This window comes from Pseudomonas sp. FP603, from assembly GCF_030687415.1.
Lineage (GTDB): Bacteria > Pseudomonadota > Gammaproteobacteria > Pseudomonadales > Pseudomonadaceae > Aquipseudomonas > Aquipseudomonas wuhanensis.
In genome coordinates, this window is record NZ_CP117431.1 from 514,390 (window position 1) to 572,060 (window position 57,671).

A 57,671-nucleotide genomic window follows, 5' to 3' on the forward strand; every position below is an offset into this window, starting at 1 on the left:
GAACGTCACGTTGAGCAGTTCGGAGCCGTATTGCAGGCTGCCGAAATCTTCTGCCTTGACGAAACTGGTGCCGGCGTAATTGCGCTCATCGCCGAGGATGCGGTCCAACTCCAGCGGGTGACCGATGGACTCGTGGAATTGCAGCATCATCTGATCAGGCATCAGCAACAAATCGCGCGGGCCTTGCGGAGTGTTCGGCGCCAGCAGCAATTGCAGCGCCTGGTCGGCGACTTTCGGGCCGGCACCGATCAGGCCGCAACGGCTGATCACATCAAAGCCGCCCTGCTGGCCGAAGTTCTCGCGGCCAAGACTGCGAGTCTGGCTGTCGCTGCCGTCGTAGGCGGTGACGTCCACGCTCGGGTAAACGAAGCGCTGGGCCTGACGCAGTTCGGCGCCGGCGCTGTTGAGGTAGATTTGCTCGACATTGGTGATGCCGATGCTCGCCTGCCAGTTCACCAGTCGCTCGTCCTTGGGCACGGCGGCGGATTCGGCGCCGAGCAGTTGGTAGCAATCGCTCAGGGACGGGAAGGGCTGGTCGAAGTTGGGCGAGAAATAGTCGGCGCGATCGCTGGAGACGGCTTGCTCACGCAGGTCGAGCAGGGCGTGGGGCTTGAGTCGACGGGCGTGTTGCTCGGCTTTCTCCAGCGCGGCTTGCAGGCCGGATTGGGACAGGTCGTTGGTCGCGGCATAGGCTTCGACGCCGTTGACCCGAACGGTCAGCATCGCGCCTTCGTCGCGGCTCAGGCTCGGCGGTTCGGCGACGTTCTTGCGCACCGACAGGTACTGGCCGGACTCGCGCACATAACGCAGCGAAAAGAATTCAGCGCCCGTGCGCAAGGCAGCAAAACGCTGCTTGAGCTGGGGGTGGAAATCGAACATTCGGGAACCTCCTTGGTATGGAGTGGCGATGTGTCGGTATTGCGAGGGGATGAAGCGTTTGCGTGGCGCTAGATTAGGCTTGGGCGGGGGGTAGATCAAGGGCGCAGCGGTGTAGGGAGGGATTGCCCGGTGTATGGCATGAAGTTATGTGTTGTTTGGTCGGGCCCCTTCGCGGGCAAGCCCGCTCCCACAGTGGGCTTGGGTGGATTACAAATTGCGAATCCACCCCGGAACCTGTGGGAGCGGGCTTGCCCGCGATTGGCCGCGATGCGGTGTTACGGCTTACTGAGCGGTAGGGCTCACATCCCGCAACGGCTTGCCACGCACCGGTGCATCACCGGCCACGTAGTATTTGGCCGTGCTACGCGGCAATGGCTTGCGACCGCGGATCTTGTCGGCGATTTTCTCGGCCATCATGATCGTTGGCGCGTTCAGGTTGCCGGTGGTGATGATCGGCATGATCGAGGCATCGACCACGCGCAGGGCTTGCAGGCCGTGCACACGACCTTCGCCATCGACCACGGCCATCTCGTCGGTGCCCATCTTGCACGAGCAGGACGGGTGGAACGCGGTTTCGGCGTGCTCGCGGATGAACTTGTCCAGTTGCTCATCGGTTTGCACGTCAATGCCCGGGCTGATTTCACGACCACGGAAGGCGTCCAGTGCAGGCTGTTGCATGATTTCACGGGTCAGGCGGATGCCGTCGCGGAATTCCTGCCAGTCCTGCTCGGTGGCCATGTAGTTGAACAGAATGCTCGGGTACTCGCGCGGATCCTTGGACTTGGCCTGGATGCGACCACGGCTTGGCGAACGCATGGAACCCATGTGCGCCTGGAAGCCGTGCTCTTTCACGCCGTTGCTGCCGTTGTAGTTAATCGCCACCGGCAGGAAGTGGTACTGAATGTTCGGCCAATCGAATTCCGGACGGGTGCGGATGAAACCACCGGCCTCGAACTGGTTGCTGGCGCCGATGCCGGTGCCGTTGAACAGCCACTCGGCACCAATGGCCGGCTGGTTGTGCAGCAGCAGCGAGGGGTACAGCGAGACCGGTTGGGTGCAGGCGTATTGCAGGTACAGCTCAAGGTGATCCTGCAGGTTTTCACCCACGCCCGGCAGGTCGTGGACCACCGGGATGTCGAGCTTGTTCAGCAGTTCGGCCGGGCCGACACCGGAGCGTTGCAGAATCTGCGGCGAAGCGATGGCGCCGGAGCACAGCAGCACTTCCTTGCGGGCACGGGCTTCAACGCGCTCTTCAGCGGCGCCGATCAGGTAACGCACGCCGACCGCACGCTTGCCTTCGAACAGGATCTTGTCGGTCAGGGCGTGAGTGACGATGGTCAGGGTCGAACGCTTCTTGGCGACGTCCAGGTAACCGCGAGCGGTACTGGCGCGACGGCCGTTCGGCGTCACGGTGCGGTCCATCGGGCCGAAACCTTCTTGCTGGTAGCCGTTGAGGTCTTCGGTACGCGGGTAACCGGCTTGCACGCCGGCTTCAACCATCGCGTGGAACAGCGGGTTGTTGCCGGCTTTCGGCGTGGTCACGCTGACCGGGCCGTCGCCACCGTGGTAGTCGTTCGGGCCGATGTCACGGGTTTCTGCCTTGCGGAAATACGGCAGGCAGTCGAGGTAGCTCCAGTCTTCCAGACCGGGCAGCTTCGACCAGTTGTCGTAGTCCATGGCGTTACCACGGATGTAGCACATGCCGTTGATCAGGGAAGAACCACCCAAGCCCTTGCCGCGACCGCATTCCATCCGGCGGCCGTCCATGTGTGGCTCTGGATCGGTTTCATACGCCCAGTTGTAGCGACGACCTTGCAGCGGGAACGCCAGGGCGGCCGGCATTTGCGTGCGGAAGTCGAGACGGTAATCCGGGCCGCCCGCTTCGAGCAGCAGCACAGTGACGCCTTCGTCTTCAGTCAGACGGGTCGCCAGGGTGTTACCGGCCGAGCCGGCACCGATGATGATGTAATCGAATTCTTGGGACATTGAATGCACCCTCTTTGAAGTTGGTCAGGTCAGGCGAGTGCTTCGCACTCGATCGCGGGCAAGCCACGCTCCCACAGGGTCGGGGTTGCCGCAGATTTGGCGAACGACGCCAAACCTGTGGGAGCGGGCTTGCCCGCGATGACGGCCTCGCAGGCGAAACAAATACCGCCTTAGAACACCGAGGCGTAATCGCCCAGTTCGACCTGTACCGATTTGATGCGTGTGAAGTTGTTCAGCGAGCTGATGCCGTTCTCACGGCCCACACCCGACTGCTTGTAGCCGCCGACCGGCATCTTGGCGTCGGACTCGCCCCAGGCGTTGATCCAGCAGATACCGGCTTCCAGTTGATGGATCACACGGTGAGCACGGTTCAGGTCCTTGGTGACAACGCCCGCCGCCAAACCGAACTCGGTGTCGTTGGCGCGACGGATCACTTCTTCTTCGGTTTCGTAGGTCAGGATGCTCATCACCGGGCCGAAGATTTCTTCGCGAACGATGGTCATCTCGTCGGTGCAATCGGTGAACACGGTCGGTGCCACGAACGCGCCTTTGGCGAATTCGCCGTCGGTCAGACGATCGCCGCCGCACAGCAGACGAGCGCCTTCTTCCTTACCTTTGGCGATGTAACCCAGCACGCTTTCCATGTGGGCGAAGCTGACCAGCGGGCCGAAGTTGGTGTTTTCGTCTTCCGGGTTACCGACGCGAATGCGCGCAACGCGCTCAACGATCTTGGCTTCGAACGCGGCTTTCAGGTGGCTCGGTACGAACACGCGAGTGCCGTTGGTGCAGACCTGACCGGAGCTGTAGAAGTTGGCCATCATCGCGGTGTCGGCGGCACGATCCAGATCGGCGTCGTCGAAGATGATCAGCGGGGATTTGCCGCCCAGTTCCATGGTCACGTCTTTCAGCGACGAGGCGGAAGCGCTGGCCATGACCTTCTTGCCGGTGTCGGTGCCGCCGGTGAAGGAGATTTTTTCGATGCGTGGGTGTTCGGTCAGCCAGGTGCCGACTTCACGGCCGCTGCCGGTCAGGACGTTGAACACGCCGGCTGGCAGGCCTGCTTCGGTGTAGATTTCGGCCAGTTTCAGCGTGGTCAGGGAAGTGACTTCGCTTGGCTTGAAGATCATCGCGTTACCGGCCGCCAGGGCAGGTGCGGATTTCCACAAAGCGATCTGGATCGGGTAGTTCCACGCGCCGATACCGGCCACGACGCCCAGTGGCTCGCGACGGGTGTAGACGAAAGATGTGGTGCGCAGCGGAATCTGCTCGCCTTCGATGGCCGGCACCAGGCCTGCGTAGTACTCCAGCACGTCAGCGCCGGTAACGATGTCGACGTAACGGGTTTCGGAGTACGCCTTGCCGGTGTCCAGGGTTTCCAGGGCGGCCAGTTCATCGTTGCGCTCGCGCAGGATGTCGACGGCACGACGCAGGATGCGCGAACGCTCCATGGCAGTCATCGCAGCCCAGATTTTCTGGCCCTTTTCGGCGCTGACTACCGCGCGCTCAACGTCTTCCTTGGTCGCACGTTGTACGGTTGCGAGGACTTCACCGTTAGCCGGGTTGATGGCTTCGAAAGTGGCGTCGCTGCTGGCGTCACTGTAGCCGCCATCGATGTAGAGTTTTTGCAGTTCGAAACGGGCCATAAAGTCCTCGCAAGAGCATTAAGTTGGTTGGCGTTAACCACTGGGGCGTGCCGTGTAGCGTTGGCGACGCTGATCAGTAGCGGTTCAGGGGCTGAGCGATTATGTGTGCTCTAACTCACCTGCTTGGCCAGTTGGAAATCCATGTATTCGTAAGCGATCTGGTGCGCCTGCCCGGTGTCGAAAGCATCTCCCGACAGCGCGCCGCGCAACCACAAACCGTCAATGAGGGCTGCCAGGCCACGGGCGGCGGTGCGCGCATCATCGAGCGGCAACACACGGCGGAACTGGCAGCACAGGTTGGAATACAGACGGTGATCGTTGATCCGCTGCAACCTGTGCAATGACGGGTGGTGCATGCTGGTGGCCCAGAAGGCCAGCCAGGTTTTCATTGCCGGGCCATTGACCTGGCTGGCATCGAAGTTGCCTTCGATAATCACCTGGAGGTGAGCCCGTGGGCTGGTGTCCTCCAACGCCTGACGGCGCGCGGTGACGTTCTCGCTGAGGACACTCATCAGGTACTGCGCCGTGGCGGCGATCAGGCCGTTTTTGTCCTTAAAGTAGTGACTGATGATGCCATTCGAGACACCGGCCAAACGGGCGATCAGCGCAATGCTGGCGTCCCCCATGCCGACCTGATCGACGGCCTGCATCGTGGCATCGATCAATTGCTGACGGCGGATGGGTTGCATACCGACCTTGGGCATCTTGCACATCTCCTTAGGCCTTCCGGTGGACGAAATTCGGCTACCGGATTGAGGGCCAGTCTATTTTGTTTTGATTGAACGTTCAATCAACAAAGAATAAGATCTGCGACAAATCGTCGCTGCTTACAGATTTTTCCTACGTGTAAATGGCGATAAACCGACATCCAAAAATGCTCGAAACCTATACGCGCAGGCGTTCCAAGGGTTTCGGGCTTTTTTCGGGGTGTCTTTATATCACCCACTGGTCGGCTGCCAACTAACCGATTGGTCGGGTACCGCGTTGCCTTGTGTTCTTCTCTCGCACTGCCTGGAGCATCTGTGCCATGAGTTCTGCCTCTCTAATAAAGACCCCACCCGAGAAGGTGACGGTCAACGGTTGGGTGTTCTACACCTCTACCGCGCTGATCCTGCTGTTGACCGCCATTCTGATCATCGCCCCGCAAGAGGCCGGCAGAATGCTCGGCATTGCCCAGGCCTGGTTGTCCCGCAGCTTCGGCTGGTACTACATGGTGGTGATCGCCGCTTATCTGGTTTTTGTGGTGGGCCTGGCGTTTTCGTCCTACGGCAAACTCAAACTGGGCAGCAAGGATGACACCCCGGACTTCAGCTACGGCGCCTGGGCGGGGATGCTGTTCTCGTCGGGTATCGGCATCTCGTTGCTGTACTTCGGTGCTTCCGAACCACTGGACCATTACTTCAATCCGCCGGAAGGCGTGGCCGGCAGCAACCTTGCGGCTCGTCAGGCGGTACAACTGACGTTCCTGCATTGGGGCCTGCATGGCTGGGCGATCTACGCACTGGTCGGCCTGGCCGTGGCGTACTTTGCCTACCGTCATAACCAGCCGCTGGCGTTGCGTTCGGCGCTGTATCCGCTGGTCGGCGAGCGTTGGGTCAAAGGCGCCGCCGGTCATGCGGTGGACGGCTTCGGTATGTTCGTGACCCTGCTGGGGCTGGTGACGAACCTGGGGATTGGTTCGCTGCAAGTGTCGTCGGGCCTTGAAAACCTGTTCGGCATGGAACACAGCAACACCAATCTGCTGATCGTGATCATCGTGATGAGCACCGTGGCGACCATCGCCGCTGTGTCCGGCGTGGAAAACGGCATTCGCCGTCTGTCCAACCTGAACATCGTGCTGTTCAGCGGTCTGCTGATTTTCGTGCTGTTGTTCGGCCCGACCCTGCACCTGCTCAACGGCTTTGTACAGAACATCGGTGACTACCTGAACGGCGTGGTGCTGAAGACCTTCGACCTCTATGTGTATGAAGGTGACAGTGAGAAGTCCGACCGCTGGCTGGGCCTGTGGACCCTGTTCTACTGGGCCTGGTGGATTTCCTGGGCGCCATTCGTAGGCATGTTTATCGCGCGTATTTCCCGTGGTCGCACGGTGCGTGAACTGGTGGCAGGCGTGCTGCTGATTCCGCTGGGTTTCACCCTGGCCTGGCTGTCGATCTTCGGTAACTCGGCCCTGGACCTGGTGATGAACCATGGGGCGGTGGAGCTCGGGAAGACGGCGCTGGAACAGCCGTCGATGGCGATCTATCAGTTGCTTGAGCATTACCCGGCGTCGAAGATTGTGATCGGCGTGTCGATTTTCGTCGGCTTCGTGCTGTTCCTGACCCCGGCGGATTCCGGCGCGGTGATGATGGCCAACCTTTCCTGCAAGGGCGGCAATGTTGATGAGGATGCGCCGCACTGGCTGCGGATTTTCTGGTCAGCGGTGATCACCCTGGTGACCATCGGTCTGCTGTTCGCCGGTAACTTCGAAGCCATGCAAACCATGGTGGTGTTGGCGGGGCTGCCGTTCTCGGTGGTGCTGGTGTTCTTCATGTTCGGCTTGCACAAGGCCATGCGCCAGGACGTGCAGATCGAACAGGAGCAAGCGGAACTGGCGGCGCGTGGTCGTCGCGGTTTCAGTGAGCGTCTGACCCAGCTGGATCTGCAACCGAATCAGTCGATCGTTCAGCGTTTCATGGACAAGCAAGTCAGCCCGGCGCTGGAAGAAGCCGCCGTGCAGTTGCGTGGTCAGGGCCTGGAAGTGCAGACGCTACTGGGCAAGTCGAAGCGTTGCATGGGCGTGCGGATCGAGATGGAAGAGGGCAACCCTTTTGTCTACGAAGTGAGCCTGGACGGTTATCTGGCGGCGGCGCGTGAAACAGTGTCGGCCGAAAGCGCCGATGAACCGCGCGCACGTTACTACCGTGCCGAGGTGTACCTGCACAACGGCAGCCAAGACTACGACCTGATGGGCTTCACCCAGGATCAGATCACCCGTGACGTGCTCGATCAGTTTGAAAGCCATCGGCAGTTGCTTGGCCGAGTGTATAGCTGAGACTTGAGGTGATGCGGTGCAGTGAATGCACCGCATCTTTATTGTGGCGAGGGGGCTTGCCCCCGTTCGGCTGCGAAGCAGTCGTAAACCCGGGCAACGCGATCTTTCTGAATACCGCGGTGTCTGGTTTTGGGGCCGCTGCGCGACCCAACGGGGGCAAGCCCCCTCGCCACAGTTGTCGGTATTCCAAGCCTGATATCTGCACTAACAAAAACGCCGCGATCATCTCGCGGCGTTTTTGTGTCTGCTGCTTCCTACCCCAGGTTCTTGCCGAGCAGCGCGTGATACAGCTCGCTGTCGCCGAGAATCCCGACAACCTTGTTGTTGTCATGCAGCACCAGTTTGTTGCCGGTCTGGTAACGAATCTGCAGCGCATCGCGCATGCCGATGTTGGAGTCCACCAGTGTTGGCCGACGCTGCAAACCTTCAACCGCTTGCCCTGGTATCCAGTTCTGCAGGTCCAGGCTCGAACCGTTCTGACGTGCACCTTTGATGGTGTTGCCTTCGGCCAGGTCCAGCCACGAATCGCCGCCTGGATCCAGGCACACCGAACCGTTGATGCGTTTGCAGTTGTCCAGGGTGCGCATCAGGCTGCGACCGCACAACACGTTCAGCGGATTGGTGTGGGCGACGAAGGTGCGCACGTAATCGTCCGCAGGGTTCAGAACGATCTCTTCCGGCTTGCTGTACTGGATGATCCGGCCATCTTTCATGATCGCGATACGGCTGCCCAGCTTCAGGGCTTCATCGAGGTCGTGACTCACGAACACGATGGTCTTGCTCAGTTTGCGTTGCAGCTCCAGCAGTTCGTCTTGCAGTCCCTGGCGGATCAGCGGGTCGAGGGCCGAGAACGGTTCGTCCATCAGCAGAATATCGGCGTCCATCGCCAGCGCGCGGGCCAGGCCGACACGCTGTTGCATACCACCGGAGAGCTCATCGGGTTTTTTGTTGCGCCACTGGGTCAGGCCGACCAGTTCGAGTTTTTCATCGACCAGTTTTTTCCGTTCCTTCTCCGGGCGCCCCTGCATTTCCAGGCCGAAGCTGATGTTTTCGCGCACCGTGAGCCAAGGCATCAGGGCGAACTTCTGGAACACCATCGCGATGCGCTTGGTGCGCATCATTTTCAGTTCCGCCGGGGTGCAGGAAGCGATGTCGATCTGCTTGCCTTCGTGCTCGACGAACAGCTTGCCACGGCTCACGGTGTTGAGACCGTTGATGCAGCGCAGCAGGCTGGACTTGCCCGAGCCGGACAGGCCCATCAGTACGCAGATTTCACCTTTTTCAATGTCCAGGCTGGCTTTTTCGACACCGACGATTTGCCCGGTCTTTTTCAGGATTTCGTTGCGGGTCATGCCCTGGTCGAGGAGTTTGAGGGCCTCGCGGGGATCCTTGGAGAAGATCACATCCACGTCTTCGAAGCGAATAATGCTCATGCGTCACCCCCTACTTTGGCTTCGGGTTGTTTGCAGATACGGTCGAGCATGATCGCCAGCAGTACGATCGCCAGGCCTGCTTCGAAGCCCAGTGCGATATCAGCAGTGTTCAGTGCGTTGACCACGGGTTTGCCCAGGCCGTCGGCGCCCACCAGTGCCGCGATCACCACCATCGACAACGACAGCATGATGCACTGGGTGATGCCGGCCGCGATGCTTGGCATGGCGTGGGGCAGTTCAATCCGTGAAAGCAGTTGACGGCGCGAGCAGCCGAAGGCTTTGCCAGCGTCCATCAATTCCTGCGGAACATCGCGAATACCCAGGTAGGTCAGGCGGATAGGCGCGGCAATCGCGAACACCACCGTCGAGATCAGACCCGGGACCACACCCAGACCGAAGAGGGTCAGGGTAGGAATGAGGTATACGAAGGTCGGCACGGTCTGCATCAGATCGAGCACCGGCCGCATCACTGTGTAGAACATCGGTTTGTGCGCGGCGACGATGCCCAACGGCACGCCGATCAGCACGCACACCAGGGTAGCGAACAACACCTGGGCGAGGGTTTCCATGGTTTCCTGCCAGTACCCCAGATTGAGGATCAGCAGAAAGGAGATGACGACAAAAGCGGTCAGGCCCCATTTGCGTTGGATGAAGTGCGCCAGTAGTGCGATGAGGCCGATCAATGCCAGCGGGTTGAACCAGGTCAGCGCAAAAGTCACGCCGTGGATCATCGTTTCCAGGGACACGGCGATGGCGTCGAAGGTATTGGCGCCGTGTTGCGTCAACCATTCAACGAAGCCCGCGATGTACTGGCCTAAAGGTATTTTCTGATCAATCAGCATGGTAGTGAACGTCCGCATGCAAGGAAATAAACAGCCCGGGCGGGCGAGCCCGCCCGGCGTAAGCGATTTTACTGTGCGAGCTTGGCTTTCACGGCCTCCAGGCCAGGTTTACCGTCAATGGTGGTCACGCCAGCCAGCCAGGTATCGAGTACCTGTGGATTCTTTTTCAGCCAGGCCTTGGCGGCCGCGTCAGGCTTCATTTTGTCGTCCAGGACGTTGCCCATCAGCGTGCTTTCCATGTCGAGGGTGAACACCAGGTTTTTCAGCAACTGACCCACGTTGCTGCATTCCTGTACGTAGCCCTTGCGGGTGTTTGTGTAGATGGTCGCCTGGCCGAAGTTCGGGCCGAAGAATTCGTCGCCGCCGGTCAGGTACTTCATCTTGAATCGTGTGTTCATCGGGTGTGGCTCCCAGCCCAGGAACACCACGGCAGTGTTGCGGCGCTGGGCGCGATCGACTTGCGAGAGCATGCCTGCCTCGCTGGACTCGACCACCTTGAAGCCGGCGTCTTTCAAGCCGAAGGCGTTCTTGTCGATCATGCTCTGGATCAGGCGGTTGCCGTCGTTACCCGGTTCGATGCCATAGATCTTGCCGTCGAGTTCTTTCTTGAACTTGGCGATGTCGGCGAAATCTTTCAGACCTTTGTTATACAACTCTTCGGGGACGGCGAGTGTGTATTTTGCGTTTTCCAGATTAGCGCGCACGGTTTCCACGGTGCCGGCATCGCGGTAGGCCTTGATGTCGTTTTCCATGGTCGGCATCCAGTTACCGAGGAACACGTCCATGTTCTTGCCATCGGCCAGGGACTTGTAGGTCACCGGCACGGAAATCATCGTGGTCTTGGTCTTGTAGCCCAGGGCATCGAGAACGACGCTGGTGGTGGCGGTGGTGACGGTAATGTCCGTCCAGCCGACATCGGAGAAGTTTACGGTGCCGCATTGGGCCGGTTCTGCGGCTTGAGCCAGGAACGGCAGACTCAGCATGGCGGCCAACAACAACGACGGGGAACCTTTCATAGGGGCGACTCCTTGGTGTTTTTTTTGGCAGTGTTCCGACTGTGGACCACCGCACTTATCTGTTGCGGTTGGATGGCGTTTTGGAGACAGCTTTACCACGGCGCCTTGCAATCGAGTCGATACGATCATGTACCAGTGAAAATCTGACGCCTACAGGGTGCGTCGTAACCAGTACAGGGATGGTCGCATCCAGTGTCGGTGACGTCGTTTACAGCTTTTTTCAGCCCGATTTGTCCCTCTGAACCGCAAAAAAACGGCGAAAACACTGCGTAAGCGGCCTGCGGCGCTAGCGGGCATGAGTGCGTCGGTGTGAGACGTTGAACGACATGACAAAAGCCTGATGATGCGGCCATCTCGGCGGATTGCAGCTTCAGCGTAGCAGCTCCGTCACTGGGCGCTTTTGCGCCTGGAGCAGGCACATCCAGGAGTTCAGCAGTAATGGCTATCAGCGTTTTCGACTTGTTCAAAATCGGCATCGGCCCTTCCAGTTCGCACACCGTGGGGCCTATGCGCGCCGCGGCGCTGTTCGTGCAAGGTTTGCGCGAGCAGGGGCTTCTGGAGCAGGTGTGTCGCGTCGAAGTCCAGCTGTATGGGTCGCTCTCGGCCACCGGCATCGGTCACGGCAGCGACAACGCGGTGATCATGGGGTTGATGGGCGAGTGGCCGGACGCGATCGATCCGTCGCAAATCGGCATCCGCATCGAGGCCCTGCGTGAAACCAACACGCTACTGCTCGACGGTCGCTTGTCGGTCCCGTTCATCTGGGCCCGGGACATGCGCCTGATCGACGAGAACCTGCCGTTCCATCCCAACGCCATGACCCTGGTTGCCGAAGGCGATCACGGCGAGCTGCATCGCGACACCTACTATTCCATCGGCGGCGGTTTTGTCGTCGATGAAGCACAGGCTTCCAGCGGCGTGGTGGATCTGGATCGCACCGTGCTGCCTTACGACTTCTCCAGTGCCGTCGAATTGCTCAGTCTGTGCAAGAAGCACAACCTGCGCGTGGCCGAATTGATGATGGCTAACGAGAAGGTCTGGCGCAGCGAAGAAGAAATTCGCGCCGGCCTGATGAAACTCTGGCGCGCGATGCAAGATTGCGTAGAACAAGGCCTCAAGCACGAAGGCATCCTGCCCGGTGGCCTGAACGTGCGTCGTCGCGCGGCCAAATTGCACCGCAGCCTGCAAGAACTGAACAAGCCCAACGTGATCGGCTCGACCCTGAGCGCCATGGAGTGGGTGAACCTGTTCGCCTTGGCGGTCAACGAAGAAAACGCTGCCGGCGGGCGCATGGTTACGGCACCGACCAACGGCGCGGCGGGGATCATTCCGGCGGTACTGCACTACTTCATGAAGTTCAGCGAGGCGGTGACCGACGCCAATGTGGTTGATTACTTCCTCAGTGCCGCGGCGGTAGGGATTCTGTGCAAGAAGAACGCCTCGATCTCCGGTGCTGAAGTCGGTTGCCAGGGTGAAGTCGGTTCGGCCTGCGCCATGGCGGCGGCCGGGTTGGCGGAGATTCTCGGGGCCACGCCGGAGCAGCTGTGTAACGCGGCGGAAATCGGCCTGGAACACAACCTCGGCCTGACCTGCGATCCCGTGGGCGGACTGGTGCAAGTGCCGTGCATCGAGCGCAATGCGATTGCCGCGGTGAAAGCGATTAACGCGGCGCAGATGGCTCTGCGGGGCGACGGTCAGCACTTTATCTCGCTGGACCGGGTGATCCGCACCATGCGTGATACCGGTGCCGACATGCACGACAAATATAAAGAGACATCGCGGGGTGGGTTGGCGGTTAGCGCGGTTGAGTGTTGAGACCGGGTTGACCCCATCGCGGGCAAGCCCGCTCCCACAAGGATTTGTGGTGCGTATTAGTTCTTCATCACACAACAAATCCTGTGGGAGCGGGCTTGCCCGCGATAGCGACAGATCAGTCAAAACTGCGCACCAAGTGAACACCCGCACCAAAATGCGCCACGTTTTGGCGCGTCGCTTACAGATAAGCCATTTCAACCAGATCCAGGATCCAAACCAGCCCTGACCGTCCGTCACCTGTGCTTGCGGTGACACTCTCTCCAGGCCCGCCGCAGCCCCGTTCCCACAAGTGCTACCGATTTGCTCACACGCAACGGGGTAGCGGGTTTGCGGCCTCTAATGGCACTTATGACCTCTTATCTCTGCGCGCCATATCTAGACGCATCGCGACGTCGTTTTCAGGAGTTATTGAACGTGTATTCAATTTTAGGCATGGCATTTGCTCTGTCATTACAAAGCCCGTCTCCCACGCGAGAACGATGGCAATAAAAAGAGCCTCCGCCTGAGGCCATCACCCGCTTTGTGTGAGGAGATACCGCGATGACGACGTTCAACTCCGGGGCCCAACCCCAGAACCGTGCGCCTCAATCCATCGGCTTTTTGCTGCTGGACAATTTCACGCTTATTTCTCTGGCCTCCGCAGTAGAACCTCTGCGCATGGCCAACCAATTGTCCGGCCGCGAGCTGTATCGCTGGACCACACTCACCGTCGATGGCGGTCAGGTCTGGGCCAGTGACGGTCTGCAGATCACTCCCGACGCCTCCATGCACAAAGCGCCTCCCCTGGACACCATCATCGTCTGCGGCGGTATTGGCATTCAGCGCACCGTGACCCGCGAGCACGTGTCGTGGCTGCAAAGCCAGGCGCGTCAGTCCCGTCGCCTCGGCGCAGTCTGCACCGGCAGCTGGGCCCTGGCGTGCGCCGGTCTGCTGGACGGTTTCGATTGCAGCGTGCACTGGGAATGCCTGGCGTCGATGCAGGAAGCTTTCCCGCGGGTGGCCATGAGCACCCGGCTGTTCACCCTCGACCGTAACCGTTTCACCAGCTCCGGCGGCACCGCGCCGCTGGACATGATGCTGCACCTGATCAGCCGCGATCACGGTCGTGAACTGTCGGCCGCGATTTCGGAGATGTTCGTCTACGAGCGCATCCGCAACGAGCAGGATCACCAGCGCGTGCCGCTCAAGCACATGCTCGGCACCAACCAGCCGAAACTGCAGGAAATCGTGGCGCTGATGGAAGCCAACCTCGAAGAGCCGATCGACCTCGACGAACTGGCGGTGTACGTCGCTGTTTCGCGTCGTCAGCTGGAGCGGCTGTTCCAGAAATACCTGCACTGCTCGCCGTCGCGTTACTACCTGAAACTGCGCCTGATCCGTGCTCGGCAATTGCTCAAGCAAACGCCGATGTCGATCATCGAAGTGGCGTCGGTATGTGGTTTCGTGTCTACGCCACACTTCTCCAAGTGCTACCGCGAATACTTCGGCATTCCGCCACGCGACGAGCGCGTGGGTTCCAACACCACACAGCAAGTGGCGATGATGCCGCTGCCGCAAGCCTTGGTGCTGTCGCCATTGTCCGGGCCGCTGTCGGCGTTGAGTCAGGCGCGCAACGAATCGACGTTTGCCAGCGTAAGGCTCTAAACCGAGGCGCCTTCATCGCGGGCAAGCCCGCTCCCACAGATTCTGTGTCGATGCGTTAATTGTGTATACGACGCAAATCACTGTGGGAGCGGGCTTGCCCGCGATTGGGTCTATCAGGCGCTACGGCTTTGCTGATACTCCGCCAACGCGGGCAGCAATTGCTTGTCGATCGCCTGGCGCACGGCTGGCAGGATGGTCGCGCTGCTGGTGTACATCTGCTTGACCATGGTCCGCAGCGTCATCGCCCGCTCATCGTTCAAGCCTCGCACCGCACACTCGCAAGCCTGTTCGGCTGTAGAGCCGCTCGGCACTTGAAAACCCAACGATTTCAGCTGGCCCAACAGGTCTTCCTGGTCAATCAAATCGGCGTGCATCATGACGCAATCCTTCTTCAGGGAACGGTGTCGTGGCTCGATTCTGGTAGGGGCTGTGGATGGCGGCAAGGACGATTTGTCGCAATGGCCGCAATACCTATGAACAGGTCGCTTTCGGCTAACTTGCCAATGATGGGAGTGGGCACACTGGACTCAGCTGGCTTCACGAAGGTTTGGTCACCCTCGCGCAACAGCTCCTCAACAGTACCCTCCTCAGCTCCGATCTTGTCACGGCTTGATCGGGGTTTTTTTTGCCTGTGAATCCAGAAGTTTAATGTTGCCTGTGCAGACGCCATCGCGGGCAAGCCACGCTCCCACAGGTTTGGCGCCGTTCGCCAAATCTACGGTAACCCCGTTTCTGTGGGAGCGTGGCTTGCCCACGATGAACGATGACGCGGTCTAGCGTTGCAACACCAAAATGCGCGACAGCAATTCATCCCGGTCGACATAGCAACCCTGGAAATGCCGCGCACCGGTGGCGGGGTCGAAGGCGTTGCGGGCGTGGAGGGTGCGGCGGTTGTCGAAGCACCACAGCTCGCCGGGATTGAGCCTTTGCATCAGCCTGAACCGCCCCTCGCGGGTCATCGCAATGAAGCGTCGGTAAGCGCGATACAGCCTGGGCATTTGCTCGACCGAAGCATCGAACGGTCCACGCAGAAAATTCGCCATGCGGATTTCCGACACCTGCCCGAAAGAGTCCAGGGCGATGATCGGCGCCAGACAACGGTAGTCGCTATGACGGTCCTTGTTGCGGAACTCCACGGGGATTTCACACAAGGCTTGAAACGCCTCTGGATCTTCCTGACGCAAAGCTTGGGCGATGGCAAAACCGTCGACGAAAATACTCTCGCCGCCGTCGGCGTCATTCACCAGGCAATGCAGAAATTGCAGCCCCGGTTGCAACTCCCGGGTCGGCAAATCGCTGTGCAGTGGCAGGTTGAAGGCGGTGTAGGCATTGCTGTCGGCATCGGCCTTGGATTGCACGTTGAACAGCACGCCGAAATTGCTCTCGCGGATGAACGAAATCCGCTGGGCGATCAGCTTCAGCGAGCCTGGCTCGGTGGGTACTCCGCGCACTTGAGTCAGGCCGATATCGCGCACGGCCAGCAGCCATTGCAACAAGGCGTCGTTGTTCTCCATCAGGGCCTGGTATTCGAACACTGGCAGCTGCAAATCGCTGTGCCAAAGCCTGGCTTTCGGTTTTCCGGCCTGGCGTTCGGCGCGGGATTCATCGTCATAGGCATGGGCCCGCAGCCAGCCCGGATCGAAGCGGCTGAGGTGGCCATCCTGCCAATCGACGCACAGGCAGCCTTCGGCATCGACCGTGGCGTTTTCAGGCATCAGGTGCTCTGCGACATCGACGATTTCCAGCACTTGCTCGCGGGTCACCGTGTAGACGCACTGCGGGCACGGGCAGTTGTCCCGTAGCCATTGATGATGAAAAGGGCTGATCCGATCGTCCGCCCATGTCACTTGAATGCGGTCCGCCAGGGTATGCACGGCGGTCAACGCGCTGATCAACGGGTAGGTGCGGAAGTCGGCAAAAGCTGCGGCGGTGTTCATGGCGAGCTCCTTGTTATTTTTCGGGCGGTAAAGCGATCACTCGGCCGATCCAGGCGGGGGCGGGCAGGTCGGCTTGCTCGGTCACAATGGCCTGCAGCTTGCTCAAGGTTTCTTCGCTGAACGGTGCGGATCGCGGTCCCGCGAGGTCGACGTGCAGCAGCATTTGTTCATTGCCCGCCAGCTCCTTGTCACCACCTACCAGATGCAGGCTGTGGTAGAGGTGCAGGCGCTTGCGGTCATGGCCGATGATCCGGGTGTGCACTTCGACCTCGGCATCGAGCTTCACTTCATGCAGGTAATTGAGGTGCAGTTCGAGGGTGAACAACGAGTTGCCGCTGGCTTCGCGGTTGTTGCTGTCCATGCCCAGCCGATCCATCAGCGCGTCGGTGGCGTAGCTGAAAATCAGCAGATAGAAGGCATCGCGCAAGTGGCCGTTGTAGTCGACCCAATCGGGGATGATTCTGGTTTGGTAGGTGGTGAGGGTGGGCATGATGAGTGATCCAAAATGTGTGGTGACCGGGCTGGCGCTATCGCGGGCAAGCCCGCTCCCACAGTAATTTGAGGTGTATATGCAATCTATGCCACTCAGTAGATCCCTGTGGGAGCGGGCTTGCCCGCGATGGGGCCAGACCTGCTGGCCCCTATATTTGGGTTATTCGCTAAACGCCATCCCATGCTTTTCTTTGGTGGTTTTCACCGCCTCCAGCACCGCCAACAAACAATCATCACGATAGCGCTCCAGCGCCGAGATGCTGTGCTTGCCCAGTTGCTCGCTGGTGCCATCCACCACGTCATCGATCAATTTGTCGGTCAGCTCCGGTGCCGGCAGATACGTCCAGGGCAGCTGCAACGCCGGCCCGAATTGCGCCATGAAGTGCCGCATGCCAGCGTCGCCGCCCGCCAGGGTGTAAGTCAGGAAGGTGCCCATGAATGACCAGCGCAGGCCCGCGCCAAATCGAATCGCATCATCAATTTCGCCAGTGGTTGCCACACCGTCGTTGACCAGATGCAACGCCTCACGCCACAACGCTTCGAGCAAACGGTCGGCGATAAACCCCGGCACTTCCTTGCGCACATGCAGCGGGCGCATACCCAAGGATTCATAGATTTTCATTGCCGCTTGCACCGCTTCCGGCGCCGTGTTCTTGCCGCCGACCACTTCCACCAATGGCAGCAGGTAAACCGGGTTGAACGGATGCCCGACCACGCAGCGTTCCGGGTGCGTCGAGCTCTCGTAGAACTCGCTCGGCAACAGCCCCGAGGTGCTGGAACCGATCAAGGCATTGGGCTTGGCTGCCGCGCTGATTTTGCTGTGCAGTTCCAGTTTCAGGTCCAGTCGTTCTGGGGCGCTTTCCTGAATGAAATCCGCATCACGAACGCATTCTTCGATGGTGGCGACAAAGCGCAGACGATCCTGAGACGCGCCGGGCGCCAGACCTTGTTTTTCCAGTGCACCCCAGGCATTGGCGACGCGTTTGCGCAGCGCCGCTTCGGCACCGGGCGCCGGGTCCCAGGCCACCACGTCGAGGCCGTGGGCGAGGGCACGAGATACCCAGCCGCTGCCGATGACACCGCTGCCCAGCGCGGCGAAGGTTTTGATATCAGTGATAAAGCTCATGGCGACGTCCTAAAAGAATTCGATGATCCCTGTGGGAGCTGGCTTGCCTGCGATGACGTCAGTACTTCCAATGCATCTTCTGCGGCTGGTATACCGTCATCGCGGGCAAGCCCGCTCCCACAGGGTTAGGTGTAGGTTCTGGTCAGCCGCGCTGGGTCAGGCCCATTTTCTTGCGGCCTTCAGCCGGAGTCAGAACGCGGGCGCCGAGGCGGCTGAGGATTTCCGAGGCGCGTTCGACCAGTTGGCCGTTGGTCGCCAAAACGCCCTTGTCCAGCCATAGGTTGTCTTCCAAACCGACCCGCACGTTGCCGCCGAGCAGCACCGCTTGCGCCGCCATTGGCATTTGCATGCGACCGATGCCGAACCCGGCCCAGACCGCATCGGCCGGCAGGTTGTCGACCATGGCTTTCATGGTGGTGGTGTCGGCCGGCGCGCCCCACGGGATGCCCAGGCACAACTGGAACAACGGGTTGTCCAGCAAGCCTTCCTTGATCATCTGCTTGGCGAACCACAGGTGGCCGGTGTCGAAGATTTCCAGCTCGGCCTTCACGCCCAGCTCTTGAATGCGTTTGGCGCCAGCACGCAGTTGCGCCGGGGTGGACACGTAAATGGTGTCGCCGTCGCCGAAGTTCAGGGTGCCGCAATCCAGGGTGCAGATTTCCGGCAGCAGTTCTTCGACGTGGGCCAGACGGGTCAGCGGGCCGACCAGGTCGGTGTTCGGGCCGAACTCCATCGGGTTCTCGCCCGCGCCGATTTCCAGGTCGCCGCCCATACCGGCCGTGAGGTTGACGATGATGTCGACGTCCGCCTCGCGGATGCGCTCCATCACTTCGCGGTACAGCGCCACGTCACGGCTGAACTTGCCGGTTTGCGGGTCGCGAACGTGGCAGTGGACCACGGTGGCGCCAGCCTTGGCGGCTTCCACGGCGGCCGCGGCGATTTGTTTCGGGGTGACCGGCACGTGTGGGCTTCTGGCGGTCGTGTCGCCAGCACCGGTGAGTGCGCAGGTGATGATGACGTCGTGGTTCATGAGGCAATTCCTTACAGGCGTGATTTTAGGTGTGGCTTCGGACGTGACGATTCCGTTCGCAGCCCGCATCGGGCTGCGAATCGGTGGTTCATTTCAGGTTTATTTACTGGTCAGTTTCAGGTTTTCAGCCGCCGGTTTGCCATCGAAGGTGGTCACGCCTTCGAGCCAGCGTTGCTTGTCTTGCGGGTGATCCTTGAGCCATTGCTTGGCTGATTCGAAGGCGTCTTTGTGATCGAGCAGCGGCTGCATCATCCGGCTCTCGTCTTCGGCGGTGTAGGTCAGGTTGCTTAGCAAACGACCAATGTTCGGGCATTGTTCGGCGTATTTCGGCGCGGTGACCGTCCAGACGGTGGCCATGCCTTCGTTCGGGCCGAGGGCGTCTTCGCTGCCGGTGAGGTAGGTCATCTGCACGTTGACGTTCATCGGGTGCGGGGCCCAGCCGAAGAACACCACGGCTTCCTTGCGCCGCACGGCGCGATCCACCGCGGCCAGCATGCCGGCTTCGCTGGACTCGACCAGCTGGAACTTGCCCAGGCCAAACTGGTTCTTGGCGATCATCGCCTTGATCTGGGTGTTGGCGCCCGAGCCAGGCTCGATGCCGTAAATCTTGCCGCCCAGTTCTTTTTCGAATTTGGCGATGTCGGCGAAGGTTTTCAGGCCTTTGTCGGCGAGATAAGTCGGCACGGCGAGGGTGGCGCGAGCATCCTTGAGGCTCGGCGCTTCAAGCACTTTGACCTGATTGGCCTCGACAAACGGCGTAATGGTCTGCGTCATCAGCGGGTTCCAGTAACCGAGGAACAAGTCCAGGCGCTGGTCGCGAATCCCGGCGAAGATGATTTGCTGGGAGGCGCTGGTCTGTTTGGTGTTGTAGCCGAGGCCGTCGAGCAATACTTGGGTCATGGCGCTGGTGGCGATCACGTCGGTCCAGTTCACTACGCCCATGCGCACGTTCTGGCACGACGCGGGTTCGGCCGCCATGACGCTGGCGCTCAAGAAAGCGGTACCGCTGAGTGCAAGAACACAGCTGCTGATCAGTCGTTTCATGTCGGGTTCCTCGGCAGGTCGTTATTGTGGGTTCCGGTGTCTGATGCGCCGGTGATGTCCAAGTTACGCAGCAAAGTCCTTGTGAAAGCGCACTGCGGCGACCAGCTCTTGCACTGCGGCGACCTGCGCACTTGAATGCCTCTTGCAAGTGGCGTATCAACGTCCACACGCTTCCCGCCCTCTCGTTACCTGCCAGTCGAGTGCGCTCCATGTCCCAGGATTTCTACTTCTTGTTGATGCCGGGTTTTTCGGCGATCGGTTTTATCTCGGCGATCGAGCCGCTGCGGGTCGCCAATCGCTTTCGCGGCGAGTTGTACCGTTGGCATGTGTTGAGCGCCGATGGCGGGGCGGTGTTGGCCAGTAACGGCATGTCGGTCAACGCCGATGCGGCGCTGGAACCCCTGAAGAAAGGCGCGACCTTGCTGGTGGTCGCCGGTTTCGAACCGCTGAAGTTCACCACTCCGGCACTGGAGCACTGGTTGCGTCGTCTGGACAACGAAGGTGTGACCCTCGGCGCCATCGACACCGGCAGCTTCATCCTCGCCGAAGCCGGCCTGCTCGATGGCCATCGCCTGACCCTGCACTGGGAAGCCATCGACGCCTTCAAAGAGTCCTATCCACAGCTGAGTGTCACCCAGGAGCTGTTCGAGATCGACCGCCGACGTATCACCTCTGCCGGCGGCACGGCTTCCATCGACCTGATGCTCGACCTCATCGGCCAGGCCCACGGCCCGGAACTGGCGATTCAGGTCAGCGAACAGTTCGTACTCGGGCGCATCCGCCCGCGCAAAGACCACCAGCGCATGGAAGTTGCCACGCGGTATGGCATCAGCAACAAGAAACTGGTGCAGGTGATCGGGGAGATGGAACAGCACAGCGAACCGCCGCTCAGTACCCTGGAGCTGGCGGAATCGATCAAAGTGACCCGGCGTCAGCTGGAACGCCTGTTTCGCCTGCATCTGAACGACACACCGAGCAATTTCTATCTGCGGTTAAGGCTGGAGAAGGCGCGTCAGTTGCTGCGTCAGACGAACATGAGTGTGCTGGAAGTGAGCATCGCGTGCGGGTTTGAGTCGCCGTCGTATTTCACCCGCAGTTATCGGGCGAGGTTTGAGCGCTGCCCGCGTGAAGACCGACGTACGGCTAAAGCGTAATTCTGACGACACCCGAGAAACCTGTGGGAGCGGGCTTGCCCGCGATGAGGCCGGCACATTCAATGTTGATGTTGACTGACACGCCGCCATCGCGGGCAAGCCCGCTCCCACAATGATCTGTGTTGATGAGAGAAAACGTTACTTCTTCATCAGCGCTGAACACGCCGCTTTGTAAGCCTCATGCTGATATTTGTTCAGCGTCTCCGGCAGTGCAAAATCGAACTTCTTGTTTTGCGCATTGATCGTCTGCGGCGACAGCAGCGTCACCTCGCAATTTTCCAGCAGCTGGAAAATCCCCTCGATCTTGAACGTAGTCGGCCCACCGGCGAACTCGCCTTTCTTGCTGCGCTTCTTGATCGCGATCCGGTCGATGGAATTCTCACGAACAAACGACGCCACCTGAGCGGCGAAGACTTTGACGTTGGCGGCTTCGTCGTCCTCGTCGAGGGCAATTTTCTTGGTGTTCAGTTCGACATGGCTCAGGGCCAGGCCGTCGAGGGAGGCCACGGCGATGATTGCTTCGCTGCCTTTGATTTCGATGCCGCAGATTTTCATTTCGATCCCTTTTCCTGATGCTGGCGTTCAGCTTACAGCTCTAGTTGGTTGGCGGTGATGCCAAAAGCGGCGGCAATTTTTTCACGGGTTGCCTTGCGGGGCTTGGCGACCGTTTCTTGCTGGGCGAAAGCCGGTTGGGAAATGCCCATGCGCTTGGCAACTTCATCCTGCGTAAGGTTCAGGTGTTCGCGCCAGGCGCGAATGGGGAGTGCTCCATCGACGATGCGGCTCACTACTTCGTGGGGGATCAAATAATTCTCCATTCTTATGTTTTTACTCCTGCCCAATCGACTCCAAAAACTCCGACCGCTCGTCACTCATGCGCGCCACGCAATCGTTCTGCGCAATGGTGAACGCCTTGCTACCGCTCGTCGCCGGGAACGCTTCCACCGCGCAATCGGCATCCCGGGTTTTCAGCCATTGCTGTTGCGCGGTCTTGATTTTGGCGGTGATGTCGGTCAGTTGCGCCTTGTTGTTGCCGTAAAGCGTTTGCATGCGCTCGGTCAGGCTTTGGTAGTTGTCGCTCAGCAGCTGTTCGGCGGTGGTTCTGCTGTAGGCCGAGCATTCCAAAGTCTGGATTTCGTTTTCGACGGCGTCGCAGGGGTTGTCGTCGGCCTCTTCAGCTGCTTGTACGCCAGTCGCTATCAGTGCCAAAGCCAGGAAAATCGATTTCATTGCGCCGCCGCCCCTTAAATCCGGTAATGCATCCAGTAAAACATCCAGTGATGCGGCGAATTCTGGCCCAAGCGGGCGGCGTTGGATAGGTAGGCAATGATGCCTGTTGACGACCCTTTGTCGCGGATTGACGCTTTCGGCAAACCCCCTGTCGTTTTTGCACCCGGCTGCCCCTGCACCGAGGCATATGCTGGCCCCAAAGCGCCGGCACACGATTCGGCGCATGAATCGCTAATAGGGGACAGCCTGATGAGCCCAGCCGAATTGCACGCCGACAGCATCGTTATCGACGGGCTGATTATTGCCAAGTGGAACCGCGAGCTGTTTGAAGACATGCGCAAGGGCGGTCTGACTGCGGCCAACTGCACCGTGTCGGTGTGGGAGGGCTTCCAGGCCACTGTCAACAACATTGCCGCCAGCCAGAAGCTGATCCGCGAGAACAGCGACCTGGTGATTCCGGTGCGCACCACCGCCGATATCCGCAAGGCCAAGGAGCAGGGCAAGACCGGCATCCTCTTTGGCTTCCAGAATGCTCACGCGTTTGAAGACCAGATCGGCTACGTCGAGGTCTTCAAGCAGCTGGGCGTCGGTATCGTGCAGATGTGCTACAACACCCAAAACCTGGTCGGTACCGGTTGCTACGAGCGCGATGGCGGCCTGTCGGGTTTCGGTCGTGAAATCGTTGCCGAGATGAACCGCGTCGGCGTCATGTGCGACCTGTCCCACGTCGGCTCGAAGACCTCCGAAGAGGTCATTCTCGAATCGAAGAAGCCGGTCTGCTACTCCCACTGCCTGCCGTCGGGCCTGAAAGTGCACCCGCGCAACAAATCCGACGAAGAGCTGAAGTTCATCGCTGATCACGGCGGATTCGTCGGTGTGACCATGTTCGCGCCGTTCCTGGCCAAGGGCATCGATTCGACCATCGACGACTACGCCGAAGCCATCGAATACACCATGAACATCGTCGGCGAAGACGCCATCGGCATCGGCACCGACTTCACCCAGGGCCATGGCCAGGACTTCTTCGAATACCTGACCCATGACAAGGGCTACGCCCGCCGTCTGACCAGCTTCGGCAAGATCATCAACCCGCTGGGCATCCGCACCGTGGGCGAGTTCCCGAACCTGACCGAGACCCTGCTCAAACGCGGCCATTCCGAGCGCGTGGTGCGCAAGATCATGGGCGAGAACTGGGTGAACGTCCTCAAAGACGTTTGGGGCGAGTAAGCCACCGCATTTCTGAATCCTTTCCCCCGACCGTCCGTGTCGGGGGCAACACCAAAATTTTTCTGGAGTTAAGTTTCCATGGCCAAGATCGCCCCGCAATTGCCAATCGAAGTCGACAGCGAAACCGGTATCTGGACCTCAGACGCCCTGCCGATGCTGTACGTGCCGCGCCATTTCTTCGTCAACAACCACATGGGCATCGAGGAAGTACTGGGCGCCGACGCCTACGCCGAAATCCTCTACAAGGCCGGCTACAAGTCCGCCTGGCACTGGTGTGAAAAAGAAGCTGAATGCCATGGCCTGGAAGGCGTTGCGGTGTTCGAGCACTACATGAAGCGACTGTCGCAACGCGGCTGGGGCCTGTTCAAGATTCAGGACATCGACCTCGACAAAGGCACCGCCAGCGTCAAGCTCGAACACTCCGCATTTGTCTATGTGTACGGCAAGGTCGGGCGCAAGGTCGACTACATGTTCACTGGCTGGTTCGCTGGCGCCATGGACCAGATCCTGGCTGCTCGCGGCAGCAAGATCCGCACTGTCGCCGAACAAGTCTACGGTGGCTCCGAAGAAGGCCACGACGACGGTTTGTTCACCGTCAAGCCGTTGTAAGTCGAGGACCCCGCCATGGCTTTCGAAGCAATGTTCCAGCCGATCCAGATCGGCAAACTGACCATCCGCAACCGCGTGCTCAGCACCGCGCACGCCGAGGTCTACGCCACCGACGGCGGCATGACCACCGACCGGTACGTCAAGTATTACGAAGAGAAAGCCAAGGGCGGGATCGGCCTGGCGATTTGCGGCGGTTCTTCCAGTGTGGCCATCGACAGCCCGCAAGGCTGGTGGAAGTCGGTCAACCTGGCCGATGACCGGATCATTCCGCACTTCCAGAACCTGGCCGATGCCATGCACAAGCATGGCGCCAAGATCATGATCCAGATTACCCACATGGGGCGTCGTTCCCGCTGGGACGGCGAGCATTGGCCAACGCTGCTGTCGCCGTCGGGCATCCGTGAGCCGGTGCACCGCGCGACCTGCAAAACCATCGAGCCGGAAGAAATCTGGCGGGTGATCGGCAACTACGCCAGCGCCGCGGCGCGTGCCAAGGCCGGTGGCCTGGACGGCGTCGAACTGTCCGCCGTGCACCAGCACATGATCGACCAGTTCTGGAGCCCGCGAGTCAACAAACGTATCGATGAATGGGGCGGCAGCTTCGAAAATCGCATGCGTTTCGGCCTGGAAGTGATCAAGGCTGTGCGCAAGGAAGTCGGTCCGGACTTCTGCGTCGGCATCCGCCTGTGCGGTGACGAATTCCACCCGGATGGCTTGTCCCACGAGGACATGAAACAGATCGCCAAGTACTACGACGACACCGGCATGATCGACTTCATCGGTGTCGTGGGCTCGGGTTGCGACACCCACAACACCTTGGCCAACGTTATTCCGAACATGAGTTATCCACCGGAGCCATTCCTGCACTTGGCGGCCGGAATCAAAGAAGTGGTGAAGGCCCCGGTGCTGCACGCGCAGAACATCAAGGACCCGAACCAGGCGACCCGTATTCTGGAAGGCGGTTACGTCGACATGGTCGGCATGACCCGCGCCCACATAGCCGACCCGCACCTGATCGCCAAGATCAAGATGGGCCAGGTCGACCAGATCAAGCAATGCGTCGGCGCCAACTACTGCATCGACCGTCAGTACCAGGGCCTGGATGTCTTGTGCATCCAGAACGCCGCGACTTCCCGTGAATACATGGGCGTGCCGCACATCATCGAGAAATCGACCGGTGTGAAGCGCAAAGTCGTGGTGGTCGGTGCCGGTCCTGCCGGTATGGAAGCGGCGCGCGTATCGGCTGAACGTGGCCACGACGTGACCCTGTTCGAGAAGAAAGAATTCATCGGCGGGCAGATCACCACGGCTTCGAAAGCCCCGCAACGGGACCAGATTGCCGGTATCACCCGTTGGTTCCAGCTGGAGCTGGCGCGTTTGAAAGTCGACCTGCGCCTGGGCGTAGCGGCGGATGCGGCAACCATTCTCGACCTGCGTCCGGACGTGGTGGTGCTCGCCGTTGGCGGTCATCCATTCCTGGAGCAGAACGAGCATTGGGGCGCGGCTGAAGGCCTGGTGGTCAGCAGTTGGGACATCCTCGACGGCAAAGTCGCGCCGGGCAAAAACGTGCTGGTCTACGACACCATCTGCGAGTTCACCGGGATGTCGACCGCCGACTTCCTTGCCGACAAGGGCAGCCAGGTCGAGATCGTCACAGACGACATCAAACCGGGCGTGGCCATTGGCGGCACGTCGTTCCCGACGTACTACCGCAGCATGTACCCGAAAGAAGTGATCATGACCGGCGACATGATGCTGGAGAAGGTCTACCGCGAAGGCGACAAGCTGGTAGCGGTGCTGGAAAACGAGTACACCGGCGCCAAGGAGGAGCGGGTGGTGGACCAGGTGGTCGTCGAGAACGGCGTGCGTCCGGACGAAGAAATCTACTACGCGCTGAAGGAAGGCTCGCGCAACAAAGGCCAGATGGACATCGAAGCTTTGTTCGCGATCAAGCCGCAACCTTCGCTGAGCCAACCAGGCGACGGCTACTTGCTGTTCCGCATTGGCGACTGTGTGGCCCAGCGCAACACCCACGCGGCGATCTATGACGCGTTGCGGTTGTGCAAAGACTTCTAACGGCTTGCACATGACCCTGTGGGAGCGGGCTTGCCCGCGATAGCGGTGGATCAGTCAATGCAGATGTGACTGACAAAATGCAATCGCGGGCAAGCCCGCTCCCACAGGAACCGAGTAAGGCATCTCGACCTGCAAGACCCCGAGGTCTTTGGGAGCTCCACCATGTTGAACACCCTTCTTCCAATCCTGTTGTTCGCTGCCCTGGGCCTGGCTGTCCTGGGCGCGTTGCGGCGGGTGGCTATGTGGCGCCGAGGCCGGGCTTCGAAAGTCGACCTGATCGGCGGCCTGTTCGCCATGCCCAAGCGCTACATGGTCGACTTGCACCATGTCGTCGCGCGGGACAAATACATCGCCAACACCCACGTCGCCACGGCCGGTGGTGCGGTGGCGTCCATTGTGCTGGCGATTCTGGTTCATGGTTTTGGCCTGCATAACCGCATCCTCGGTTATGCACTGCTGCTGATGTCGGCGGTGATGTTTGTCGGCGCGATCTTTATGTTCCTGCGCCGTCGCAACCCACCGGCCCGCTTGTCCAAAGGCCCGTGGATGCGCTTGCCGAAAAGCCTGATGGCGTTCTCGGCATCGTTCTTCCTGCTGACCCTGCCGGTTGCCGGCATCCTTCCGGAAAACTTCGGTGGTTGGGTGGTGGCTGCGATCCTCGGCGTCGGCGTGCTCTGGGGCGTGTCGGAACTGTTCTTCGGCATGACCTGGGGCGGGCCGATGAAGCACGCCTTCGCCGGTGCCCTGCACCTGGCCTGGCACCGTCGCTCCGAGCGTTTTGGTGGCGGTCGCTCCACCGGTTTGAAGCCGCTGGACCTGAATGACCCGAACGCGCCACTGGGCGTGGAAAAACCCAAGGATTTCACCTGGAACCAACTGCTCGGCTTCGACGCCTGCGTGCAGTGCGGTAAATGTGAAGCTGCGTGCCCGGCGTTCGCCGCCGGCCAGCCGCTGAACCCGAAAAAACTGATTCAAGACATGGTGGTCGGCCTGGCTGGCGGTACTGACGCCAAATTCGCTGGCAGCCCGTATCCAGGCAAAGCCATCGGCGAGCACGGTGGCAATCCGCATCAACCGATCGTCAACGGTCTGGTGGACGCTGAAACCCTGTGGTCCTGCACCACTTGCCGTGCCTGCGTCGAGGAATGCCCGATGATGATCGAGCACGTTGACGCCATCGTCGACATGCGCCGCCATCTGACCCTGGAAAAAGGCGCGACCCCGAACAAGGGCGCCGAAGTTCTGGAAAACCTGATCGCCACCGACAACCCTGGAGGCTTCGCGCCGGGCGGGCGGATGAACTGGGCGGCGGATTTGAACCTGAACCTGCTCAGCGAGAAGAAATCCACCGACGTGCTCTTCTGGGTCGGCGACGGTGCCTTCGACATGCGCAACCAGCGCACCCTGCGCGCCTTCGTCAAAGTGCTGAAAGCGGCCAAGGTCGACTTCGCGGTGCTGGGTCTTGAAGAACGCGACAGCGGTGATGTGGCGCGACGCTTGGGCGATGAAGCAACCTTCCAGCTGTTGGCCAAACGCAACATCCAGACCCTGGCCAAGTACAGCTTCAACCGCATCGTCACCTGCGATCCGCACAGTTTCCACGTACTGAAAAACGAGTACGGCGCCTTCGACGGCAACTACCTCGTGCAGCACCACAGCACGTACATGGCGGAAATCATTGGCGAAGGCGCCCTGAACCTCGGCCAGCACAAAGGCAGCAGCGTGACCTACCACGACCCGTGCTACCTCGGCCGCTACAACGGCGAATACGAGGCACCGCGTGAAGTGCTGCGTGCCTTGGGTATCGAGATCAAGGAAATGCAACGCTCCGGTTTCCGCTCGCGCTGCTGCGGCGGTGGCGGCGGTGCGCCGATCACCGACATTCCGGGCAAGCAACGGATCCCCGACATGCGCATGGAAGACATCCGCGAAACCGGTGCCGAACTGGTGGCCGTGGGTTGTCCACAGTGCACCGCGATGCTCGAAGGCGTGGTCGAACCGCGTCCGATGATCAAGGACATCGCCGAACTGGTGGCTGATGCGTTGCTCGAAGACGCAACGCCGGGAAAGCCATCGGCGCCGGCCAAACGTGAACCTGCGGAGGTGCATTAATGAGCGACATTATCCGCCGCGACCCACGCGCCGAATGGATCGCCCGCAACCGCTTGCACCCGCTGCATGCGGCCATGCAACCGGCGCAACACAGCTGGATGGGGCCTAACGGTCTCATCCGCAAGAATCCTCACGGGATCGGTTTTATCGGCCCCAACGGCATCAAACGGATCGACCGCAGCGGCGCTCAGCAGGGCGGGGCGACCAAACGCTCAGCCGCGGTTGAAGTGCAATTGCCGCTGCATCAAGTGGCTGCACCTGTGTTCTACATCAGCGTGGTGCCGGACATGGTCGGCGGCCGCTTGAGCAGTCACGACCGCGACTTGCTCGGCCTGGCTCATCAATTGGCCGGCAAGGACGGCGCGGTACTGGCCGTGGTCTTCGGTGAGCACAAGGAAAACGCCTTTGCCACGGCTGGCGTTGACCGCTTGCTGGTGCTTGAGGGCGACGAGTTCAGTGGTTATGCACCGGAACAACGGGTCCAGGGTCTGCGGGCTGTGGATAACCAGTTCAGCCCGCGTCACTGGTTGCTGCCGGACAGCCGCAGCGGTGGCGGCGAACTGGGTCGGCGCTTTGCTGCCGCACTGGGCGAGCGCCCGGCCACGCGGGTCTGGCAGGTCAAGGATCAGGAATGCATCGGCCGTGCCGGTGCTGGCCTGCAGGACCTTGCGCGGCCGGTGGCCCGCTTGATTCTGGCGGCTGCCGAATGCGCCGAACCGGTCAGCGAAACCCGTCACGAAGCGTTGCCGGTGGAGTTATCCACAACGGTCGCCCGCAGCCTGTCGCGGATCGAAGATCTGGGCGCTGTGGCGGTGGACCCGGCGGCGATTCCGATGGCCGAAGCCGAATTCATCTTCTCCGGCGGCAACGGGGTCAAGGACTGGGGACTTTTCCACAGGACGGCCGAAGCGTTGGGCGCGACCGAAGGTGCGTCGCGGGTGGCGGTGGACGATGGTTTCATGGCGCGCGACCGGCAGGTCGGCGCGTCCGGCACCTGGGTAACCGCGCGGGTTTACGTGGCGGTGGGGATTTCCGGGGCGATCCAGCACCTGCAAGGCATCGGTGCCTGCGACAAGGTGGTGGCGATCAACCTCGATCCGGGTTGCGACATGATCAAACGGGCCGACCTGTCGGTGATCGGCGAGAGCGCCGAGATTCTTCAAGCCTTGATCGATGCGGTAGCGGCTTACCGCAACGACGCCAAGCGCGATGCGGCTTAAGGGAAGGAAAGGGTTATGAGCACGAAAATCATCAGCCTGGTGTCCATCGGCGCCCACCCGACCTCCGGCCGGCCACGCCGCGCCGAGCAGGATGCGCGGGCGGTTGAACTGGGTTTGCAGCTGGCTGGGGATAACCTGCAAGTGCTGCATGCCGGCGACGTCGCGGAACCGGCATTGCGCGCTTATCTGGGCATGGGCCTGGAGCAGCTGCATGTGCTGGAGCAACCGGAAGGCGCTGATGCGCTGCCGGCGTTGACCGCGTATTTGCGTGATGCCGGGGCACAGGTGGTGCTGACCGGCAGTCAGGCGGAAACCGGTGAAGGCTCGGGCATGTTGCCGTTCCTGCTGGCGGAAAGCCTCGGTTGGCCGCTGGTCGTGGGTTTGGCGCAGGTCGAATCCATCGACGGCGGTTCAGCGTTGGTGCTGCAGGCCTTGCCTCGCGGGCAGCGTCGGCGCTTGAAAGTGCGCCTGCCGTTTCTGGCGACTGTGGATAACGCGGCACCCAAGCCGCGGCAGAGCGCCTACGGTCCGGCACGTCGTGGGGTATTGCAGGCGGAAGAAGTCGAAGTGGTCGACGATGAACTGCTGGCGGTGGCCACGCTGCAACCGGCCAAGCCACGGCCAAAGCGCTTGAAAGTGATCAAGGCCAAGAGCGGTGCGGATCGCATGAAGGCCGCGACGGCCAAGGCCAGTGGCGGCGGTGGGCAAGTGCTCAAGGGCGTGACCGCGCAAGCGGGCGCCGAAGCCATCCTCAAGTTGCTGATTGAAGAAGGCGTGGTTCGCTAACGGTCCTGTGGAGCCCGGTAAATGGCTGTTGAATTTCGTTCGGCCCTGCGCGCGGATGCGCGTGAGATTGCTCGCTTGTTTCAGATTTCATCAGAAGGTGCGGCGGATTACATCTGGAGCCAACTGGCGCAGCCCGGCCAGGACCTGCTGGAGGTCGGTGCCAGTCGTTACGCTCGTGAAGACGTCGATTTCTCCTATCAGAACTGCCTGATCGCCCAGGTCGAGGGAAAGGTCATCGGCATGCTGCACAGCTACGCGATGCGCCACGACCCTCAGGCCGCTCCCGTGACCGATCCCGTCCTGGCGCCGTATGCCACGATGGAAATCCCCGACACCCTTTATATTTCGAGCCTGGCCCTGCATGAGGGCTGGCGTAATCAGGGGGTGGGCAAACAATTCCTCGCCTATGCCTACGACCGTGCCAACCGATTGGGGCTCAATGGCTTGAGCCTGATCGACTATGCGGTGAACACCGGCGCACGGCGGTTTTATGAGCGCCATGGTTTCCGGATTGTCGATACCTGCCAGATCACGCCCCACCCAATGATTCGGGTCACGGGGGAAGCCTATTTGATGTATCGGCCTTGAGGCACGAACCCAATCTATGTGGGAGCGGGTCAATGTCGATCACAGATTGTGTGCACACCAACAACGCACTGTGGTTACCCACAATCCCTGTTAGCGCTTCTGTGGATAACATGTTCGCCCCTCGCTACACCCCTTGCCCATCAAGCCCTCCAGCCCTCCGTACAAAAAATAACCAGTCTAAGCTACGGTTTTTCCGAGCTTTTTCCACAGAACGACTTCGTTCGTAAGCCAATACTTGCCCCCAATCTCTGTTGGCGCTTCTGTGGATAAGATGTTCGCTGTCCGCTACAGGCTATATAAACCGTGGCTTTCAGTCAGTTGATCAAATAATGCTCAATTGACCCTTTTCTCTCCCTGATCCTTCCGCAAACCCTGAATTCTCACGGCTTTCAGCGGTTTTCCACAGACGTTGCAAAGTTGCCCCCAAAGTCTGTTGGCGCTTCTGTGGATAAGGTGTTTGCCATCCTCTGTACGTCATATAAAACGTGCCCTGCAGACTTCTGATCAAAAAACGACCAATGCTTGGGTAAAACCCTGCTTCTGGATAAGTCACGGTTTTTCTTGGTTTTTTGTGAATAAATTTGGCCCGTCATCCACAGTTGTCCCCAATAGCTGTGGGTGGAGATGTGGATAACTTGTTCGCTAAACCCTGCAAGCCACGGCCTATATAGGCCACAACGCGATAGATCAGATTTCATACAGTTCTAAGGCACTTCCTTGACTTCGATCTGTCGCGTGTCTTCACTCTCAGGGCACAAGGACAGCCGTCACTTATCCACATCTGGTTCAGGGAGAACGCGTGATGGATAGCCAGCCACATCGCTCGCACCCAACCCCTTGCGTGACCTGTGTACCGACACCCGCGACCTTGCTGCGTAAACGGATTCACCGTCGCGCCACCAATCAGCGCGCTCGCCTATAGCGCTTGAAGCCTTCCCCAAACCCTGACGCCGCTGCCATTGAGGCCCGACCGTGCCCGGTGACCAGGCGTTTGTTCGTCTATCGATTGCAGGCAACCACAGAGTTGCCCATCTGCCTGAGAGGAAATGACCCATGACACGGATCGCCACGCCCATCAGCGACATCAAGGAACACTACGACGTGATCGTCATCGGCTCCGGCTACGGCGGCGGGATCGCGGCGTCGCGCCTGTCCCGCGCTGGCAAGCGGGTGTGCCTGCTGGAGCGAGGTCGGGAAATCCAGCCCGGCGAATACCCCAATACGATGCTGGCGGCCACTGAAGAACTGCAGGTCCATGACCCGGACGGGCACATCGGTTCGCGCACCGGGTTGTTTGACTTGCACGTCAATGCGCAGCAGAACGTGGTGGTCGGTTGCGGCTTGGGCGGCACGTCGCTGATCAACGCCAACGTTGCCCTGGAGCCGGAGCCCGGCGTGTTCGACGATCCGCGCTGGCCGCTGGCAGTGCGTGAGCATCGCGACACCTTGCTCAAGGACGGTTACGCCCGGGCTCGGGGAGATGCTCAAGCCCAATCCGTACCCGAGCACCGCACCGAACCTGCCCAAACTCGACGCCAACAAAAAATCCGCTGATTACCTCAAGCAAGGTGCGCATTTCTACAAGCCGCCGATCAACGTGACCTTCGACAAGCTGCCGAACAACCTCAACCATGTAGGCGTTGAGCAATTGCCGTGCAACCACTGCGGCGACTGCGTCTCGGGCTGTAACAACAAGGCCAAGAACACCACGCTGATGAATTACCTGCCCGATGCCTGGAACCACGGCGCGGAGATTTTCTGCCAGGCCGAGGTGCGGCATCTGGAGCGCGACGGTGACGGCTGGATCGTGCACTTCCAGTATCTGGACAGCGGCCGGGAGAAATTCTCCGCGCCGACGCTGTTCGTCAAGGCGGACATTGTCGTGGTGTCGGCGGGCACCCTGGGCTCCACCGAAATCCTCCTGCGTTCTCGGGACAAAGGTCTGGCGACGTCCGATCAGCTCGGCGAAAACATGAGCGGCAACGGCGATATCCTCGGTTTTGGCCACAACTGCGATGAAACGATCAACGGCATTGGCTTCGGCGCGCATCCGGCCAATGAAATGAAACCGGTCGGCCCGTGCATCACCTCGATCATCGACATGCGCACCGAAGGCGACTGGCGCAGCCGCATGGTCATCGAAGAAGGCTCGATCCCCGGCGCGCTCGGCCGGCCCATGGTGCCGAGCATGGCCGCGTTCGCCGGATTGATCGGCAAGCCCACTGACGACAGTTTCACCGGCAAGCTCAAGTACGCCGAGCGCGAAGCCGAAAGCTTCCTGCGCGGCCCGTATCACGGCGCCCTGCACAACATGCAGACCTACCTGATCATGAGCCACGACGACGGCAAGGGTCGCATGGTGCTCGACAGCAAGGACCAGCTGCGCATCGACTGGCCGGGTGTTGGCGAGCAGGAAAACGTCAAACTCGGTAACGAGCGGCTGCACCAGAGCACCAAGGCATTAGGCGGGATCTGGGTCGAGAACCCGATCTGGACCGAGCTGCTCAAACACAGCATCGTTTCCGTCCACCCGTTGGGCGGTTGCGTGATGGGCGAGGATGCGGAGCAGGGCGTGGTCAACCACAAGGGCCAGGTATTCAGCAGCACCAGTGGCACGAATGTCTATGCCGGGTTGTACGTGACCGACGGCGCGGTGATCCCGACTTCCCTGGCGGTCAATCCGCTGCTGACCATCTCTGCCGTGAGCGAGCGCAACATGGGCCTGCTGGCTGCCGATCGCGGTTGGCATATCGACTACACGCTGCCCTCGGCACCGCGCAAACAGGTGGCGGCGCCGACCCTCGGCGTGCAGTTCACCGAAACCATGAAAGGCTATTTCTCCAAAGCCTTCACCCAGCCCCAGGGCACCGATCTGAAACTCTACGAGGCGGCGGCCAAACGTGGCGAGTCGGACAACTCGCCGATCGAGTTCACCCTGACCATCACCGCCAACGACCTCAACCGCATGATCAAAGAACCTGAACACGCCGCGACACTGGTCGGCACCCTGGATGCTCCAGGCTTGTCGCCAGAACCGCTGACCGCCAGCAATGGCGTGTTCAACCTGTTCGAGGAGTATCAGGAACAGGTCGGTGTGCGGCACATGAATTACGACATGAAACTGACCGCCGAGGACGGCAGCGATTATTACTTCAGCGCGTTCAAGACCGTGCCCGAAGACAACGGCGTGCTGAACGTCTGGCACGACACCAGCACCCTCTACGTGACGCTGTATCGCGGGGCGGACAAGACCGGTGAGGTGATGGGTTCGGGTGTGATGCACATCCATCCAGCCGATTTCGCCAAGCAGATGACCACCATGAAGGTGCTCAACGCGCGCAACGAACGCGAGCGCATCGATGGGCTGGCACGGTTTGGCAAGTTCTTCGCGGGCATCTTGTGGGAGAGCTACGGCGGGGTGTTCGCGGGTGACATCTACTTCAATCCTGACGCACCGCCACGGCAAAAACGCCCATTGGATGCGCCGGTCCCGAGCGTGCAGTTCTTCCAGACCGAAGACAACGTACAGCTACGCCTGACCCGCTACCAGGCTGGCAGCAAAGGGCCGGTGATGCTGGTCCACGGTTTGGGCGTGGGCTCGAATATTTTCTCCACCGACACCATCCAGACCAACCTGCTGGAGTACCTGTGCAAGCACGAGTACGACGTCTGGCTGCTGGATTTGCGAGTGAGCATTCTGTTGCCCGCGAGCAAGAAGGAATGGAACGGCGACCAGATTGCGCAGTACGACTTCAAGGCTGCCATCGCGCAGATCCAGCAGGCAACCAAGGCGGCGGATGTGCAATGCGTGGTGCATTGCTACGGCGCGACGACCTTCTTCATGTCGCTGCTGGCCGGGTTGCAGGGCGTGCGTTCGGTGGTGTGTTCGCAGATCGCGGCGGATACGGTGGTCGCCACGGCAACCGGGCTCAAGGCCGGTCTGCACCTTCCGGGGATGCTCGACGCCATCGGCATCAAATCCCTCACCGCGTATGCCGACAATAAGGAGAGCTGGTTCAACAAACTCTACGACAAAGCCCTCAACGGCTACGCCCGCATCGAGGCCCAGGGCTACTGCACCAACCCGGTGTGCCATCGCATCACCTTCATGTACGCATCGTTGTACCGCCACGACACGCTCAACGAGACCCTGCATGACAACCTGCATGAGCTGTTCGGCGAATCGAACATGCAGACCTTTGAGCACTTGGCGTTGATCCTGCGCAAAGGCCATCTGGTGGACTTCAAGGGGCAGGACGTCTACATGCCGCACTTCGACCGGCTGACCATGCCGATCTGCTTCATCAGCGGCGAAGACAACCAGTGCTACCTGCCCGAAAGCACGCTCAAGACTTATGAGCGCGTGTGCAAAGTCCATGGGCCGGAGCGCTACAGCCGCCACGTGGTGCCGGGTTACGGGCATATCGACTGCATGTTCGGCAAGAATGCGGTGATCGATGTGTACCCGATCATCCTGGAGCATCTGGAGAAAACCGCTCTCGGCTAGGTGATCGTTCCCACGCTCCGCGTGGGAATGCATCCCGTGACGCTCTGCGTCACACAAGCGGACGCGGAGCGTCCATGGCGGCATTCCCACGCGGAGCGTGGGAACGATCTGGATGGGAACGATCTGGGGAAAAATATGGACAGTTACATCCGCTGGTTTCAACGCTTCATCTGGATAGGCATCGTGATGAACATGGTCTTCGCGATTCCGGCGCTGTTTGCGCCGGCGTTGCTGACTTCGATGCTCGGGATGCCACCGCAACTTTCCGATCCTTGGCTGGAGAACGCCGGCATGTTGCTGGTGGGGATCAGCCTTTTTTACATGCCGTCAGGCTTCAACGCGCCCAAATACGTGGTGCATTCGTGGCTATGTGTATTGTCGCGGCTGGTCGCCGTGGCGTTCTGGATCTACCTGATCAACACCAGCAACCAGGCCCAGGTATTCGTGCCGATGCTGCTGGGCGATCTGAGCATGTTCCTGATCCTGGGGGGTCTGCTGTACCTGGGCAGCGCGCCGGCCAATCGGCCCTTGGCGTTGCTTCGCGACGGCTGGCATGAGTGGCGCGCAGCGTGGGCGCGACGCTGGCAACGGCACAGCTTCAAGGTCGCCACGCTGGTCGTGGTGCTGGCGCTGGGGTTTATCGGCTATGAAACCTGGTACCAGATGCTGCGGGTGGTGCCGGCAGAGCAATACGCCTCCGATGAGGACCACTACAAGTACGGTGCCATTGGTCTGGGCATCGAAGCGCGGATTCCCTATTACCTGTTCGCCGTGTTGCCGCAGATGTGCCCGGATAAATTGCCAAAACCCGGCGGCTATGAAGTCTTCGGTTTCCTCTACGAGAACGGCAAGGACCTGCCGATCGGCATGGCCAAGCGGCAGATCGGCTACCCGACCGTGGAGCCCAACTGCGCCCTGTGTCACACCGGTTCCTACCGGGCCAATACCAGCGACGTCGCCATCCCGGTGGCCACCGCGCCGGCCAATACCCTGCAACTGCAGGCCTTCCAGTGGTTTGCCTACAATTGCGCCAGCGACCCGAAATTCACCCCTGACGCGGTGATGACGGCGATCAACAGCAAGTTCCAGCTCGGGTTTTTCGAGCGCTTGTACAACCGCTACGTGATCATTCCGATGGCCACGAGCGCGCTGGTCAAGCAGAAGCAGGCCTATGCCTGGCAACGCCTGCGCGCGCCGCAAGGGCCGGGGCGCACCGACACCTTCAACCCGACGAAAATGGTGGTGTTCGGCTTCCCGGATGACTCGACCATCGGCACCGTCGACTTGCCGCAAGTCTGGAACCAGAAGCCTCGGGAGTCGATGTACCTGCACTGGGACGGCAACAACAATGACATCCACGAGCGCAATTACGCGGCGGCCATGGCCGTGGGCGCAACGCCGGAGTCGGTGCTGCCGGCCAGTTTCAACCGGGTGACCAACTGGTTGCTGGGCCACAAGGCGCCGGCCTGGCCGTTCGCGCTGGATCAGGCCAAAGTCGCACGGGGCAGACCGGTCTGGGAAAACAACTGCGCCGGTTGCCATGATTTCGGCCGCACCGACACCGGTCAGGTCACCACCAGCATTGATGAACTGGGCACCGATCCCCATCGGCTGAACTCGTTCACCACAGGCTTGGTGACGGCTTTCCATGGCTTCAAGAAAGTGCCGTTCGACTTTGGCGCCTACCGCAAAACCCAGAGCTACAGCAACACGCCCACCGACGGCGTCTGGTTGCGCGCGCCTTACTTGCACAACGGTTCGGTACCGACCCTATGGGACTTGCTGCAACCACCGGAAAAGCGGCCGCTGGTGTTCTTCACCGGCTCTGATGTGTACGACCAGGACAAAGTCGGCTTTGTCACCAGTGGCCAGCAGATGAAGGCCTCGGCGGACTTCAAATACGACACCCGTCTGGAGGGCAATCACAACGGCGGCCACCTGTACGGCACCCAGCTGTCGGAACTCGAGAAGCGGGCGCTCATCGAGTTTATGAAAACCCTGTAATTCCACTATGGATGGAGGAAGACGACATGTCATTGGTCAGTCATTGGGAGCACGAGTACGTCAAGGTCAAGCTACGCCTGCATGGCTTGGTCACCCGCCTGGAAATGGCCTGGAAGAAGCTCGTCAGCGAGCTTGAACCCAAGGAGTACGAGGCCATCGTCGCACTGCTGCAACGGGGCCATGATCAGGCGCACTACGTGCTCAAAAACGGCGACTTGCCCGACGATCAACCGAGTGTGCCGTGGGAGTTGGCCCACGGTTTGTCGATCCTGCATATCGGTAACGCCACTCCCTTGCCGCAATCGGCAGACGAGCTGCAAACCCGGGTGCTCAAGGACGGCAGCCTGCTCGGTTGTCGCAAATGGGAACTGCTGGATCTGTTGTGGAGCGAGGCGCTGCTCAAGTGGATCGAGAACCTGCGGCATCACGCACCGTTCGCCACCAACCCGGCGCTGATGCGCATGGACAGTGACGTGACCCTGGCCATCGCCGGCGACTGGGGCACCGGGCCGTTCGACAGCCATGCCCCGGCGGTATCGGTGGCCAATCAGATGCAGTTGGCCCAGGCCGATTTCACCGTTCACCTGGGGGACGTCTATTACGCCGGCACCCACTCCCAGGAAGACGTCGACATGGTCGGCTGGCCCATGGGCAAGCACGGCTCGTTCACCCTCAACTCCAACCACGAGATGTACAGCGGCGCCCATGGCTATTTCAAGGAACTGGCCAAGCGATTCCCGGCGCAGCAGGGCACCAGTTATTTTGCGTTGTACAACGATGACTGGCTGGTGATCGGCCTCGACACGGCTTATGCCTCCGATCCGATTAACCTGTACATGGACGGTGCGCTGAACAAGGAGCAGATCGACTGGATGAAAGGGCTGCCTCAGCGCAAGAAAATCATGGTGCTCAGTCATCACCAGGGCTTCGACATTTCCGGGCACCACAAGACGGCGCTGTATCAACCGGTGTGCGATGCCTTGGGCCGTGAGCCGGATTACTGGTATTGGGGGCATTTGCATAACGGCATCTGCTACGCCACTCAAGGTGGCTTGCATGCACGCTGCGCCGGGCATGGGGCGATTCCCTACGGCAATGCCAGCGAGCTGAACGGGCATGCGCGGGTGCTGTGGTCGGAAACGCAAAATGCGCGGGATGAGGCGTACCCGGATCGGGTGTTGAATGGCTATGTGAAAGTGCGGTTGGTGGGGGAGAGCATCGAAGAGACGTTTGTTGGGGAGGATGGGTCGGTGCGGTGGTCTTCGAGTTGATGGAGTGAATGTTACGGCCTCATCGCGGCATAGGTATCTACACATCTCCCGATCCTGGTCTATAAAGGGACGGCATGGATATCAAATGACCGGGCTAGATGCCCGACTGACAAAACGATACGACGAGTTAGTCATGGGACACAGTAATGGACTACCGGCGCTGGCCGCCGGGATGAAAGCCTTGCCGCGAAGCGACAAGGCTTTTGCACAGACGCAAGCCCTTTGGCGATTTTTGAGCAATGACCGGGTTCGGCCCGTTGACCTGGTTAAACCGCTGCTGGCGCTGGCCCACGAGGGTTGTCGGGATGACTGTGATGATTACGCGCTGGTCATGCACGATTGGTCTCGGCTCAATTACATGCACCACCACAGCAAGGCTGATCGCCTGCAAATGACCCACCGGGGCGACATCGGTTACGAGCTGCAAAGCAGCCTGCTAGTCACCGACCGTGACGGTGCACCGATCTGTACTCCCGCTCAAAATCTGGCGACCAAGGACGGCGTGCTCAGCACGCGAGCCGAAGAAGTGCTGGCCCCTGAGAAGCATCTGCATGAACTGACACAACGTATCACTTGGCTGGAACAGCAGAATTTTGCCAAGCCGCTTGTCCATATCGTGGATCGAGAGGCTGATTCGGTCGCTCACCTGAGGCAATGGCAGGCCGAAGGTCGGCAATGGCTGGTGCGAGTCAAGGCCGGTTCCACGGCCAGTCATGCAGGTCAATCGAGGGCCCTGAGTCAAATTGCTCGCGAGATGACCTACCGCAAAACTCGCAAGGTGGACTACAAAGGAAAACCGGCCATTCAATGGGTGGGAGAAACCGCCGTCGTGCTGACTCGCCAAGCCCAGCCTTTCACCAAAGACAGGGCCGACCGCAAGACGCTGCGCAAGTCTGGTGAGCCGTTGCCGGCCCGGCTCGTCGTGAGCCGAATACTGGGAGCCGATGGTCACCTGCTGGCCGAATGGTATTTGCTGAGCAACCTTGAGCAAGAGGTCGCAGATGAACGATTGGCGCTCTGGTATTACTGGCGCTGGCGTATCGAGTCCTACTTCAAACTGCTTAAAGGGGGTGGGCATCAGCTGGAAAACTGGCAGCAAGAGAGCGGTGAAGCGGTGTTCAAACGGCTGTTGATCGCCAGTCAGGCATGTGCTGTCAGTTGGCGTCTGATGCGGGCTAAGGGGGAGTTTGCTGAGCAAACACGGGATTTTTTGGTCCGTCTGTCTGGTCGACAGATGAAGCGCTCGCAGCCGGTGACGGCTTCCGCGCTGCTGGCCGGTTTATACATGCTTTTGGCCATGTGCGAGACATTGGAGCAATACACGCCCCAGGAACTGGCGGGTTTTGCTAAAGAGGCCATCGGCTGGGTGGCCAGCCGAAGACTTTAGAGATGTGTAGATACCTATGCTCATCGCGGGCAAGCCCGCTCCCACAGTGATTGGGGTGTTCACAGAGTTTGTGTACGCCGCCGATCCTTGTGGGAGCGGGCTTGCCCGCGATGCTTTTGCTTTTAGCCTTGTACCGGAACCCCTTTGAGGTACGGCGCGGGCTCGGCCCCCAGATTGTTCAACAGACGCTCGCTGTACCAGTCCACAAAGTTCACCACACCAAACTCATAGGTCTTGGAGTAAGGCCCTGGCTGGTACGCGGTGGAGTTGATCCCGCGCTGGTTCTCTTCGGCCAGGCGACGGTCCTGGTCGTTGGTCGCATCCCAGACCTGGCGCATGCGCTCCACGTCGTAGTCCACGCCTTCGACCGCATCCTTGTGGACGATCCACTTGGTGGTGACCATGGTTTCCTGAGCGCTGATCGGCCACACGGTGAACACGATGATGTGGTCGCCCATGCAGTGGTTCCACGAGTGTGGCAGGTGCAGGATGCGCATCGAGCCCAGGTCCGGGTTTTTGATGCGGCCCATGAGTTTGGCGCAGCCCTGTTTGCCGTCCAGGGTCATCGACACGGTGCCCTTGAGCAGCGGCATGCGCACGATACGGTTACGCAGGCCGAAACTGGCGTGGGCGTAAGGGATCTTCTCGGCTTCCCAGGCAGCGGCCGAAGCAGCTACATGGTCCTTGAAGGCCTGGTCGGCACGCGGGTCGGTGACGTCGTCCCATTCCAGCAGGGTTTTCAGCAGTTCCGGGTGCGACGCGTTGCAGTGGTAGCACTCGCGGTTGTTTTCCAGCACCAGTTTCCAGTTGGCTTTTTCCATCAAGGTGGTGGTAATCGCCACCTTGGTGTTCTCCATGTCGTACGGTTCCATGTAATGGCTGAGCGTCGACAGGAAGTCATCAATGGCCGGCGGGTTCTCCGACAGGCTGATGAAGATGTAACCGCCAGCGGTTTTCACGTTCACCGGCTTCAAACCGTACTGCTTCATGTCGAAGTCGGCGCCCATTTCGGTGCCGGCGAACAGCAGGCGACCGTCCAGCTCATACGTCCACTGGTGGTAGTGGCAGACCAGTTTGGCGACTTTGCCTTTTTCACTGGTGCACAGCCGTGAACCGCGGTGGCGGCAGACGTTGTGGAACGCATGGACCACGCCGTCCGCACCGCGAATCACGATGATCGGGTTCTTGCCGACTTGCAGGGTCAGGTAGTTGCCCTTGGTCGGGATTTCGCAGGTCATGCCGGCGATCAACCACTCTTTCTGAAAGATTTCCTGCATGTCGATATCAAACAGCCGCTCGTCAGAGTAAAACGGCTGCGGCAGCGAGAAAGTGCGCTCGCGTTCTTGCAGCATCTGCGCGGTGGCCTTGCGTGCGGGTTCCAGTGGATCGCCCAGGCTCAGGGTAGTGGTGACGTCCATCGTGTGTTTCCTCAAGGCCATCTGCGTGGCCGCGAAAGTGGCTGATCAGGTTTGCTACGCAAGGTGTAAAGATTGTGTCTTGGTATGGAGCGAGTGTGGGGCCGCCGTTGCCCGGAACCTTATCCATGGGCGACATGGCCCAATCTGTTCCCGACGCGCAACCCCCGGTAATTGGGGGCTGGTCGCGATAAGTATGTGAATGTCGCAGATAGGTAAATGGCGGGGCTGCGCTATACGCAGAATCGCCAACATGAAGGCCGGCAGTCGGCCGTGGAGATCAGCATGTCCAACAGCTTCCTGAACCCGGTAACCACCCAGACCTGGGCCAATGGTCGACATATTGTCCGTTGCGTCAAAGTCATCCAGGAAACCTGGGATGTGCGCACCTTCTGCTTTATGGCCGACCAGCCGATCCTGTTCTTTTTCAAGCCCGGGCAGTTCGTCACCCTGGAGCTGGAAATCGATGGCGTGCCGATCATGCGCTCCTACACCATTTCCAGTTCGCCGTCGGTGCCGTACAGCTTTTCGGTGACCATCAAGCGCGTGCCGGGCGGCAAGGTGTCCAACTGGCTGCACGACACCCTGCATGAAGGCCAGGAACTGGCGGTGCACGGGCCGGTCGGGCTGTTCAACGCCATGGACTTCCCGGCGCCGAAAGTGCTCTACCTCAGCGGCGGCGTCGGCATCACGCCGTGCATGTCCATGGCCCGGTGGTTCTATGACACCAACGGCAATGTCGACATGGTATTTATCCACAGCGCCCGTTCGCCGAAAGACATCATCTACCACCGCGAGCTGGAACACATGGCATCGCGGATCGACAACTTCAGCCTGCACCTGATCTGCGAGAAGCATGGTCTGGGCGAGCCGTGGGCCGGTTATCGCGGTTACCTGAACCACAAGATGCTCGAACTGATGGCGCCGGACTTCCTTGAACGTGAAGTCTTCTGCTGCGGCCCGACCCCGTACATGAATGCGGTCAAGCGCATGCTCGAGGCGGCGGGCTTCGACATGAAGCGTTATCACGAGGAATCCTTCGGCGCGACACCGCCGGAAGCCCGTGCCGACGCGGTGGAGCAAGCCGAGCAAGCGGCGGATGCTCCGGAAATCGATGCGGCGGATCTGCATCAAGTGGAATTCACTGCGTCCGGCAAGAGCATTCGGGTCGCACCGGGGGAAACGGTGCATGCGGCGGCGGCCAAGCTTGGCTTGCTGATTCCGAAGGCTTGCGGGATGGGGATCTGCGGGACCTGCAAGGTGATGAAGCTTGGTGGCGAAGTCGAAATGGACCACAACGGCGGGATTACCGAGGAAGACGAAGCCGAAGGGTTCATCCTGTCGTGCTGCAGCGTGCCGAAGGGCGACGTTCGCATCGAGTTTTGAACCTGTGGGAGCGGGGGGCGGCGATCCGACTTGCTCGCGAAGGCGGCGGCACAGTCAACATTGATGTTGCCTGACACACCGCTTTCGCGAGCAAGCCCGCTCCCACAATGGTTGGTATTTCAGTCCACAAACAAGTCTGGCATCAGCTTGTCTTTGGAGCCGGGCTCAAAGCGGTAATGATCGAATTCGGTCACGCCATGCTCCCGCAGAATCTCCTCATCAATCAGCAAGCGCCCCGTAATGCTGCGGCCACTGCTGCCCAGAATCGCGTAAGCAGCATCCGCCATGATTGCGGGTGCGCGCGCATGCTTGAACGACTCGCGTGACCCCAGCTGAAACTCGATCGCAGCGGTGGCGATCATGGTCTGCGGCCACAGGGAATTGACGCTGATGCCGTAGGAGGCGAATTCCTCGCTCATGCCCAGGGTCAGCATGCTCATGCCGTATTTGGTCACCGTGTAGGGGCTGTACTGGGCGAACCATTTGGTGGCCAGGTTCAGCGGTGGTGACAGGTTGAGGATGTGGCCGGCGGTTTTTTTCAGATAGGGCAGGGCGGCCTGGCTGCACAGCAGCACGGCGCGGGTGTTGATCTGGTGCATCAGGTCGAAGCGCTTGAGTTCGATGTGTTGCACGCCGGTCAGCTTGATCGCTCCGGCATTGTTGACCAAGGCATCAATCGCGCCGAAGTGTTCGCTGGCCTGGGCCAACGCCTCACGCACCGCCTCTTCATCGCGCACATCCACCTGCAAGGCCAACGCCTTGCCGCCCGCGGCTTCAACTTCCGCCGCCACGCTGAAGATGGTGCCGGGCAGTTTGGGGTGAGGGGTGGCGCTTTTGGCGGCAATCACGATGTTGGCCCCATCCTTTGCTGCCCGCAGCGCAATCTCACGCCCGATCCCGCGACTGGCACCGGTGATGAACAGGGTTTTGCCTTGTAATGACATGCGTACGCTCCTGATTGTTGTTATCGATGCGGATCGAAACGGCTCGCCAGTCAATGTAGACCAAAAGACACTTGTTCCTCGCACTCACCGCGATCGTTCCCACGCTCTGCGTGGGAATGCAGCCCGTGACGCTCTGCGTCACAACGGTGTTGGACATTGCGTCAGCGATGAGGCAGGAACGCGGAGCGTCCCGAGAGGCATTCCCACGCAGAGCGTGGGAACGATCAGGAGGAGAGTGCCGTGCGCTTCAGGACCAACGCTGAATCTCGATCAGCCCCTCCATCCCTGCATAATTCCTCGCGCTGGAATAGCGCCAGTGCTCAGGTAAATCCACGTACCCACGCTTCACCGGGTTGTAGTGGATGTAATCCAGCTTCTGGCGCATCACCGTTTCGCTGTACACCATTTCCGCGTGCGAACCTTCCTGCCACAACTGATAAACCCGATCCTGCTTATGTGCCCGTTTGCTGAAGCGCAGTCGTTGCAATGCGCGCTCTGCGCCCTTGCTTTGCAGATCGTCGATGATTTGGCGGGCGGTGAAGGATTTGAACAGGCGGAGGCATTTGCTCAGGTCTGGAGCCTCGGCAACGAAATGCAGATGGTTTTCCAGGACGACGTAAACATACAGCTTTAGATCTTGGTGGGTTTGTTGATAGCGCCAGCAATTGAGCAGGTGATCGACAATGTAGGGGCGGATAAACAGCGGAAGCCATTCCATGAGGGTGCAGGTCAGGAAGTGGGGTTTGTCGGGTTCGGTGATGGTGTAGCGACTTCGGCCCATGGATGCATTCCTTTGCGAGGGAATGACTAGGGTGAGCGGGGTGATGTAGTGGTGCTAGCGGACAGCGCCGCAGAGAGAGTGGGAAATTGCGACGCGCCTCTAATGATCGTTCCCATGCTCCGCGTGGGAATGCAGCCCGTGACGCTCTGCGTCACAACGGTGTTGGACATTGCGTCAGCGATGAGGCAGGAACGCGGAGCGTCCCGAGAGGCATTCCCACGCAGAGCGTGGGAACGATCAGCTTGGTGGGGGCGTCAGGCTGCCATGACTCCCGAATATCTGCCGCCAGTTCCAGCACGCGCTCTTGATCGTTCCCATGCTCCGCGTGGGAATGCAGCCCGTGACGCTCTGCGTCACAACGGTGTTGGACATTGCGTCAGTGGTAAGGCAGGAACGCGGAGCGTCCCGAGAGGCATTCCCACGCAGAGCGTGGGAACGATCAGCTTGGTGGGGGCGTCAGGCTGCCATGACTCCCGAATATCTGCCGCCAGTTCCGGCACGCGCTCTTGATCGTTCCCATGCTCCGCGTGGGAATGCAGCCCGTGACGCTCTGCGTCACAACGGTGTTGGACATTGCGTCAGCGATGAGGCAGGAACGCGGAGCGTCCCGAGAGGCATTCCCACGCAGAGCGTGGGAACGATCAGCTTGCGGGCGTCAGGCTGCCATGACTTCCCGAATATCCGTCGCCAATTCGCGCACGCGTTCTTCTTCGGTGTCCCACGAGCACATGAATCGCGCGCCGCCGTTGCCAATGAAGGTGTAGAAGCGCCAGCCCTTGGCGGTCAGTGCGGCGATGGCCGGTTCCGACAGTTGCAGGAACACGCCGTTGGCCTGTACCGGGAACATCAGTTCCACGCCCGGAATGTCGCTCACCAGTTCGGCCAGCAGCTGCGCGCAGTGGTTGGCGTGGCGGGCGTATTTGAGCCAGGCGTCGTTTTCCAGAATCCCGACCCACGGCGCCGAGAGGAAGCGCATCTTCGACGCCAGTTGCCCGGCCTGTTTGCAGCGGTAGTCGAAGTCTTCAGCCAGTTTGTGGTTGAAGAACAGAATCGCTTCGCCCACTGCCATGCCGTTTTTCGTGCCGCCGAAGCACAAGACATCGACGCCGGCCTTCCAGGTCAGGTCCGCTGGTGAGCAGCCCAGGTACGCGCAAGCATTGGAGAAACGTGCGCCGTCCATGTGCAGGTTCAGGCCCAGCTCTTTGCAGGTGACGCTGATGGCGCGGATTTCTTCAGGGGTGTACACGCTGCCGACTTCGGTGGCCTGGGTCAGGGTCACGACGCGGGGTTTCGGGTAGTGGATGTCCTGGCGCTTAAGGGCGATTTCACGGATCGATTCCGGTGTCAGCTTGCCGTTTTCGGTGCGAGCGATGAGCAGTTTGGAGCCGTTGGAGAAAAACTCCGGCGCGCCACATTCGTCGGTTTCGACGTGGGCGGTTTCCGAGCAGATCACGCTGTGGTAACTCTGGCACAGTGATGACAGGGCCAACGAGTTGGCCGCGGTGCCGTTGAAGGCGAAGAACACTTCGCAGTCGGTGTCGAACAGTTTGCGGAATTGATCCGATGCGCGTGCGGTCCACTCATCGTCGCCGTAAGCGCGCTGGTGGCCGTGGTTGGCCTGTTCCATGGCAGCCCAGGCTTCAGGGCAGATACCGGAATAGTTGTCGCTGGCGAATTGTTGGCTCTTATCGGTCATGGCCGGCTTCCGTGGTCGAGGCTCTTATGGTGAAGAGCCTCGTGGTCAATGATGGTGCGCACTTTACCGAAGATCGTCCGGGGAGCACACGGGATGTTGCTGTCAGAAAAATACACGGTTGACGGGCAATTATGCACATGACGCAGAGGGATGGGGCGCTGGATCTGCTTAAGTGGCTGGCGTTGCTGAGCATGGTGCTCGATCACCTTCGATATGTCGGTTATTCCGTCGATCTGCTGTATGTGCCGGGTAGATTGGCGTTCCCGTGGTTCTGTCTGGCGATGGCGGCGAACCTGTCGCGAGTCCGTGCAGTAACGACCGACGGCCAGTGGCGTTACCTCGGCTGGTTGTTGCTGTTTAGCGCTATAAGCGAAATCCCCTACCGGATGTACATTCCTGATCTCAACACCTTGAACGTGTTGCCCACGTTGATTCTGGGGCTGTTGGTCGCGCTTGGCTGGCAGAACCGGCTGCTTCAATCGCGACTGTTGGCGGCCGGGGCCTTGTTGCTGGCAGCACTGTTCCCGGAGCGACTGATGTTCGGTTTCTTCGGCGTGTTGTTGCCGCTGGCGATGTTGCTGGTGATCAGGCGTCCCTGGTATTTCAGCCTGCTGCCGGGGCTGGTCTGTCTGGCGGCCAATCAATGGCAAGTGCTGTATTACGCCGCTCGACTTCATAGCAATGCAGCCATTCTCGGCATTGCCGCTTGTCTGATTGCGCCATTGCTGGGGTTGTTGCTATTGCGACACGCCCAAGGCATCCAGCCACCGCCGATGCGGCGCTGGGCTTACGCGCTCTATCCCGTGCATTTCCTTGTGCTTCTGGCTTTGCGCCAACTCATTGCCTGATCCCTGGGGCGCGCAAAACCCTGTGGGAGCGGGCTTGCCCGCGATGGCGGCGTCACATCCAGCATTGATGTCGGCTGACCCACCGCTATCGCGGGCAAGCCCGCTCCCACAGGGGGGGATGTTGATCTTGCGATCGTGTCCGACGTGTCCATTTCCCGCCATGTCGTAAATGCACCTTTGCGTGGCGTCCATAGGCATTTGACCTGTCTGCGCCGGTCATACCATCGCTTCCAAAGGGCACTGCCGTAACGCCAGTGCCTTACCGAGACGAATGGCGCATAGATGCCGCTGGGAGAGACGCGATGTTCAGCAAGCAAGACCAGATCCAGGGTTACGACGATGCACTGCTGGCGGCGATGAATGCCGAGGAGCAACGCCAGGAAGATCACATCGAGCTGATCGCGTCAGAGAACTACACCAGCAAACGCGTCATGGAAGCGCAAGGCAGTGGCCTGACCAACAAATACGCCGAAGGCTATCCGGGCAAGCGCTACTACGGTGGCTGCGAGCACGTCGACAAGGTCGAAGCGCTGGCCATCGAACGCGCCAAGCAACTGTTCGGCGCCGACTACGCCAACGTCCAGCCGCACTCCGGTTCCTCGGCCAACAGCGCCGTTTACCTGGCCCTGCTGCAAGCCGGCGACACCATTCTGGGCATGAGCCTGGCCCACGGTGGTCACCTGACCCACGGCGCCAAGGTGTCGTCCTCGGGCAAGCTGTACAACGCCGTGCAGTACGGCATTGACACCAAAACCGGGCTGATCGACTACGACGAAGTCGAGCGTCTGGCTGTCGAATGCAAGCCGAAGATGATCGTTGCCGGGTTCTCGGCCTACTCCAAGACCCTCGACTTCCCGCGTTTCCGTCAGATCGCTGACAAGGTTGGAGCACTGCTGTTCGTCGACATGGCTCACGTCGCCGGTCTGGTCGCTGCCGGCCTGTACCCGAATCCGCTGCCGTACGCTGATGTGGTCACCACCACCACCCACAAGACCCTGCGCGGTCCTCGTGGCGGCCTGATCCTGTGCAAGTCCAACGAAGAAATCGAGAAGAAGCTCAACGCAGCAGTGTTTCCGGGTGCCCAGGGCGGCCCGCTGATGCACGTGATCGCCGGTAAAGCGGTGTGCTTCAAGGAAGCGCTGGAGCCTGGCTTCAAGGCTTACCAGCAACAAGTGATCGACAACGCCCAGGCCATGGCCGGCGTATTTATCAAACGCGGCTACGATGTAGTGTCCGGCGGTACCGATAACCACCTGTTCCTGGTCAGCCTGATCCGTCAGGGCCTCACCGGCAAAGAGGCGGATGCAGCACTCGGTCGCGCCCACATCACCGTGAACAAGAACGCTGTCCCGAACGATCCACAGTCGCCGTTCGTGACCTCCGGCCTGCGCATCGGCACCCCGGCGGTGACCACTCGCGGCTTCAAGGTTACCCAGTGTATTGAACTGGCTGGCTGGATCTGCGACATCCTCGACAACCTCGGCGACGCCGATGTCGAGGCCAATGTCGCGCAGCATGTGGCGGCCCTGTGCGCGGACTTCCCGGTTTATCGCTGAGCGCGGTTTTGGAGTAAATGACTATGCAACGCTATTCGGGCTTCGGCCTCTTCAAACACTCCCTCAGCCATCACGAAAACTGGCAGAAGATGTGGCGCACGCCGACCCCTAAAAAGGTCTATGACGTGGTCATCGTCGGCGGTGGCGGGCATGGTCTGGCGACCGCCTACTACCTCGCCAAGGAACATGGCATCACCAACGTGGCCGTGGTCGAGAAAGGTTGGCTGGGCGGCGGTAACACCGCGCGCAACACCACCATCGTGCGTTCCAACTACCTGTGGGACGAGTCGGCGCACCTGTACGAACACGCGATGAAATTGTGGGAAGGCCTGTCCCAGGACCTGAACTACAACGTGATGTTCTCCCAGCGTGGCGTCTACAACCTGTGCCACACCCTGCAGGACATTCGTGATTCCGAGCGTCGGGTCAGCGCCAACCGCCTCAACGGCGTGGACGGCGAACTGCTCGATGCCAAACAGGTTGCCGACGAGATTCCGTACCTCGACTGCTCCAAGAACACTCGCTACCCGGTGATGGGCGCCACCGTCCAGCGTCGCGGCGGCGTGGCCCGTCACGATGCCGTGGCGTGGGGCTTTGCCCGTGCCGCCGACGCCTTGGGCGTGGACCTGATCCAGCAGACCGAAGTGATCGGTTTCCGTAAGGAAAACGGTGTGTGCATCGGTGTTGAAACCAACAAGGGCTTCATCGGCGCCAAGCGCGTCGGCGTGGTGACTGCCGGTAACTCCGGGCACATGGCCAAACTCGCCGGTTTCCGCCTGCCGATCGAATCGCACCCGCTGCAAGCGCTGGTGTCCGAGCCGATCAAGCCGATTATCGACAGCGTGATCATGTCCAACGCCGTACACGGTTATATCAGCCAGTCCGACAAGGGAGACCTGGTGATCGGCGCCGGTATCGACGGCTACAACGGCTACGGCCAGCGTGGTTCGTACCCGGTGATCGAGCACACCATCCAGGCCATCGTCGAGATGTTCCCGGTGCTGTCGCGTGTACGGATGAACCGTCAGTGGGGCGGCATCGTCGACACCACGCCGGATGCGTGCCCGATCATCTCGAAAACCCCGGTCCCGAACATGTTCTTCAACTGCGGTTGGGGCACCGGTGGCTTCAAGGCCACACCTGGCTCGGGCAACGTGTTTGCCGCAAGCCTGGCCAAGGGTGAAATGCACCCATTGGCCGCACCTTTCTCCATCGACCGCTTCCACAGCGGTGCGTTGATCGACGAACACGGCGCTGCAGCAGTCGCCCACTAACAGGAGAAATCCCTATGTTGCATATCTTCTGTCCTCACTGTGGCGAACTGCGCTCCGAAGAGGAATTCCATGCATCCGGCCAGGCGCACATCCCGCGTCCACTGGATCCGAACAGCTGCACCGACGAGGAGTGGGGCGACTACATGTTCTTCCGCGATAACCCTCGCGGTCTGCACCATGAACTGTGGGATCACGTCGCCGGTTGCCGTCAGTACTTCAACGTGACCCGCGACACCGTGACCTACGAGATTCTCGAAACCTACAAGATCGGCACCAAGCCGCAGTTCACCGACAAGACCGACAGCCCGAAAGCGGCCGCCACGGCTCTGGGAGAGAAGGTATGAGCCAGATCAATCGCCTGTCCAACGGCGGACGCATCGACCGCAACAAAGTGTTGAGCTTCACCTTCAACGGCCAGGTCTACAAAGGCTTTGAAGGCGACTCCCTGGCCGCCGCGTTGCTGGCCAACGGTGTCGACATCATCGGCCGCAGCTTCAAGTATTCGCGCCCACGCGGCATCTTCGCCGCCGGTGCCGAAGAGCCGAACGCCGTGCTGCAGATCGGTGCGACCGAAGCCACGCAGATCCCCAACGTACGCGCCACGCAACAAGCGCTGTATCAAGGCCTGGTCGCCACCAGCACCAACGGCTGGCCGAGCGTGAACAACGACATGATGGGGATTCTCGGCAAGGTCGGCGGCAAGCTGATGCCACCGGGCTTCTACTACAAAACCTTCATGTACCCGCAATCGTTCTGGATGACTTACGAGAAGTACATTCGTAAGGCCGCCGGTCTTGGCCGTTCGCCGACCGAGAACGATCCGGACACCTACGACTACATGAACCAGCACTGCGACGTGCTGATCGTCGGCGCTGGCCCTGCGGGTCTGGCGGCTGCACTGGCGGCTGCCCGCAGCGGCGCCCGTGTGATCCTGGCCGATGAACAGGAAGAGTTCGGCGGTAGCCTGCTCGACTCCCGCGAAAGCCTCGACGGCAAGCCTGCCACCGAGTGGGTTGCCAGCGTCATCGCCGAGCTGAAAAACACCCCTGACGTGCTGCTGTTGCCGCGCGCCACGGTCAACGGTTACCACGACCATAACTTCCTGACCATCCACGAGCGCCTCACCGATCACCTCGGCGACCGCGCCCCGATCGGCCAGGTGCGTCAGCGTATCCACCGGGTTCGCGCCAAGCGCGTGGTGCTGGCGACCGGTGCTCACGAGCGTCCACTGGTTTATGGCAATAACGACGTGCCGGGCAACATGCTCGCCGGCGCGGTGTCGACTTATGTACGTCGCTATGGCGTGGCACCGGGCAAGAAACTGGTGCTGTCGACCAACAACGACCACGCCTACCGCGTTGCCCTGGACTGGCTCGACGCCAGCCTGCAAGTGGTGGCCATCGCCGATGCCCGCAGCAACCCTCGCGGTGCGCTGGTGGAAGAAGCGCGCGCCAAAGGCATTCGCATCCTGACCGGCAGCGCCGTGATCGAGGCTCGTGGCAGCAAGCACGTCACCGCTGCTCGCGTTGCCGCGATTGATGTAAAAGCACACACCGTGACCAGCCCGGGCGAATGGCTCGATTGCGACCTGGTTGCCAGTTCCGGCGGTTACAGCCCGGTGGTTCACCTGGCGTCGCACTTGGGTGGCAAGCCGATCTGGCGTGAAGACATCCTCGGTTTCGTACCGGGCGAAGCACCGCAGAAACGCGTATGCGTCGGTGGCATCAACGGCGTTTATGGCCTCGGCGATTCGCTGGCCGACGGTTTTGAAGGCGGCGCTCGCGCCGCCAGCGAAGCCGGTTTCGGCAAGGTCGAAGGCGTACTGCCAAAAGCCCTGAGCCGACTGGAAGAGCCGACGCTGGCGCTGTTCCAGGTACCTCACGAGAAAGCCACTGCCCGTGCGCCGAAGCAATTCGTCGACCTGCAAAACGACGTCACCGCTGCCGCCATCGAACTGGCGACCCGCGAAGGCTTCGAGTCGGTCGAGCACGTCAAGCGCTACACCGCATTGGGCTTCGGCACCGATCAGGGTAAGCTCGGCAACGTCAACGGTCTGGCCATCGCCGCCCGTTCGCTGAACGTGACGATCCCGCAGATGGGCACCACCATGTTCCGTCCGAACTACACGCCGGTAACTTTCGGCGCCGTAGCCGGTCGTCACTGTGGGCACATCTTTGAACCGGTTCGTTTCACCGCGCTGCATCACTGGCACGTGAAGAACGGCGCCGAGTTTGAAGACGTCGGTCAGTGGAAGCGTCCATGGTACTTCCCGAAAAACGGTGAAGACCTGCATGCCGCCGTGAAACGCGAATGCAAAGCCGTGCGCGACAGCGTCGGCCTGCTGGACGCTTCGACCCTGGGCAAGATCGACATCCAGGGCCCGGACTCCCGCGAGTTCCTCAACCGCATCTACACCAACGCCTGGACCAAACTCGACGTGGGCAAGGCCCGTTACGGCCTGATGTGCAAAGAAGACGGCATGGTGTTCGACGACGGCGTGACTGCATGCCTGGCCGACAACCATTTCGTGATGACCACCACCACCGGCGGCGCTGCACGCGTGCTGCAATGGCTGGAAATCTACCACCAGACCGAATGGCCAGACCTGAAGGTGTATTTCACTTCCGTGACGGATCACTGGGCAACCATGACCCTGTCCGGGCCGAACAGCCGCAAGCTGCTCAGCGAAGTCACCGACGCCGACCTGAGCAACGAAGCCTTCCCGTTCATGACCTGGAAAGAAGCGCTGGTCGGTGGTGTGCCGGCGCGGATATTCCGGATTTCGTTTACCGGTGAGTTGTCGTACGAAGTCAACGTGCAGGCCGACTACGCCATGGGCGTGCTCGAGAAAATCGTCGAGGCCGGCAAGAAGTACAACCTGACTCCGTATGGCACTGAAACCATGCACGTACTGCGGGCGGAGAAGGGCTTCATCATCGTCGGTCAGGACACTGACAGCTCGATGACCCCGGACGACCTGAACATGGGCTGGTGTGTCGGTCGCACCAAACCGTTCTCGTGGATCGGCTGGCGTGGCATGAACCGCGAAGACTGTGTGCGTGATCAGCGCAAACAGCTGGTTGGCCTGAAGCCGATCGATCCGACCAAATGGCTGCCGGAAGGTGCGCAACTGGTGTTCAACACCAAGCAAACCATCCCGATGACCATGGTGGGCCACGTGACTTCCAGTTACCTGCACAACTCCCTGGGCTATTCGTTTGCCATGGGCGTGGTGAAAGGCGGCTTGAAGCGCATGGGTGAGCGGGTGTTCGCACCGCTGGCCGACGGCAGCGTGATCGAGGCGGAAATCGTTTCTTCGGTGTTCTTCGATCCTAAAGGCGATCGCCAGAACGTGTAAGTCGATCGTTCCCACGCTCTGCGTGGGAATGCATCCCGGGACGCTCCGCGTCCCAAGAGCGGACGCAGAGCGTCCATGGCGGCATTCCCACGCAGAGCGTGGGAACGATCAACAAAAGAAAGGTGCTTTATGACCGCAGCCAATGTTTACCAACAACGCCCAACCACTGGGGCCAAGGCCGAGTCGTCGCTGCATCATGCCGACCTCGCCAGCCTGGTGGGCAAGGGTCGCAAGAACGCCGGCGTGATCGTGCGTGAGAAAAAACTCCTCGGTCACCTGACCATCCGTGGCGATGGCCACGACGCCGCGTTCGCCGCTGGTGTGCACAAGGCCCTCGGCATCGAATTGCCAGGTGCGCTGACCGTGATCATCAAAGGCGAAACCAGCCTGCAATGGATGGGGCCGGATGAATGGCTGCTGATCGTGCCGACCGGCGAAGAATTCGCCGCCGAGAAAAAGCTGCGTGAAGCACTGGGCGACCTGCACACCCAGATCGTCAACGTCAGCGGCGGCCAGCAGATCCTCGAACTCAGCGGCCCGAACGTGCGTCAGGTGCTGATGAAATCCACCAGCTACGACGTGCACCCCAACAACTTCCCGGTGGGCAAGGCTGTGGGTACCGTGTTTGCCAAGTCGCAACTGGTGATCCGCCATACCGCCGAAGACACCTGGGAACTACTGATCCGCCGCAGCTTCTCGGATTACTGGTGGTTGTGGTTGCAGGATGCGGCTGCTGAGTACGGGCTTTGCGTCCAGGCTTGACACGGATGATCGTTCCCACGCTCCGCGTGGGAATGCATCCCGGGACGCTCCGCGTCCCTTTAACAGCCGGACGCAGAGCGTCCATGGCGGCGTTCCCACGCAGAGCGTGGGAACGATCAGATAGGAGTCACCGCACTATGAGCCGCGCCCCAGACACATGGATTCTGACCGCCGATTGCCCCAGCGTCCTCGGCACCGTGGATGCGGTGACCCGCTTTCTGTTCGAGCAGGGCTGCTACGTCACCGAGCACCATTCCTTCGATGACCGGCTCTCGGGCCGTTTCTTCATTCGCGTGGAATTTCGTCAGCCCGACGGTTTCGACGAACAAGCCTTCCGCGCAGGTTTGGCCGAGCGTGGTGAAGCCTTCGGGATGATCTTCGAGCTGACCCCGCCGAACTACCGGCCCAAAGTGGTGATCATGGTCTCCAAGGCCGATCACTGCCTCAACGACTTGCTCTATCGCCAGCGCATCGGCCAGTTGTCGATGGACGTGGTTGCCGTGGTCTCCAACCACCCGGACCTCAAGCCGTTGGCCGACTGGCATCAGATTCCGTACTACCATTTCCCGCTGGACCCGAACGACAAACCGTCGCAGGAGCGTCAGGTCTGGCAGGTAATCGAAGAGGCAGGCGCCGAACTGGTGATCCTTGCCCGTTACATGCAGGTTCTGTCGCCGGAGTTGTGCCGCAAACTTGATGGCAAGGCGATCAACATTCATCACTCCCTGCTGCCGGGTTTCAAGGGTGCCAAGCCCTATCACCAGGCCTACAACAAGGGCGTGAAACTGGTTGGCGCCACGGCGCACTACATCAACAACGACCTGGACGAAGGACCGATCATCGCCCAAGGCGTGGAAGCCGTGGATCACAGTCATTACCCGGAAGATTTGATCGCCAAAGGGCGGGATATCGAAGGGCTGACGTTGGCACGGGCCGTTGGTTATCACATTGAACGACGCGTGTTTTTGAACGCCAATCGCACGGTCGTTCTTTAGATCGCCATCGCGGGCAAGCCCGCTCCCACAGTGAGCTGAGGTGTGCCCGACATTTGTGAGCGACACAAAACCCTGTGGGAGCGGGCTTGCCCGCGATGAGGTCCTGACAGACAACGCAAAAAGACACAGGCAACAACCCGAGCAATCAACGCGCCGCCGATCCATGGCGACGCGACCGCTACATAAAAACAACAGCGAGGTGAAAGCATGTCTGGTAATCGTGGTGTGGTGTATCTCGGCGCGGGCAAGGTCGAAGTACAGAAAATCGACTATCCCAAAATGCAGGACCCGCGCGGCAGGAAGATCGAGCACGGTGTCATCCTGCGCGTAGTTTCCACCAACATCTGTGGTTCCGATCAGCACATGGTGCGCGGTCGTACCACCGCTCAGACCGGTCTGGTACTGGGCCACGAGATCACCGGTGAAGTGATCGAGAAGGGCAGCGGTGTCGAGAACCTGCAGATCGGCGACCTGGTGTCGGTACCTTTCAACGTTGCCTGTGGCCGTTGCCGTTCGTGCAAAGAGCAACATACTGGCGTCTGCCTGAGCGTTAACCCGGCGCGTCCGGGCGGTGCCTATGGTTATGTCGACATGGGTGACTGGACCGGTGGCCAAGCCGAATACGCGTTTGTGCCGTATGCCGACTTCAACCTGCTGAAACTGCCGGATCGCGACCGGGCCATGGAAAAAATCCGTGACCTGACCTGCCTCTCCGACATCCTGCCCACCGGTTACCACGGCGCAGTGACTGCCGGCGTTGGCCCTGGCAGCACCGTGTACGTCGCCGGCGCCGGCCCGGTCGGTCTGGCGGCTGCCGCTTCCGCTCGCCTGCTGGGCGCTGCGGTGGTGATCATCGGTGACGTCAACCCGATCCGCCTGGCCCATGCCAAGGCTCAGGGTTTCGAAATCGCTGACTTGTCGACAGACACCCCACTGCACGAACAAATCGCTGCACTGTTGGGCGAACCGGAAGTGGACTGCGCCGTCGATGCCGTAGGCTTCGAAGCTCGCGGTCACGGCCATGCCGGCGTGAAGCACGAGGCTCCGGCCACCGTACTCAACTCGCTGATGGGCGTGGTTCGCGTCGCTGGCAAAATCGGTATTCCTGGCCTGTACGTGACTGAAGACCCGGGTGCAGTGGACGCTGCCGCGAAAATGGGCAGCCTGAGCATTCGCTTCGGCCTGGGCTGGGCCAAATCCCACAGCTTCCACACCGGCCAGACGCCAGTGATGAAGTACAACCGCCAGCTGATGCAGGCGATCATGTGGGACCGCATCAAGATTGCTGACATTGTGGGTGTGGAAGTCATCAGCCTGGATGACGCGCCACGTGGTTATGGCGAGTTCGATGCGGGCGTGCCGAAGAAGTTTGTGATCGATCCGCATAAGATGTTCAGCGCGGCGTAAGGCTTGGAGCAAGACGGAAAAAAGGGCGACAGTGATGTCGCCCTTTTTTATGGCCAGTGGGAAGGCGTAGCCGGTTCGGTCATACCGTTCATCGGTTGCGTCCCAGGGAGCACGTTTCATAGAGGCCACCTGGGGAAAAATGCCCATGCAGACGAGGAACATGCTGGCGTACATCCGGTCCAATCGGCAGTTTTGCCGCTCCCGTTACTGGGCGGTTTTTCATGGCACAAGAGGATGTCTGGATGAACGTTTCACGCGGTTTTGCACTGGCATCGCTCATGGCTGTCGCTTCGTTGACGACGCTGGCCGCCAGCCCGGCCTTTGCACAGTTCAGTCTCGTTGATGCGGCCAAGGCGGTTTCGGCGATACAGGACGACGAGGATGTCGAAGGTGTCGAGGCCGATGATGTCGATGGCATCGTGGCGGTTGCACCCAAGGCGGCCGGTTTGCTCAATACCCTGGGCTCGCAGCTCGACATTACCCCGGAACAGGCCATCGGCGGTGCTGGTGCGATGCTGGGGCTGGCGAGGAATCAGCTCAGTGGCCAGGACTTCTCCGAGCTGAGTAAAAACGTGCCGGGCCTCGCCCAGATTGCCGGTAACAGCGCCATCAGTGGTCTGAGTGGATTGGGTGGTCTGCTCGGCGCGGGTTCGGACAAGAATGCGTTGCTCGATGGTTTGTTGGGCAACGTCAAGGACACTAAGGACCTGAACAATGCCTTTAGCGCTCTGGGCATGGACACCGGGATGATCGGCATGTTTGCCCCAGTAATCCTGCAATACCTCGGCCAGCAAGGCGTCACCGGTTCGTTGCTGCAGAATCTTGGCGGAATCTGGGGCACTGGCACTGGCACCGGCATTGGCAGCTGAGTCAGCCTTCGGCGCGTAGCGCCTTGATGCGCCGGTCCTTTTCGATCCAGAGCTGGTTGACCCAGTTCTGGACCTTTTCGCGAAACGCCGGATCGTTTTCGTAATCGCCTTGCCACAGCGCCGTATCCAGTTCGCGTGTGTGGATGTCGATGATCACCCTCGGCACGTTGCCGCTGATCAAATCCCAGAATCCTGGAATCTTCTGCTGTGGATACACCACTGTCACATCGAGAACGGCATCCAGCTGTTCGCCCATCGCCGCCAGCACAAAAGCCACGCCGCCAGCCT

At 60.3% G+C, this 57,671-nt stretch carries 45 protein-coding genes and 2 pseudogenes (2 of these 47 only partly in view); 25 read left to right on the plus strand and 22 right to left on the minus strand.

Going from position 1 to position 57,671, the window contains the following annotated elements; genetic code table 11:
• From PSH65_RS02390 to betI, 4 genes are all read right to left on the minus strand, one after another.
• Nucleotides 1–879 carry the 5' portion of a TldD/PmbA family protein gene (locus tag PSH65_RS02390; protein WP_305424773.1) on the minus strand. It extends 564 nt beyond the left edge of the window, so 879 of the gene's 1,443 nt are visible here — the first part of the coding sequence; the start codon lies at nt 877–879; its stop codon lies beyond the left edge, outside the window.
• Between the two features lie 282 nt (nt 880–1,161).
• Entirely contained in the window at nt 1,162–2,865 is a 1,704-nt protein-coding gene (gene betA / locus PSH65_RS02395) for a choline dehydrogenase (protein WP_305424774.1), read from the minus strand.
• A 170-nt stretch (nt 2,866–3,035) separates the two neighbouring features.
• Nucleotides 3,036–4,508 (minus strand): betaine-aldehyde dehydrogenase, encoded by a 1,473-nt coding sequence (gene betB / locus PSH65_RS02400; protein WP_305424775.1) that lies wholly within the window; start codon nt 4,506–4,508, stop codon nt 3,036–3,038.
• A gap of 110 nt (nt 4,509–4,618) precedes the next feature.
• Nucleotides 4,619–5,212 (minus strand): transcriptional regulator BetI, encoded by a 594-nt coding sequence (gene betI, locus PSH65_RS02405; protein ID WP_305424776.1) that lies wholly within the window; start codon nt 5,210–5,212, stop codon nt 4,619–4,621.
• Nucleotides 5,213–5,592: 380 nt separating this feature from the next.
• On the opposite strand from betI, the gene PSH65_RS02410 reads away from it, so the two are divergent.
• On the plus strand, nt 5,593–7,542 hold the full coding sequence (locus tag PSH65_RS02410) for a BCCT family transporter (protein WP_305426931.1): 1,950 nt from the start codon (nt 5,593–5,595) through the stop codon (nt 7,540–7,542).
• 254 nt (nt 7,543–7,796) lie between these two features.
• On the opposite strand, the gene choV is transcribed toward PSH65_RS02410, so the two are convergent.
• The 3 genes from choV to PSH65_RS02425 all read right to left on the minus strand — a co-directional run bounded on the left by choV (nt 7,797) and on the right by PSH65_RS02425 (nt 10,833).
• The gene (gene choV / locus PSH65_RS02415) at nt 7,797–8,975 is read right to left on the minus strand and encodes a choline ABC transporter ATP-binding protein (protein ID WP_305424777.1); all 1,179 of its coding nucleotides are present in this window, start codon (nt 8,973–8,975) and stop codon (nt 7,797–7,799) included.
• Complete coding sequence (gene choW, locus PSH65_RS02420; RefSeq protein WP_305424778.1) at nt 8,972–9,817, minus strand: choline ABC transporter permease subunit; 846 nt, start codon at nt 9,815–9,817, stop codon at nt 8,972–8,974. The genes choV and choW overlap by 4 nt, the downstream gene beginning before the upstream one ends.
• Nucleotides 9,818–9,885: 68 nt before the next feature.
• Nucleotides 9,886–10,833 (minus strand): choline ABC transporter substrate-binding protein, encoded by a 948-nt coding sequence (locus tag PSH65_RS02425; protein ID WP_305424779.1) that lies wholly within the window; start codon nt 10,831–10,833, stop codon nt 9,886–9,888.
• 438 nt (nt 10,834–11,271) lie between these two features.
• Here PSH65_RS02425 and PSH65_RS02430 point away from each other — a divergent pair, with 438 nt between their 5' ends.
• Nucleotides 11,272–12,648: an L-serine ammonia-lyase gene (locus PSH65_RS02430; protein ID WP_305424780.1), complete on the plus strand. Its 1,377-nt coding sequence runs from the start codon at nt 11,272–11,274 to the stop codon at nt 12,646–12,648.
• A gap of 540 nt (nt 12,649–13,188) precedes the next feature.
• Nucleotides 13,189–14,292, plus strand: a complete 1,104-nt coding sequence (locus PSH65_RS02435; protein ID WP_007907526.1) for a GlxA family transcriptional regulator — start codon at nt 13,189–13,191, stop codon at nt 14,290–14,292.
• 113 nt (nt 14,293–14,405) lie between these two features.
• On the opposite strand, the gene PSH65_RS02440 is transcribed toward PSH65_RS02435, so the two are convergent.
• The 6 genes from PSH65_RS02440 to PSH65_RS02465 all read right to left on the minus strand — a co-directional run bounded on the left by PSH65_RS02440 (nt 14,406) and on the right by PSH65_RS02465 (nt 19,921).
• Nucleotides 14,406–14,669: a hypothetical protein gene (locus PSH65_RS02440; protein WP_007937979.1), complete on the minus strand. Its 264-nt coding sequence runs from the start codon at nt 14,667–14,669 to the stop codon at nt 14,406–14,408.
• Between the two features lie 396 nt (nt 14,670–15,065).
• A complete protein-coding gene (locus tag PSH65_RS02445; RefSeq protein ID WP_305424782.1) occupies nt 15,066–16,229 on the minus strand; it encodes a gamma-butyrobetaine dioxygenase in 1,164 nt (387 codons plus the stop codon).
• 13 nt (nt 16,230–16,242) lie between these two features.
• Complete coding sequence (locus tag PSH65_RS02450) at nt 16,243–16,719, minus strand: thioesterase family protein (RefSeq protein ID WP_305424784.1); 477 nt, start codon at nt 16,717–16,719, stop codon at nt 16,243–16,245.
• 162 nt (nt 16,720–16,881) lie between these two features.
• A complete protein-coding gene (locus PSH65_RS02455) occupies nt 16,882–17,847 on the minus strand; it encodes an L-carnitine dehydrogenase (RefSeq protein WP_305424785.1) in 966 nt (321 codons plus the stop codon).
• 142 nt (nt 17,848–17,989) lie between these two features.
• Complete coding sequence (locus PSH65_RS02460; RefSeq protein ID WP_305424786.1) at nt 17,990–18,877, minus strand: 3-keto-5-aminohexanoate cleavage protein; 888 nt, start codon at nt 18,875–18,877, stop codon at nt 17,990–17,992.
• A 99-nt stretch (nt 18,878–18,976) separates the two neighbouring features.
• Nucleotides 18,977–19,921, minus strand: a complete 945-nt coding sequence (locus PSH65_RS02465; protein ID WP_305424787.1) for a choline ABC transporter substrate-binding protein — start codon at nt 19,919–19,921, stop codon at nt 18,977–18,979.
• A gap of 209 nt (nt 19,922–20,130) precedes the next feature.
• Between PSH65_RS02465 and PSH65_RS02470 the strand changes: the two genes are divergently transcribed.
• On the plus strand, nt 20,131–21,075 hold the full coding sequence (locus tag PSH65_RS02470) for a GlxA family transcriptional regulator (protein ID WP_305424788.1): 945 nt from the start codon (nt 20,131–20,133) through the stop codon (nt 21,073–21,075).
• 138 nt (nt 21,076–21,213) lie between these two features.
• On the opposite strand, the gene PSH65_RS02475 is transcribed toward PSH65_RS02470, so the two are convergent.
• The 3 genes and pseudogenes from PSH65_RS02475 to PSH65_RS02485 all read right to left on the minus strand — a co-directional run bounded on the left by PSH65_RS02475 (nt 21,214) and on the right by PSH65_RS02485 (nt 22,305).
• Entirely contained in the window at nt 21,214–21,630 is a 417-nt protein-coding gene (locus tag PSH65_RS02475) for a DUF3010 family protein (protein WP_305424789.1), read from the minus strand.
• A 32-nt stretch (nt 21,631–21,662) separates the two neighbouring features.
• Nucleotides 21,663–21,896 (minus strand): annotated as a pseudogene (locus PSH65_RS02480) (helix-turn-helix domain-containing protein); the annotation flags it as partial.
• Nucleotides 21,897–21,903: 7 nt separating this feature from the next.
• A complete protein-coding gene (locus tag PSH65_RS02485; RefSeq protein ID WP_305424790.1) occupies nt 21,904–22,305 on the minus strand; it encodes a lysozyme inhibitor LprI family protein in 402 nt (133 codons plus the stop codon).
• A gap of 249 nt (nt 22,306–22,554) precedes the next feature.
• Here PSH65_RS02485 and PSH65_RS02490 point away from each other — a divergent pair, with 249 nt between their 5' ends.
• The 7 genes from PSH65_RS02490 to PSH65_RS02520 all read left to right on the plus strand — a co-directional run bounded on the left by PSH65_RS02490 (nt 22,555) and on the right by PSH65_RS02520 (nt 30,923).
• A complete protein-coding gene (locus tag PSH65_RS02490) occupies nt 22,555–23,532 on the plus strand; it encodes a dipeptidase (RefSeq protein ID WP_007907542.1) in 978 nt (325 codons plus the stop codon).
• 78 nt (nt 23,533–23,610) lie between these two features.
• Nucleotides 23,611–24,141 carry a DUF5943 domain-containing protein gene (locus tag PSH65_RS02495; protein WP_052967365.1) on the plus strand — a complete coding sequence of 177 codons (531 nt, stop codon included), beginning with the start codon at nt 23,611–23,613 and terminating at the stop codon, nt 24,139–24,141.
• A 15-nt stretch (nt 24,142–24,156) separates the two neighbouring features.
• Nucleotides 24,157–26,217, plus strand: a complete 2,061-nt coding sequence (gene dgcA, locus PSH65_RS02500) for a dimethylglycine demethylation protein DgcA (protein ID WP_305424792.1) — start codon at nt 24,157–24,159, stop codon at nt 26,215–26,217.
• A 162-nt stretch (nt 26,218–26,379) separates the two neighbouring features.
• Nucleotides 26,380–28,329 carry a dimethylglycine demethylation protein DgcB gene (dgcB, locus tag PSH65_RS02505; RefSeq protein ID WP_305424793.1) on the plus strand — a complete coding sequence of 650 codons (1,950 nt, stop codon included), beginning with the start codon at nt 26,380–26,382 and terminating at the stop codon, nt 28,327–28,329.
• Complete coding sequence (locus tag PSH65_RS02510) at nt 28,329–29,549, plus strand: electron transfer flavoprotein subunit alpha/FixB family protein (protein ID WP_305424794.1); 1,221 nt, start codon at nt 28,329–28,331, stop codon at nt 29,547–29,549. The genes dgcB and PSH65_RS02510 overlap by 1 nt, the downstream gene beginning before the upstream one ends.
• 15 nt (nt 29,550–29,564) lie before the next feature.
• Nucleotides 29,565–30,335 (plus strand): electron transfer flavoprotein subunit beta, encoded by a 771-nt coding sequence (locus PSH65_RS02515; protein WP_305424795.1) that lies wholly within the window; start codon nt 29,565–29,567, stop codon nt 30,333–30,335.
• 21 nt (nt 30,336–30,356) lie between these two features.
• Entirely contained in the window at nt 30,357–30,923 is a 567-nt protein-coding gene (locus tag PSH65_RS02520; protein WP_305424797.1) for a GNAT family N-acetyltransferase, read from the plus strand.
• Nucleotides 30,924–31,245: 322 nt separating this feature from the next.
• On the opposite strand, the gene PSH65_RS02525 is transcribed toward PSH65_RS02520, so the two are convergent.
• Nucleotides 31,246–31,476 carry a hypothetical protein gene (locus tag PSH65_RS02525; protein ID WP_305424798.1) on the minus strand — a complete coding sequence of 77 codons (231 nt, stop codon included), beginning with the start codon at nt 31,474–31,476 and terminating at the stop codon, nt 31,246–31,248.
• 500 nt (nt 31,477–31,976) lie between these two features.
• Here PSH65_RS02525 and PSH65_RS02530 point away from each other — a divergent pair.
• The 4 genes and pseudogenes from PSH65_RS02530 (at nt 31,977) to PSH65_RS02545 (ending at nt 40,092) form a co-directional block, all read left to right on the plus strand.
• Nucleotides 31,977–35,430: pseudogene (locus PSH65_RS02530) on the plus strand (alpha/beta fold hydrolase).
• A gap of 135 nt (nt 35,431–35,565) precedes the next feature.
• Complete coding sequence (locus PSH65_RS02535; protein WP_305424799.1) at nt 35,566–37,434, plus strand: hypothetical protein; 1,869 nt, start codon at nt 35,566–35,568, stop codon at nt 37,432–37,434.
• A 26-nt stretch (nt 37,435–37,460) separates the two neighbouring features.
• A complete protein-coding gene (locus PSH65_RS02540; RefSeq protein WP_305424800.1) occupies nt 37,461–38,705 on the plus strand; it encodes a metallophosphoesterase in 1,245 nt (414 codons plus the stop codon).
• Between the two features lie 85 nt (nt 38,706–38,790).
• Nucleotides 38,791–40,092, plus strand: coding sequence for a transposase (locus PSH65_RS02545; RefSeq protein WP_305424801.1), 1,302 nt, complete (start codon nt 38,791–38,793; stop codon nt 40,090–40,092).
• Between the two features lie 122 nt (nt 40,093–40,214).
• Here the strand turns inward: PSH65_RS02545 and gbcA are convergent, their stop codons facing one another.
• Nucleotides 40,215–41,510, minus strand: coding sequence for a glycine-betaine demethylase subunit GbcA (gene gbcA, locus PSH65_RS02550; protein ID WP_305424802.1), 1,296 nt, complete (start codon nt 41,508–41,510; stop codon nt 40,215–40,217).
• A gap of 282 nt (nt 41,511–41,792) precedes the next feature.
• Here gbcA and gbcB point away from each other — a divergent pair, with 282 nt between their 5' ends.
• Entirely contained in the window at nt 41,793–42,893 is a 1,101-nt protein-coding gene (gene gbcB, locus PSH65_RS02555; protein ID WP_305424803.1) for a glycine-betaine demethylase subunit GbcB, read from the plus strand.
• A gap of 119 nt (nt 42,894–43,012) precedes the next feature.
• On the opposite strand, the gene PSH65_RS02560 is transcribed toward gbcB, so the two are convergent.
• The 3 genes from PSH65_RS02560 to PSH65_RS02570 all read right to left on the minus strand — a co-directional run bounded on the left by PSH65_RS02560 (nt 43,013) and on the right by PSH65_RS02570 (nt 46,314).
• Nucleotides 43,013–43,837, minus strand: coding sequence for an NAD(P)-dependent oxidoreductase (locus tag PSH65_RS02560; protein WP_305424804.1), 825 nt, complete (start codon nt 43,835–43,837; stop codon nt 43,013–43,015).
• A 247-nt stretch (nt 43,838–44,084) separates the two neighbouring features.
• Nucleotides 44,085–44,618, minus strand: a complete 534-nt coding sequence (locus PSH65_RS02565) for a transposase (RefSeq protein ID WP_305424806.1) — start codon at nt 44,616–44,618, stop codon at nt 44,085–44,087.
• Between the two features lie 655 nt (nt 44,619–45,273).
• Nucleotides 45,274–46,314 carry a low specificity L-threonine aldolase gene (locus PSH65_RS02570; RefSeq protein ID WP_305424807.1) on the minus strand — a complete coding sequence of 347 codons (1,041 nt, stop codon included), beginning with the start codon at nt 46,312–46,314 and terminating at the stop codon, nt 45,274–45,276.
• 131 nt (nt 46,315–46,445) lie between these two features.
• Between PSH65_RS02570 and PSH65_RS02575 the strand changes: the two genes are divergently transcribed.
• The 9 genes from PSH65_RS02575 (at nt 46,446) to PSH65_RS02615 (ending at nt 57,383) form a co-directional block, all read left to right on the plus strand.
• Entirely contained in the window at nt 46,446–47,162 is a 717-nt protein-coding gene (locus tag PSH65_RS02575) for a TraX family protein (protein WP_305424808.1), read from the plus strand.
• A 302-nt stretch (nt 47,163–47,464) separates the two neighbouring features.
• The gene (gene glyA, locus PSH65_RS02580) at nt 47,465–48,718 is read left to right on the plus strand and encodes a serine hydroxymethyltransferase (RefSeq protein WP_305424809.1); all 1,254 of its coding nucleotides are present in this window, start codon (nt 47,465–47,467) and stop codon (nt 48,716–48,718) included.
• Nucleotides 48,719–48,741: 23 nt separating this feature from the next.
• Nucleotides 48,742–49,992 (plus strand): sarcosine oxidase subunit beta, encoded by a 1,251-nt coding sequence (locus PSH65_RS02585; RefSeq protein ID WP_007907561.1) that lies wholly within the window; start codon nt 48,742–48,744, stop codon nt 49,990–49,992.
• A 14-nt stretch (nt 49,993–50,006) separates the two neighbouring features.
• The gene (locus PSH65_RS02590) at nt 50,007–50,336 is read left to right on the plus strand and encodes a sarcosine oxidase subunit delta (protein ID WP_007907563.1); all 330 of its coding nucleotides are present in this window, start codon (nt 50,007–50,009) and stop codon (nt 50,334–50,336) included.
• Nucleotides 50,333–53,350, plus strand: coding sequence for a sarcosine oxidase subunit alpha (locus tag PSH65_RS02595; RefSeq protein WP_305424811.1), 3,018 nt, complete (start codon nt 50,333–50,335; stop codon nt 53,348–53,350). Before PSH65_RS02590 ends, PSH65_RS02595 begins: the two co-directional genes overlap by 4 nt.
• Nucleotides 53,351–53,479: 129 nt before the next feature.
• Nucleotides 53,480–54,112 carry a sarcosine oxidase subunit gamma gene (locus PSH65_RS02600; RefSeq protein ID WP_305424812.1) on the plus strand — a complete coding sequence of 211 codons (633 nt, stop codon included), beginning with the start codon at nt 53,480–53,482 and terminating at the stop codon, nt 54,110–54,112.
• 137 nt (nt 54,113–54,249) lie between these two features.
• Nucleotides 54,250–55,107, plus strand: a complete 858-nt coding sequence (purU, locus tag PSH65_RS02605; protein ID WP_305424814.1) for a formyltetrahydrofolate deformylase — start codon at nt 54,250–54,252, stop codon at nt 55,105–55,107.
• A 207-nt stretch (nt 55,108–55,314) separates the two neighbouring features.
• A complete protein-coding gene (fdhA, locus tag PSH65_RS02610) occupies nt 55,315–56,514 on the plus strand; it encodes a formaldehyde dehydrogenase, glutathione-independent (protein WP_305424815.1) in 1,200 nt (399 codons plus the stop codon).
• A gap of 242 nt (nt 56,515–56,756) precedes the next feature.
• Nucleotides 56,757–57,383, plus strand: coding sequence for a DUF2780 domain-containing protein (locus PSH65_RS02615; protein ID WP_305424816.1), 627 nt, complete (start codon nt 56,757–56,759; stop codon nt 57,381–57,383).
• 1 nt (nt 57,384) lies between these two features.
• On the opposite strand, the gene PSH65_RS02620 is transcribed toward PSH65_RS02615, so the two are convergent.
• Nucleotides 57,385–57,671: the 3' portion of an acyltransferase gene (locus tag PSH65_RS02620; protein ID WP_305424817.1), read on the minus strand. Its footprint extends 598 nt past the window's final position; the window shows 287 of its 885 coding nt (coding positions 599–885); the start codon falls outside the window, past its right edge; the stop codon is at nt 57,385–57,387.

What these genes read in the sequence shown, in the direction of transcription:
- betA (WP_305424774.1), bottom strand. Translation starts at nt 2,865, where the DNA reads ATGTCCCAAGAATTCGATTACATCATCATCGGTGCCGGCTCGGCCGGT.
- betB (WP_305424775.1), bottom strand. Translation starts at nt 4,508, where the DNA reads ATGGCCCGTTTCGAACTGCAAAAACTCTACATCGATGGCGGCTACAGT.
- betI (WP_305424776.1), bottom strand. Translation starts at nt 5,212, where the DNA reads ATGCCCAAGGTCGGTATGCAACCCATCCGCCGTCAGCAATTGATCGAT.
- choV (WP_305424777.1), bottom strand. Translation starts at nt 8,975, where the DNA reads ATGAGCATTATTCGCTTCGAAGACGTGGATGTGATCTTCTCCAAGGAT.
- choW (WP_305424778.1), bottom strand. Translation starts at nt 9,817, where the DNA reads ATGCTGATTGATCAGAAAATACCTTTAGGCCAGTACATCGCGGGCTTC.
- PSH65_RS02425 (WP_305424779.1), bottom strand. Translation starts at nt 10,833, where the DNA reads ATGAAAGGTTCCCCGTCGTTGTTGTTGGCCGCCATGCTGAGTCTGCCG.
- PSH65_RS02430 (WP_305424780.1), top strand. Translation starts at nt 11,272, where the DNA reads ATGGCTATCAGCGTTTTCGACTTGTTCAAAATCGGCATCGGCCCTTCC.
- PSH65_RS02435 (WP_007907526.1), top strand. Translation starts at nt 13,189, where the DNA reads ATGACGACGTTCAACTCCGGGGCCCAACCCCAGAACCGTGCGCCTCAA.
- PSH65_RS02440 (WP_007937979.1), bottom strand. Translation starts at nt 14,669, where the DNA reads ATGATGCACGCCGATTTGATTGACCAGGAAGACCTGTTGGGCCAGCTG.
- PSH65_RS02445 (WP_305424782.1), bottom strand. Translation starts at nt 16,229, where the DNA reads ATGAACACCGCCGCAGCTTTTGCCGACTTCCGCACCTACCCGTTGATC.
- PSH65_RS02450 (WP_305424784.1), bottom strand. Translation starts at nt 16,719, where the DNA reads ATGCCCACCCTCACCACCTACCAAACCAGAATCATCCCCGATTGGGTC.
- PSH65_RS02455 (WP_305424785.1), bottom strand. Translation starts at nt 17,847, where the DNA reads ATGAGCTTTATCACTGATATCAAAACCTTCGCCGCGCTGGGCAGCGGT.
- PSH65_RS02460 (WP_305424786.1), bottom strand. Translation starts at nt 18,877, where the DNA reads ATGAACCACGACGTCATCATCACCTGCGCACTCACCGGTGCTGGCGAC.
- PSH65_RS02465 (WP_305424787.1), bottom strand. Translation starts at nt 19,921, where the DNA reads ATGAAACGACTGATCAGCAGCTGTGTTCTTGCACTCAGCGGTACCGCT.
- PSH65_RS02470 (WP_305424788.1), top strand. Translation starts at nt 20,131, where the DNA reads ATGTCCCAGGATTTCTACTTCTTGTTGATGCCGGGTTTTTCGGCGATC.
- PSH65_RS02475 (WP_305424789.1), bottom strand. Translation starts at nt 21,630, where the DNA reads ATGAAAATCTGCGGCATCGAAATCAAAGGCAGCGAAGCAATCATCGCC.
- PSH65_RS02485 (WP_305424790.1), bottom strand. Translation starts at nt 22,305, where the DNA reads ATGAAATCGATTTTCCTGGCTTTGGCACTGATAGCGACTGGCGTACAA.
- PSH65_RS02490 (WP_007907542.1), top strand. Translation starts at nt 22,555, where the DNA reads ATGAGCCCAGCCGAATTGCACGCCGACAGCATCGTTATCGACGGGCTG.
- PSH65_RS02495 (WP_052967365.1), top strand. Translation starts at nt 23,611, where the DNA reads ATGGCCAAGATCGCCCCGCAATTGCCAATCGAAGTCGACAGCGAAACC.
- dgcA (WP_305424792.1), top strand. Translation starts at nt 24,157, where the DNA reads ATGGCTTTCGAAGCAATGTTCCAGCCGATCCAGATCGGCAAACTGACC.
- dgcB (WP_305424793.1), top strand. Translation starts at nt 26,380, where the DNA reads ATGTTGAACACCCTTCTTCCAATCCTGTTGTTCGCTGCCCTGGGCCTG.
- PSH65_RS02510 (WP_305424794.1), top strand. Translation starts at nt 28,329, where the DNA reads ATGAGCGACATTATCCGCCGCGACCCACGCGCCGAATGGATCGCCCGC.
- PSH65_RS02515 (WP_305424795.1), top strand. Translation starts at nt 29,565, where the DNA reads ATGAGCACGAAAATCATCAGCCTGGTGTCCATCGGCGCCCACCCGACC.
- PSH65_RS02520 (WP_305424797.1), top strand. Translation starts at nt 30,357, where the DNA reads ATGGCTGTTGAATTTCGTTCGGCCCTGCGCGCGGATGCGCGTGAGATT.
- PSH65_RS02535 (WP_305424799.1), top strand. Translation starts at nt 35,566, where the DNA reads ATGGACAGTTACATCCGCTGGTTTCAACGCTTCATCTGGATAGGCATC.
- PSH65_RS02540 (WP_305424800.1), top strand. Translation starts at nt 37,461, where the DNA reads ATGTCATTGGTCAGTCATTGGGAGCACGAGTACGTCAAGGTCAAGCTA.
- PSH65_RS02545 (WP_305424801.1), top strand. Translation starts at nt 38,791, where the DNA reads ATGACCGGGCTAGATGCCCGACTGACAAAACGATACGACGAGTTAGTC.
- gbcA (WP_305424802.1), bottom strand. Translation starts at nt 41,510, where the DNA reads ATGGACGTCACCACTACCCTGAGCCTGGGCGATCCACTGGAACCCGCA.
- gbcB (WP_305424803.1), top strand. Translation starts at nt 41,793, where the DNA reads ATGTCCAACAGCTTCCTGAACCCGGTAACCACCCAGACCTGGGCCAAT.
- PSH65_RS02560 (WP_305424804.1), bottom strand. Translation starts at nt 43,837, where the DNA reads ATGTCATTACAAGGCAAAACCCTGTTCATCACCGGTGCCAGTCGCGGG.
- PSH65_RS02565 (WP_305424806.1), bottom strand. Translation starts at nt 44,618, where the DNA reads ATGGGCCGAAGTCGCTACACCATCACCGAACCCGACAAACCCCACTTC.
- PSH65_RS02570 (WP_305424807.1), bottom strand. Translation starts at nt 46,314, where the DNA reads ATGACCGATAAGAGCCAACAATTCGCCAGCGACAACTATTCCGGTATC.
- PSH65_RS02575 (WP_305424808.1), top strand. Translation starts at nt 46,446, where the DNA reads ATGCACATGACGCAGAGGGATGGGGCGCTGGATCTGCTTAAGTGGCTG.
- glyA (WP_305424809.1), top strand. Translation starts at nt 47,465, where the DNA reads ATGTTCAGCAAGCAAGACCAGATCCAGGGTTACGACGATGCACTGCTG.
- PSH65_RS02585 (WP_007907561.1), top strand. Translation starts at nt 48,742, where the DNA reads ATGCAACGCTATTCGGGCTTCGGCCTCTTCAAACACTCCCTCAGCCAT.
- PSH65_RS02590 (WP_007907563.1), top strand. Translation starts at nt 50,007, where the DNA reads ATGTTGCATATCTTCTGTCCTCACTGTGGCGAACTGCGCTCCGAAGAG.
- PSH65_RS02595 (WP_305424811.1), top strand. Translation starts at nt 50,333, where the DNA reads ATGAGCCAGATCAATCGCCTGTCCAACGGCGGACGCATCGACCGCAAC.
- PSH65_RS02600 (WP_305424812.1), top strand. Translation starts at nt 53,480, where the DNA reads ATGACCGCAGCCAATGTTTACCAACAACGCCCAACCACTGGGGCCAAG.
- purU (WP_305424814.1), top strand. Translation starts at nt 54,250, where the DNA reads ATGAGCCGCGCCCCAGACACATGGATTCTGACCGCCGATTGCCCCAGC.
- fdhA (WP_305424815.1), top strand. Translation starts at nt 55,315, where the DNA reads ATGTCTGGTAATCGTGGTGTGGTGTATCTCGGCGCGGGCAAGGTCGAA.
- PSH65_RS02615 (WP_305424816.1), top strand. Translation starts at nt 56,757, where the DNA reads ATGAACGTTTCACGCGGTTTTGCACTGGCATCGCTCATGGCTGTCGCT.